This is a genomic window from Amycolatopsis nalaikhensis (assembly GCF_030264295.1).
GTDB lineage: Bacteria > Actinomycetota > Actinomycetes > Mycobacteriales > Pseudonocardiaceae > Amycolatopsis > Amycolatopsis nalaikhensis.
This window is the reverse complement of sequence record NZ_CP127173.1, coordinates 7501-64418: the sequence shown is the minus strand read 5'-3', so window position 1 is coordinate 64418 and position 56918 is coordinate 7501. Positions and strand designations below refer to the sequence as shown.

At 70.9% G+C, this 56918-nt stretch carries 52 protein-coding genes, 1 tRNA gene and 2 pseudogenes (2 of these 55 only partly in view); 25 read left to right on the top strand and 30 right to left on the bottom strand.

Annotated features, from left to right (window positions below; genetic code table 11):
• A protein-coding gene (locus QP939_RS00295; RefSeq protein ID WP_434219665.1) for a bifunctional lysylphosphatidylglycerol flippase/synthetase MprF crosses the window boundary here: on the bottom strand, positions 1 to 820 show its start. Its footprint begins 1250 nt before the window's first position; only the first 820 of its 2070 coding nucleotides appear in the window; it begins with the start codon at positions 818 to 820; the stop codon falls past the left edge of the window.
• A gap of 165 nt (positions 821 to 985) precedes the next feature.
• The gene (locus QP939_RS00290; protein WP_285454413.1) at positions 986 to 1681 is read right to left on the bottom strand and encodes an HAD family hydrolase; all 696 of its coding nucleotides are present in this window, start codon (positions 1679 to 1681) and stop codon (positions 986 to 988) included.
• 104 nt (positions 1682 to 1785) lie between these two features.
• On the opposite strand from QP939_RS00290, the gene QP939_RS00285 reads away from it, so the two are divergent.
• Positions 1786 to 2784 carry a YhgE/Pip domain-containing protein gene (locus tag QP939_RS00285; protein WP_285454412.1) on the top strand — a complete coding sequence of 333 codons (999 nt, stop codon included), beginning with the start codon at positions 1786 to 1788 and terminating at the stop codon, positions 2782 to 2784.
• Here QP939_RS00285 and QP939_RS00280 read toward each other — a convergent pair.
• Complete coding sequence (locus QP939_RS00280) at positions 2722 to 3132, bottom strand: secondary thiamine-phosphate synthase enzyme YjbQ (protein WP_285454411.1); 411 nt, start codon at positions 3130 to 3132, stop codon at positions 2722 to 2724. The two genes, QP939_RS00285 and QP939_RS00280, sit on opposite strands and share 63 nt — an antisense overlap.
• A gap of 10 nt (positions 3133 to 3142) precedes the next feature.
• A complete protein-coding gene (locus QP939_RS00275) occupies positions 3143 to 3559 on the bottom strand; it encodes a cupin domain-containing protein (protein ID WP_285454410.1) in 417 nt (138 codons plus the stop codon).
• Between the two features lie 53 nt (positions 3560 to 3612).
• Between QP939_RS00275 and QP939_RS00270 the strand changes: the two genes are divergently transcribed.
• Positions 3613 to 4272, top strand: coding sequence for a TetR family transcriptional regulator (locus tag QP939_RS00270; RefSeq protein WP_285454409.1), 660 nt, complete (start codon positions 3613 to 3615; stop codon positions 4270 to 4272).
• Here QP939_RS00270 and QP939_RS00265 read toward each other — a convergent pair.
• From QP939_RS00265 to QP939_RS00245, 5 genes are all read right to left on the bottom strand, one after another.
• Positions 4257 to 4901, bottom strand: coding sequence for a response regulator transcription factor (locus QP939_RS00265; protein ID WP_285454408.1), 645 nt, complete (start codon positions 4899 to 4901; stop codon positions 4257 to 4259). The genes QP939_RS00270 and QP939_RS00265 overlap by 16 nt on opposite strands.
• Before the next feature lie 9 nt (positions 4902 to 4910).
• On the bottom strand, positions 4911 to 6215 hold the full coding sequence (locus tag QP939_RS00260; protein ID WP_285454407.1) for a sensor histidine kinase: 1305 nt from the start codon (positions 6213 to 6215) through the stop codon (positions 4911 to 4913).
• Positions 6216 to 6419: 204 nt separating this feature from the next.
• Entirely contained in the window at positions 6420 to 6620 is a 201-nt protein-coding gene (locus tag QP939_RS00255; RefSeq protein WP_091307018.1) for a hypothetical protein, read from the bottom strand.
• 7 nt (positions 6621 to 6627) lie between these two features.
• Positions 6628 to 7734 (bottom strand): fatty acid desaturase family protein, encoded by a 1107-nt coding sequence (locus QP939_RS00250; RefSeq protein ID WP_285454405.1) that lies wholly within the window; start codon positions 7732 to 7734, stop codon positions 6628 to 6630.
• A gap of 11 nt (positions 7735 to 7745) precedes the next feature.
• Positions 7746 to 8813 carry a ferredoxin reductase gene (locus QP939_RS00245; RefSeq protein WP_285454404.1) on the bottom strand — a complete coding sequence of 356 codons (1068 nt, stop codon included), beginning with the start codon at positions 8811 to 8813 and terminating at the stop codon, positions 7746 to 7748.
• Positions 8814 to 8905: 92 nt separating this feature from the next.
• Between QP939_RS00245 and QP939_RS00240 the strand changes: the two genes are divergently transcribed.
• The 5 genes from QP939_RS00240 (at position 8906) to QP939_RS00220 (ending at position 13222) form a co-directional block, all read left to right on the top strand.
• Positions 8906 to 9565 carry a TetR family transcriptional regulator gene (locus QP939_RS00240; protein WP_285454403.1) on the top strand — a complete coding sequence of 220 codons (660 nt, stop codon included), beginning with the start codon at positions 8906 to 8908 and terminating at the stop codon, positions 9563 to 9565.
• Positions 9566 to 9688: 123 nt separating this feature from the next.
• Positions 9689 to 10801: a Re/Si-specific NAD(P)(+) transhydrogenase subunit alpha gene (locus QP939_RS00235; protein ID WP_285454402.1), complete on the top strand. Its 1113-nt coding sequence runs from the start codon at positions 9689 to 9691 to the stop codon at positions 10799 to 10801.
• Positions 10802 to 10806: 5 nt separating this feature from the next.
• Entirely contained in the window at positions 10807 to 11112 is a 306-nt protein-coding gene (locus tag QP939_RS00230) for an NAD(P) transhydrogenase subunit alpha part 2 (RefSeq protein ID WP_043776145.1), read from the top strand.
• Positions 11109 to 12494 (top strand): NAD(P)(+) transhydrogenase (Re/Si-specific) subunit beta, encoded by a 1386-nt coding sequence (locus QP939_RS00225; RefSeq protein WP_285454401.1) that lies wholly within the window; start codon positions 11109 to 11111, stop codon positions 12492 to 12494. The genes QP939_RS00230 and QP939_RS00225 overlap by 4 nt, the downstream gene beginning before the upstream one ends.
• Positions 12491 to 13222, top strand: a complete 732-nt coding sequence (locus QP939_RS00220; RefSeq protein ID WP_285454400.1) for a lipoate--protein ligase family protein — start codon at positions 12491 to 12493, stop codon at positions 13220 to 13222. Before QP939_RS00225 ends, QP939_RS00220 begins: the two co-directional genes overlap by 4 nt.
• Before the next feature lie 16 nt (positions 13223 to 13238).
• On the opposite strand, the gene QP939_RS00215 is transcribed toward QP939_RS00220, so the two are convergent.
• Positions 13239 to 13640 carry an Lsr2 dimerization domain-containing protein gene (locus QP939_RS00215; protein WP_285454399.1) on the bottom strand — a complete coding sequence of 134 codons (402 nt, stop codon included), beginning with the start codon at positions 13638 to 13640 and terminating at the stop codon, positions 13239 to 13241.
• Positions 13641 to 13722: 82 nt separating this feature from the next.
• On the opposite strand from QP939_RS00215, the gene QP939_RS00210 reads away from it, so the two are divergent.
• Entirely contained in the window at positions 13723 to 15117 is a 1395-nt protein-coding gene (locus tag QP939_RS00210) for a dihydrolipoyl dehydrogenase family protein (RefSeq protein ID WP_285454398.1), read from the top strand.
• Between the two features lies 1 nt (position 15118).
• Here QP939_RS00210 and QP939_RS00205 read toward each other — a convergent pair whose 3' ends face one another.
• Positions 15119 to 16924 (bottom strand): hypothetical protein, encoded by a 1806-nt coding sequence (locus QP939_RS00205; protein WP_285454397.1) that lies wholly within the window; start codon positions 16922 to 16924, stop codon positions 15119 to 15121.
• A gap of 269 nt (positions 16925 to 17193) precedes the next feature.
• Between QP939_RS00205 and QP939_RS00200 the strand changes: the two genes are divergently transcribed.
• Positions 17194 to 17697, top strand: a complete 504-nt coding sequence (locus tag QP939_RS00200) for a DUF3145 domain-containing protein (RefSeq protein ID WP_285454396.1) — start codon at positions 17194 to 17196, stop codon at positions 17695 to 17697.
• 486 nt (positions 17698 to 18183) lie between these two features.
• A complete protein-coding gene (locus QP939_RS00195) occupies positions 18184 to 18780 on the top strand; it encodes a hypothetical protein (RefSeq protein ID WP_285454395.1) in 597 nt (198 codons plus the stop codon).
• Positions 18781 to 18821: 41 nt separating this feature from the next.
• On the opposite strand, the gene QP939_RS00190 is transcribed toward QP939_RS00195, so the two are convergent.
• The 6 genes from QP939_RS00190 to QP939_RS00165 all read right to left on the bottom strand — a co-directional run bounded on the left by QP939_RS00190 (position 18822) and on the right by QP939_RS00165 (position 24264).
• Positions 18822 to 20072, bottom strand: a complete 1251-nt coding sequence (locus QP939_RS00190; protein ID WP_285454394.1) for a beta-ketoacyl-[acyl-carrier-protein] synthase family protein — start codon at positions 20070 to 20072, stop codon at positions 18822 to 18824.
• Positions 20073 to 20100: 28 nt separating this feature from the next.
• Positions 20101 to 20346: an acyl carrier protein gene (locus QP939_RS00185; protein WP_004559006.1), complete on the bottom strand. Its 246-nt coding sequence runs from the start codon at positions 20344 to 20346 to the stop codon at positions 20101 to 20103.
• A 74-nt stretch (positions 20347 to 20420) separates the two neighbouring features.
• Positions 20421 to 21404 (bottom strand): beta-ketoacyl-ACP synthase III, encoded by a 984-nt coding sequence (locus QP939_RS00180; RefSeq protein WP_285454392.1) that lies wholly within the window; start codon positions 21402 to 21404, stop codon positions 20421 to 20423.
• Positions 21401 to 22324 (bottom strand): ACP S-malonyltransferase, encoded by a 924-nt coding sequence (locus tag QP939_RS00175; protein ID WP_285454391.1) that lies wholly within the window; start codon positions 22322 to 22324, stop codon positions 21401 to 21403. Before QP939_RS00175 ends, QP939_RS00180 begins: the two co-directional genes overlap by 4 nt.
• Positions 22325 to 22480: 156 nt before the next feature.
• Positions 22481 to 22939 carry a nitroreductase family deazaflavin-dependent oxidoreductase gene (locus QP939_RS00170; RefSeq protein WP_285454390.1) on the bottom strand — a complete coding sequence of 153 codons (459 nt, stop codon included), beginning with the start codon at positions 22937 to 22939 and terminating at the stop codon, positions 22481 to 22483.
• 110 nt (positions 22940 to 23049) lie between these two features.
• Entirely contained in the window at positions 23050 to 24264 is a 1215-nt protein-coding gene (locus QP939_RS00165; protein ID WP_285454389.1) for a PucR family transcriptional regulator, read from the bottom strand.
• A gap of 127 nt (positions 24265 to 24391) precedes the next feature.
• Here QP939_RS00165 and QP939_RS00160 point away from each other — a divergent pair, with 127 nt between their 5' ends.
• The 5 genes from QP939_RS00160 (at position 24392) to QP939_RS00140 (ending at position 29568) form a co-directional block, all read left to right on the top strand.
• Positions 24392 to 25300, top strand: coding sequence for an ABC transporter ATP-binding protein (locus QP939_RS00160; RefSeq protein ID WP_285454388.1), 909 nt, complete (start codon positions 24392 to 24394; stop codon positions 25298 to 25300).
• Positions 25297 to 26517, top strand: a complete 1221-nt coding sequence (locus QP939_RS00155; RefSeq protein WP_285454387.1) for an ABC transporter permease — start codon at positions 25297 to 25299, stop codon at positions 26515 to 26517. Before QP939_RS00160 ends, QP939_RS00155 begins: the two co-directional genes overlap by 4 nt.
• Before the next feature lie 260 nt (positions 26518 to 26777).
• Complete coding sequence (locus tag QP939_RS00150; RefSeq protein WP_285454386.1) at positions 26778 to 27551, top strand: mechanosensitive ion channel family protein; 774 nt, start codon at positions 26778 to 26780, stop codon at positions 27549 to 27551.
• Positions 27552 to 27972: 421 nt separating this feature from the next.
• Positions 27973 to 28815: a transposase family protein gene (locus tag QP939_RS00145; RefSeq protein ID WP_285454385.1), complete on the top strand. Its 843-nt coding sequence runs from the start codon at positions 27973 to 27975 to the stop codon at positions 28813 to 28815.
• A gap of 117 nt (positions 28816 to 28932) precedes the next feature.
• Positions 28933 to 29568: a nicotinamide mononucleotide transporter family protein gene (locus QP939_RS00140; protein WP_285454384.1), complete on the top strand. Its 636-nt coding sequence runs from the start codon at positions 28933 to 28935 to the stop codon at positions 29566 to 29568.
• Here QP939_RS00140 and QP939_RS00135 read toward each other — a convergent pair.
• On the bottom strand, positions 29549 to 31159 hold the full coding sequence (locus tag QP939_RS00135) for an L-lactate permease (protein ID WP_285459592.1): 1611 nt from the start codon (positions 31157 to 31159) through the stop codon (positions 29549 to 29551). The genes QP939_RS00140 and QP939_RS00135 overlap by 20 nt on opposite strands.
• A gap of 380 nt (positions 31160 to 31539) precedes the next feature.
• Here QP939_RS00135 and QP939_RS00130 point away from each other — a divergent pair, with 380 nt between their 5' ends.
• Positions 31540 to 32031: an SDR family oxidoreductase gene (locus QP939_RS00130; RefSeq protein WP_285454383.1), complete on the top strand. Its 492-nt coding sequence runs from the start codon at positions 31540 to 31542 to the stop codon at positions 32029 to 32031.
• Here the strand turns inward: QP939_RS00130 and QP939_RS00125 are convergent.
• A complete protein-coding gene (locus QP939_RS00125; RefSeq protein ID WP_285459590.1) occupies positions 32028 to 33239 on the bottom strand; it encodes an alpha-hydroxy acid oxidase in 1212 nt (403 codons plus the stop codon). The two genes, QP939_RS00130 and QP939_RS00125, sit on opposite strands and share 4 nt — an antisense overlap.
• 71 nt (positions 33240 to 33310) lie before the next feature.
• Positions 33311 to 36107: pseudogene (gene aceE, locus QP939_RS00120) on the bottom strand (pyruvate dehydrogenase (acetyl-transferring), homodimeric type).
• 416 nt (positions 36108 to 36523) lie between these two features.
• On the opposite strand from aceE, the gene QP939_RS00115 reads away from it, so the two are divergent.
• The 3 genes and pseudogenes from QP939_RS00115 (at position 36524) to QP939_RS00105 (ending at position 37604) form a co-directional block, all read left to right on the top strand.
• Entirely contained in the window at positions 36524 to 36955 is a 432-nt protein-coding gene (locus tag QP939_RS00115) for a DUF3052 domain-containing protein (RefSeq protein WP_285454382.1), read from the top strand.
• Positions 36956 to 37027: 72 nt separating this feature from the next.
• Positions 37028 to 37493: pseudogene (locus tag QP939_RS00110) on the top strand (peroxiredoxin).
• A 39-nt stretch (positions 37494 to 37532) separates the two neighbouring features.
• Positions 37533 to 37604 (top strand) — tRNA-Val (locus QP939_RS00105).
• Positions 37605 to 37693: 89 nt separating this feature from the next.
• On the opposite strand, the gene QP939_RS00100 is transcribed toward QP939_RS00105, so the two are convergent.
• The gene (locus QP939_RS00100) at positions 37694 to 39142 is read right to left on the bottom strand and encodes an MFS transporter (RefSeq protein ID WP_285454381.1); all 1449 of its coding nucleotides are present in this window, start codon (positions 39140 to 39142) and stop codon (positions 37694 to 37696) included.
• Positions 39143 to 39210: 68 nt separating this feature from the next.
• Complete coding sequence (locus tag QP939_RS00095; RefSeq protein WP_285454380.1) at positions 39211 to 39765, bottom strand: carboxymuconolactone decarboxylase family protein; 555 nt, start codon at positions 39763 to 39765, stop codon at positions 39211 to 39213.
• Positions 39766 to 39839: 74 nt separating this feature from the next.
• Between QP939_RS00095 and QP939_RS00090 the strand changes: the two genes are divergently transcribed.
• Positions 39840 to 40304, top strand: a complete 465-nt coding sequence (locus QP939_RS00090; protein ID WP_285454379.1) for a MarR family winged helix-turn-helix transcriptional regulator — start codon at positions 39840 to 39842, stop codon at positions 40302 to 40304.
• Here the strand turns inward: QP939_RS00090 and QP939_RS00085 are convergent.
• Positions 40301 to 40717: a cupin domain-containing protein gene (locus QP939_RS00085; RefSeq protein ID WP_285454378.1), complete on the bottom strand. Its 417-nt coding sequence runs from the start codon at positions 40715 to 40717 to the stop codon at positions 40301 to 40303. The two genes, QP939_RS00090 and QP939_RS00085, sit on opposite strands and share 4 nt — an antisense overlap.
• Positions 40718 to 40791: 74 nt before the next feature.
• Between QP939_RS00085 and QP939_RS00080 the strand changes: the two genes are divergently transcribed.
• Positions 40792 to 41928: an acyl-CoA dehydrogenase family protein gene (locus QP939_RS00080; RefSeq protein ID WP_285454377.1), complete on the top strand. Its 1137-nt coding sequence runs from the start codon at positions 40792 to 40794 to the stop codon at positions 41926 to 41928.
• A 33-nt stretch (positions 41929 to 41961) separates the two neighbouring features.
• Here the strand turns inward: QP939_RS00080 and QP939_RS00075 are convergent, their stop codons facing one another.
• Positions 41962 to 43131 carry an aminotransferase class V-fold PLP-dependent enzyme gene (locus tag QP939_RS00075; protein WP_285454375.1) on the bottom strand — a complete coding sequence of 390 codons (1170 nt, stop codon included), beginning with the start codon at positions 43129 to 43131 and terminating at the stop codon, positions 41962 to 41964.
• A gap of 45 nt (positions 43132 to 43176) precedes the next feature.
• On the opposite strand from QP939_RS00075, the gene QP939_RS00070 reads away from it, so the two are divergent.
• Together QP939_RS00070 and QP939_RS00065 are read left to right on the top strand one after the other, a co-directional pair.
• Positions 43177 to 43809, top strand: a complete 633-nt coding sequence (locus QP939_RS00070; protein WP_285454374.1) for a GntR family transcriptional regulator — start codon at positions 43177 to 43179, stop codon at positions 43807 to 43809.
• Complete coding sequence (locus QP939_RS00065) at positions 43806 to 44564, top strand: metallophosphoesterase (RefSeq protein ID WP_285454373.1); 759 nt, start codon at positions 43806 to 43808, stop codon at positions 44562 to 44564. The genes QP939_RS00070 and QP939_RS00065 overlap by 4 nt, the downstream gene beginning before the upstream one ends.
• Positions 44565 to 44592: 28 nt before the next feature.
• Here the strand turns inward: QP939_RS00065 and QP939_RS00060 are convergent, their stop codons facing one another.
• From QP939_RS00060 to QP939_RS00035, 6 genes are all read right to left on the bottom strand, one after another.
• Positions 44593 to 45435, bottom strand: coding sequence for a transposase family protein (locus QP939_RS00060; RefSeq protein ID WP_285454372.1), 843 nt, complete (start codon positions 45433 to 45435; stop codon positions 44593 to 44595).
• Positions 45436 to 45617: 182 nt separating this feature from the next.
• On the bottom strand, positions 45618 to 47243 hold the full coding sequence (locus QP939_RS00055) for a CocE/NonD family hydrolase (protein WP_285454371.1): 1626 nt from the start codon (positions 47241 to 47243) through the stop codon (positions 45618 to 45620).
• Positions 47244 to 47292: 49 nt separating this feature from the next.
• The gene (gene aspA, locus QP939_RS00050) at positions 47293 to 48684 is read right to left on the bottom strand and encodes an aspartate ammonia-lyase (protein WP_285454370.1); all 1392 of its coding nucleotides are present in this window, start codon (positions 48682 to 48684) and stop codon (positions 47293 to 47295) included.
• On the bottom strand, positions 48681 to 49598 hold the full coding sequence (locus tag QP939_RS00045) for an asparaginase (RefSeq protein WP_285454369.1): 918 nt from the start codon (positions 49596 to 49598) through the stop codon (positions 48681 to 48683). The genes aspA and QP939_RS00045 overlap by 4 nt, the downstream gene beginning before the upstream one ends.
• Positions 49595 to 51016, bottom strand: a complete 1422-nt coding sequence (locus QP939_RS00040; protein ID WP_285454368.1) for an amino acid permease — start codon at positions 51014 to 51016, stop codon at positions 49595 to 49597. The genes QP939_RS00045 and QP939_RS00040 overlap by 4 nt, the downstream gene beginning before the upstream one ends.
• Positions 51013 to 51660, bottom strand: a complete 648-nt coding sequence (locus QP939_RS00035) for a FadR/GntR family transcriptional regulator (RefSeq protein ID WP_285459589.1) — start codon at positions 51658 to 51660, stop codon at positions 51013 to 51015. Before QP939_RS00035 ends, QP939_RS00040 begins: the two co-directional genes overlap by 4 nt.
• Before the next feature lie 514 nt (positions 51661 to 52174).
• On the opposite strand from QP939_RS00035, the gene dnaE reads away from it, so the two are divergent.
• Together dnaE and QP939_RS00025 are read left to right on the top strand one after the other, a co-directional pair.
• Positions 52175 to 55762 carry a DNA polymerase III subunit alpha gene (gene dnaE / locus QP939_RS00030; RefSeq protein ID WP_285454366.1) on the top strand — a complete coding sequence of 1196 codons (3588 nt, stop codon included), beginning with the start codon at positions 52175 to 52177 and terminating at the stop codon, positions 55760 to 55762.
• Between the two features lie 67 nt (positions 55763 to 55829).
• Positions 55830 to 56918: the 5' portion of an MFS transporter gene (locus QP939_RS00025; RefSeq protein WP_285459588.1), read on the top strand. Its footprint extends 393 nt past the window's final position; the window shows 1089 of its 1482 coding nt (coding positions 1-1089); it begins with the start codon at positions 55830 to 55832; its stop codon lies beyond the right edge, outside the window.

Below are 56918 nucleotides of genomic sequence, written 5' to 3'. Positions count from 1 at the left end.
AGCGCCAGGCGACGCGGCTGCCCTTGCGCAGCCCGTTGATCATCGGCACCACGACGATCGCCAGCACCGCCAGCTCGGGCGCCGACAGCGTCACGCCTTCGGTCGAGCCGAACGGGCCGTCGCCGGGCACCAGGACCATCACGAACTCGGCGATGGTGAGCAGCAGCAGGCCCGCGACGACCAGCAGCCGCCACTCACGCGGGTTCGGCCCGGCCGACGCCGCCCGCCGCGTGCCGACCAGCTTGTTCCCGAGCGGGATCGCCAGCAGCAGCGCGAAGAAGTGCACGAGGTCGGCCAGCGTGCCGACGTAGACGATCGCGACGCCGGCGTACACGCAGAGCCCGGCCCGCAGCCGCAGCTTCCACGGCGGCCGCAGCGTCGCGCTGGCGACGGCGACCGCGGCGAGCGCGCCGCCGGAGAACCCGACGTCGAGGCTGCCCGCGACGCGCTCGGCCCACAGCCAGCCGGAGTTGCGGCACAGTGCGAGGAACTGAGTCGAGACGAGCACCGCGGCGAACTGGCCGCCGATCGTCACGGCCATCGCGCGCCGCGTCCCCAGCTGCCACTCGGCGAAGCCCGCGAAGAGCGCGAAGCTGCCGACCATCGGCAAGTAGTACCAGGGGATGACGGCGAAGAACGGCCCGGTGAGCATCGTCCACCACCGGCCCTCCTCCAGCGAGGGCAGGCCGTAGGCGATGAACGGGTAGGCCGCGCGGTCTTCGGCGGCGTTCCACAACGCGCCGGTCGCGACGGCCAGCACCAGCATCGCGAGCGTGACACCGCTGGTGAACGGCAGTCTGCGCCTGAGCACCGCGATCATCCCGCGGATGCGTCCCCCTCCGGCGGGCAAGGCCGCCGCCCCTGCTTCGGTCATGCCTGGAAGTCTCGCGAGTCGCGGCCGCGCGGACATCGGGCGGCGGGACGAGATTTCCCTTAGGGGAGTCGTCCTTTCGGCTGAGGGGAAACCCCCACCGGAGGACCAGGCCTACCCGAGGATCGCGCTCCGGACGGCGTCGAAGTCGGCGAGATCGGGCAGGACCGTGTGCGCGCCCGCCGCCCGCAGCTCCTCGGCGGAGAAGCGGCCGGTGGCCACCGCGACGGAGACCGCGCCGTGGTGCAGGGCCGCCTGGACGTCGTTCGGGGTGTCGCCGATGACGACGACCGCGCCGGGGTCGAACTCCGTGCCGTGCTTGGCCGCGGCCAGCGCCACCGCGTGCGGCACCAGGTCCGGGCGGTGCACCGAAAGCGTGCCGTACCCGCCGATCTCCAGGTCGAGGTGGTCGAGCAGGTCGAACGCGGCGAGCTTGTGCCGCGAGATCTCCGGCAGGTTGCCGGTGACGAGCGACTGGACGACGCCGTCGTGCCCGGCGAACGCCGTCAACGCCTCGGCCGCGCCCGGCAGCACGCGCGCTTCGGCCGCGAAGCGGTGCGCCGCGCGTTCCGACTCCGCCACCAGGGCCGCGAAGAGCGCCTCGATCGTCTCCTGGGCAGCTTCGACGCCGTTCGCGGTGAGCAGCTCGGTCGTCGTCGCCAGCTCGGTGCGGCCGCCGAAGACCGGGTGGACGCGCAGGGTCGCGCCGGTCGCGGCGGTGAACGCGGCCGCGTACCAGGCCGAGCCCAGTTCGGCGAAGTCCACCAGCGTGTGGTCGATGTCCCAGAGCAGCAGCCGCGTCTTCGTCACGGGTCGAGGTTACCGACGCCACTATTCAACACGCGTTGACTTCTGGGCGGCGCGGTCGTACCTTGGGCATCAATTCAACAGGTGACGAATAAATGGAGGCTGTCATGACCAGTCCTGTCCGGCGCCCCGCCGGGGCGCTCGCCCTGGTCGCCGCCGTGGCCGGTGCGCTGGTGGCGGTGGTGCTCGGGTTCCTGACCTTCGGGGCGCAGGCGACCGTCGCGCCGGACCACGTCCCGGTCGCCGTCGCGGCCCCGGCCGAGGTCGCGCAGCGCATCGCAGGGCACGGCGGCGGCCAGCTCGAATGGACCGTCACCGACCCGGCCGGCGCGCGGCGGCTGCTGGAGGACAAGCAGGTCTACGGCGTATTGGAGCTCGGACCGGGGCCGTCCGCGACGGTCGTGACGTCCGGCGCAGTCAACCCCGCCGGGACGCAGGTCGCCCAGCAGGCGCTGACCGGCGCCGCGTCCGCGCTGGCCGGAGCGCCGAAGCAGGAGGTGCTGCACCCGGTGAGCCTGGCCGGGCGGACCGCGCCGCTGGCCGCGTCGGCGCTGGCCTGGATCGGCGCGCTGGTCGCGGGCTTGGCGTTGACGCAGCTGGCGGCGCGCACCGGCCGCACGGTCGGCGCGGGCGCGCGGTTCCTGCAGGTCGTCGGCGTCGGCGTGCTGGTGACGGCGGCCGTAGCCGGGTTCTTCGCGCTGTGGGACTCCGAGCTGCCGCTGGACGCCGACGTCCTCGGGTTCGTCTTCCTGGCCGCGACGGCGTTCGCGGCACTGCAAGCGGGGTTGCTGCGGCTGCTTGGCCTGCGCGCGATGGCCGTGCTCGGGCCCCTGTACCTGGTCGCGCCCGCGGTCGCCGGGCAGGTGCCGGAGCTGCTGAACCCGGCCTACCGCGCGCTGCTGTGGTCGTGGACGCCGTTCCGGTTCTCCACCGAAGGCCTGCGCAGTCTCCTGCAGGGCGTGCCCGGCGCCCCCGACGTCACGACCGGCGTCTGGGTGCTCGGGGCCCTGCTGGCGGCGGGCCTGGTGGTGACGCTGTGGCCGTCAGCCCGCCAGCAGGCTGAACCGCACCGTGCGGACTGGGTTGTCGAGGTTGGTGTCCACTAGGCAGATCGACTGCCAGGTGCCCAGCGCGAGCACGCCGCCGAGCACCGGGATGGTGGCGTAGGGCGGCACCAGCGCGGGGAGCACGTGGTCACGCCCGTGACCGGGGCTCCCGTGCCGGTGCCGCCAGCGGCCGTCGCGGGGGAGGAGCTCGTCGAGTGCGGTGAGCAGGTCTTCGTCACTGCCCGCGCCGGTCTCGAGGATCGCCAGCCCGGCGGTGGCGTGCGGGACCCAGACGTGCAGCAGGCCGTCGGCGGCGTCGGCGTCGCGCAGGAAGGCTTCGGCGTCGTGGGTGAGGTCGTGGACGACGGCCTCGGAGCCGGTGCGGACCTCGATCTCGGTGGAGTACATGAGCTCCAGCCTAGGGAGCGGCGGTTTCCTTCGCGGGCTCACGTGTCGCGGCGACGTCGGCTTTCTCGTGCTCGGTGCCCGCGCGGGGCGTGATCGACAGCAGGTCGCCGGGCTCCTCGACGGCCAGCCGGTGCCAGCGGCCGGGCGGGACGATGAACGACCGCCCGGCGGTCAGGGTGGCCACCAGGCCTTCGTCGCGCAGGTGGACGCGGAAGGTGCCGGACAGCGCGACGAGGACCTCGTGCCCGCGGGTGTGGCGTTCCCAGACGTCCGAGTGGACGGCCCGGTCGTCTTCGGCGTGGAACGCGCCCACGCTCCACAGGCTGCCGTCGGTGCCGCGCAGGGCCTCGCGGCGGTCGGCGGCTTCGGCCACGCCGTCGGGGCGCAGCTGGATCAGGGTGCTGAACAGGTCGTAGTTTTCGAACATGTTCCGAAAGTAGCATCGGCCGGGCCGCGCTGTCGACCGGGCATGATGGGGACGTGCCCCGCTCCTCCGGCCGCATCGGACGGCCCCCGACGACGTCCCGCGAGCAGATCCTCGAAGCCGCGCGGGCGATCCTCGACCGGGAGGGCTGGGAGAAGCTGACGGTCCGGCGGCTGGCCGCCGAACTGGGTGTCGGCGCGACGACGCTGTACCACCACGTGCGCGACAAGGACGACCTGCTGATCCAGCTGCTCGAGCACCACGCGGGCCGGTTGCCTCGGCCGGAGCTGCCCGCCGACCCGCGCGAGCGCGTCGTCGCCGCGGCCACGGTCATGCACGACTCGCTGGCCGAGTGGCCGCAGGTGGTCGAGGTCCTGACGGCCGACGACCTGCTCGGCGAGTCGGCGCTGTGGATGGTCGAGGCCATCGTCGGCGGCGCGCTCGACTGCGGGCTCTCGCCCGAGCACGCCGTCGACCTCTACCGCGGCATCTGGTACTACACCGCGGGCGAGGTCCTCATCCGCGCCCGCGCCGGGCGGCGCGCGGGCGAAAACCGGCCCCGCTACCGGGATTCCGTCTTCGCGGACCTCGACCCGGAGCGGTTCCCCAGCCTGGCCGTGCTCGGCGGCCGCTGGCCGGAGCTGACCGCGCGCGACACGTTCGCCCGCGGGCTGCGCGCGCTCGTCGACGGCTCGCTGGCTCAGGAATCCAAGTAGCGCAACACGGCCAGCACCCGGCGGTTGTCCCCTTCGGACGGTGGCAGGCCGAGCTTGCCGAAGATCGACGTCACGTACTTCTCGACCGAACCGGCGGAGAGGAACAGCTTCGCCGCGATCGCCGAGTTCGACCGGCCTTCCGCCATCAGGCCGAGGACCTCGCGCTCGCGCGGGGTGAGCCCGCCGAGCGCGTCGGTCTGGCGCGTCGCCGAAAACAGCTGGCTGACGACTTCGGGGTCGAGCACGGTCTCGCCGTCGGCGACCCGGCGCAACGCGTCGAGGAAGTCCGACACCTCGGCGACGCGGTCCTTCAGCAGGTAGCCGACGCCGCCGGCGCGGTCGGCCAGCAGCTGGGCCGCGTACTTCGTCTCGACGTACTGGGAGAACAGCAGGATCGCGCGGCCCGGGTGGTCCCGGCGCAGGGCGATCGCGGCGCGCAGGCCCTCGTCGGTGTGCGTCGGCGGCATCCGGATGTCCACAATGGACACGTCGGGGGTGTGCGCCTCGACTTCGGCCCGCAGCGCGTCGGCGTCCTTCACCGCGGCGACGACCTCGTGGCCGCGGAAGGTGAGCAGCTCGACGAGGCCCTGGCGGAGGATGGTCGAGTCCTCCGCGATGACGATCCGCATGCCGCGACCCTAGCGGGGCAGCGGCACCCGCGCGGTCACTTCGGTCGGACCGCCGGGCGGGCTGACGACGACCAGCTCGCCGTCGACCGTCCGCAGCCGCTCGGCCACCCCGGCCAGCCCGCCGCCCGGCACGATCCGGGCGCCGCCGCGGCCGCCGTCGCGCACCAGCAACCGCAGGACGTCGCGCTCCTCGGTGACCTCGACCAGCGCCGGACCACCGTGCTTGGCGGCGTTGGTGAGGAGTTCGGCGGCGCTGAAGTAGACGATCGTTTCGAGCGACGGCGGCGGGCGGCGCGGCAGGTCCACGGTGACCCCGGCGTCGATCCCGGAGGTGGCGACGAGGGTGGCGAGGGCGACGTCGAGACCGGCGTCGAGGGCGGCCGGGTGGATGCCGCGGGCGAGGTCGCGCAGTTCGGTCAGCGCTTGCTTCGCGTTGGCGTGGGCGTCGCCGACCAACTGTTTCACCTGGGGGAGGTCGAGGTGTTCGAGTTCGTCCTTGGCGAGGCCGAGCTTCATGGCGAGGGCGACGAGCTGGGCCTGCGCACCGTCGTGGAGGTCGCGTTCGATGCGGCGCAGCCGGAGAGCGGCGTCTTCGACGGCGGTGGCCCGGCTGGCTTCGAGATCGCGGACGCGTGCGGAGAGATCCCGTTCCCCGAGCAGGCCGACGACGAGCAGCCGGTCGAGCGCGGCGAAGGCGTGGGTCACCCACGGCAGTCCCACGAGCACCAGCAACCCCGACGCCGACCAGGCGACGGCGGCGGGCCAGTGGTCGGCCCGGATGTCGAAGACCGGCAAGGCCTTTTCGCCGAGGGGGAACCAGAAGAAGGCGAAGGGCGTCGCGGCCACGGCGTAGAGCGAGCCGGTGACGATCGCGAACAGCCCGGCGAGGGTGAGCGGGAGGCGTAGCAGCAGGTACCCGGCCGTCCGCCACCCGGCGGGATCCCCGACCCGGGCTTTGACCCAGCTCCAGAGGCCCGGCTTCAGCTCAGGCCGCCGCGGGACGGGCACGCTGACCCCGAGCAGGGCCCGGGCGAGCCGCCGGTGGACGGCACCGAGACCGCGGGCGTAGAGGAGCGCGCCCGCGAGCACGAGGAAGCCGAGGAGGACGGGCGTCAGCCAGAGGCCGAGGGCGAGAACGACGAGAAAGGTGACGAGCGCGAAGAGGGTGAGCGGGCCGGAGACGACCAGCCAGAGGTACTCGGCCCCGAAGTCCCGGGTGGCGAGCGGGCCGAAGACCCGCCGCAGCGGGTGGGGGCGAGGGACGTCGAGGCTGGTCACGGCTCCAGTCTCGCCGGGCCGTGGCTTCGTGCCCATCCGGTTTTCCCCCTACCGGGCCCCGGGAATGCCGGGCTGCCCGCGGGGGCGCCCCCCGTCTTCCACATTACCGGCAGGCACCGACAATTCCGGCGCCGTGCTGGCCCGAGGCGGGCTGAAGGGTCCTTTACTCGCATCACATGCGAGGAAAGGACCCTTCACCGCATCAGATGAGACGAACGTCCCCTTCAGCGCACGCGGGCGCTACGGGGTGTCCGGGTCGTCTTCCCGGGCCCGCTGCGCGGCTTCGCGCATCTCGATGACGTCCGTGAGCCAGTCGCCCGTCTCGCGGGCGATGTCGCGGATCGCGCCCGTGATGATCGACGCTATGTTGCCGACGTGCGTCGCGGCTGATTCGGTGATCACCTGCAGGGTGTCCTTCTCGCGTTCGAACTGGCCCACCATGTCACCCTCACGCTGCTCGGAGCTGCCGGTCGGGTTCCACGGTAACCGGTGTCGGCGACGAAGGGAGGGCGAGCTTCACGATCTTCTTCGCCACCGACCAGAGCTGCTTGCGCAACGGCCCCGTGTGGTACGGCAGCCCGTACTTCTCGCAGATCGCGCGCACCTCGCCCGCGATCTCGGGGTACCGGCGTGCCGGGATGTCCGGGAACAGGTGGTGCTCGATCTGGTGCGACAGGTTGCCGCTCATGATGTGGAACAGCGGGCTGCCGCTGATGTTCGCCGACCCCAGGATCTGGCGCAGGTACCACTGCCCCCGCGACTCTTCCGACGTCTCCTCCTCGGTGAAGCTCTCGACGTCCGCCGGGAAGTGGCCGCAGAAGATGATCGCGAACGCCCACAGGTTGCGGGTCAGGTTCGCCGTCGCGTTGCCGAGGAACGTCAGCGGTGCCAGCGGGCCCGTCAGCAGCGGGAACAGCACGTAGTCCTTGCCGATCTGCCGGGACGCCTTCCGCAGGATCCGCCGCCACACCGGCTTGTTGTCCTCGAACGTCCGCTCGCCCTTCACCACCTTCTCCACCTCGAGGTCGTGCAGCATCACGCCCCACTGGAAGAAGATCGCCAGCAGCGTCGCGTACACCGGGTTGCCGAGGTAGTACGGGTGCCACTTCTGGGCGTCGTCCATCCGCAGGATGCCGTAGCCGATGTCCCGGTCCTTGTCGAGGATGTTCGTGTACGTGTGGTGGATGTAGTTGTGCGAGTGCCGCCAGTTCTCCGCCGGCGCCACCGTGTCCCACTCGAACCGCTGCGAGCTCAGCGCCGGGTCACGCGTCCAGTCGTACTGGCCGTGCATGACGTTGTGGCCGATCTCCATGTTGTCCAGGATCTTCGCCACCGACAGCGCGCCGACGCCGGCGAGCCACGCGGGCGGGAAGAACCCGGCGAACAGCAGCGCCCGCCCGGCGACTTCCAGGCCACGCTGGGTTTTGATGATGGTGTGGATGTAGTCGACGTCGGCCTGGCCCAGGTCGTCGACGATCCGCTGCCGCAGCGCGTCGAGCTCGCGGCCGAACTCCTCGACCTGTTCCGGGGTCAGGCGGTCCTGCAGACCGGTCATGGCTTTCTCCTCTAAGCGTCGATCTCGACGTCCCCGACCGGGACGGAGATGCAGAGCTGGATTTCTTCGTCTTCGTCGCCGGAAATCTCGCCGGTGCGCGCGTTGCGGACGCGCCCGGCGGTCTTGAGCTGGGTGCAGGAGAAGCAGATGCCCATCCGGCAGCCGTGCTCCGGCGACAGCCCGGCCTCCTCGGCCTGCTCCAGCAACGGCTTCCCCGAGTTGGCGCACTCCCGCCCGCTGCGCTTGAAGCGCACCTGGCCTTCGGCGTTCGCCGTGTCGAAGGTCAACGCCGGCGGCGTGAACTCTTCGGTGTGCACGCGTTCACCCAATTCCTCGCGGACCGCGTCCATGAGCGGCTTCGGGCCGCAGACGAACGCCTCCGCGTCGCGGAACCAGGGCGCGACCCGCGCGAGGTGCTCCGGGGCGAAGAAGCCGTTCAGGTCGCCGCCCTTCGAGTGGGTGTAGGCGTGCACGACCCGCAGCCCGGGGTGCCGGGCGGCGAGCTCGGCCAGTTCGGTGCGGTAGAGCGCGTCGGCCGGCCCGTTCGAGTACTGCACGAACACGATCTCGCCGGTGTGCCCCTCGTCGACCAGCGTGCGGGCCATGGCGAGCACCGGCGTGATGCCGCTGCCACCCGCGATCAGCAGCACGCGGTCCGGCCGGGCGGCGGGCAGCGTGAACCCACCGTCCGGAGTGGACAGGTTGACCACCGAACCGACGCCGATCGCGCGGTTCAGGTGCCCGGAGACCAGGCCCTGCTCCTTGACCGTGAACTCCAGTTCGCCGTCGTACTGCGAACCGCACGGCGAATAACAGCGGGTGAGCCGGACGCCGTCGATCTCCACCTGCACGCGGACGTACTGCCCGGCGGTGAAGCCGGGCCACGCGCGGCTGGGCTTGACGGTGAGGGTGACGGTGTCCGGCGTCTGCTTCCGCACGGCCGTGACCAGCCCGCGGATCTCGCGGCGGACCAGCATCGGGTCGACGAGCTCCAGGTAGCGGTCCATCCCGTGCGGCGTCAGCAGCGCCTCGGCCAGCGAGGCGAGGCTGCGCACCCGCCGGGGGATGAGCGCCGTCATCGTGTCCTCCTCGATTACAGTGAACGACTGTGCACTGAATAGTGCACTGCAGAAGTGGACCGCCTGTCAACGCGAGACCCCGAGGATGTGACGTGAGCAACGCGGTGGACATCCGTACGCTGGACCCCGTGTCCGAACCACTGACGCCGGTGAGCCGCCAAGAGCGCAAACAGCGCACGCGTCAGGCGTTGCTGGACACCGCGCTGGACCTGCTGGCCGACCGCCCCTTCGCGACGCTGTCCCTGCGCGAGGTCGCGAAAGGAGCCGGGATCGTCCCGACGGCCTTCTACCGGCACTTCGCCTCGATGGAGGAACTCGGCGTCGCGCTCGTCGAAGAAGCGACGCGGACGCTGCGCGGCATGATGCGCTCGGCGCGCACCGACCCGGACACCTACCAGGGCATGATCAGCGCGTCGGTGGCCACGGTCCACCAATTCGTCCGGGCGAACGAGGACCATTTCCGGTTCCTCACCCGCGAGCGCTACGGCGGCGGCCCGCTCGCCCGCGCCATCGCCGTCGAGCTGCGGATGTTCTCCGGCGACCTGGCGATCGACCTCGCCCGGTTCGCGCCGCTGCGCGCGTGGAGCACCGAAGACCTGCACATGCTGGCCGACTTGATCGTTTCCGTGATGATCACGACCACGGTCGAGCTGCTGGAAGCCCGCCCAGGTGAAGACCCGAAAATCACCCGAACGGCGGAAAAGCGGCTGCGGCTGATCCTGCTCGGCATCCCGCACTGGAAAACCACCTGAACGTTTCCCGCCCGGCACTCGTATTTCCCGGCACACCCGTCAGACTTGCGACTCACGTCACTGGGGACTGTCGGTCCGGCGTGGTACAACCCTCGGATCGTGCCTCGCCGATGAGGAGGTCGTGTGACGGACAGCGAACAGAGTCAGCAGCTCACCGTGGGTGTGGTGGCCGAATCACGCCCCGGGGAGCGCCGGGTCGCCATGGTGCCCAAGCTGGTCGGGCGGCTCGCGCAGCGCGGGCTGCGCGTGCTGGTCGAGCCGGGCGCCGGCGCCGGGGCGTACCTGAGTGACGACGCGTACACCCAAGCGGGCGCCGAACTCGGCGACGCGTGGGGCGCGCAGGTCGTCGTGAAGGTCAACCCGCCTTCGCCGGAGGAAGTCGCGAAGCTGAGCCGGGGCGCCGTGCTCGTCGGCTTCCTCGACCCGCGCGGCAACCCGGAAGGACTCGCGAAGCTCGAAGAAGCGGGCCTGAAGGCGTTCGCGATGGAGGCCATCCCGCGGATCTCCCGCGCGCAGGCGATGGACGCGCTGTCGTCGCAGGCCAGCATCGGCGGCTACCGCGCCGTGCTGCTCGCGGCGCAGAAGCTCCCGCGCTTCTTCCCGATGCTCACCACCGCGGCCGGCACCGTGCCGCCCGCGAAGGTGCTGGTGCTCGGCGCCGGTGTCGCCGGGCTGCAGGCGCTGGCCACGGCGAAGCGGCTCGGCGCGCAGACCACCGGCTACGACGTCCGGCCGGAGGTAGCCGAGCAGGTCAAGTCGCTCGGCGCGCAGTTCCTCGACCTCGGCATCGAAGCGGTCGGTGAAGGCGGGTACGCCCGCGAGCTGACCCCGGAGGAGCGCGAGGAACAGCAGCGGCGGCTCACCGAGGCCATCACGAAGTTCGACGTCGTGATCACGACGGCGCTGGTGCCCGGCCGCAAGGCGCCGACCCTGGTCACCGCGGACGCCGTCAAGGGCATGCCCGCCGGCTCGGTCGTGGTCGACCTCGCGGGCGAGACCGGCGGCAACTGCGAGCTGACCAAGCCGGGCGAGGACGTCGTGGAGCACGACGTCACCATCTCCTCCCCGCTGAACCTGCCCGCCGAAATGCCTTCGCACGCCAGCGAGCTCTACGCCCGCAACGTCGTCGAGCTGCTGGAGCTGCTCGTGACCAAGGAAGGCGCGCTGGAGCTGAACTTCGAAGACGAGATCGTCGCCGGTGCCTGCGTGGCCGGGCGCGAAGGGAGCGCCTCGTGAGTCCTCTGGTGCAGAACCTGGCGGTGCTCGTGCTCGCCGGGTTCGTCGGCTTCGCCGTCATCTCCAAGGTGCCCAACACGCTGCACACCCCGCTGATGTCCGGCACCAACGCCATCCACGGCATCGTGCTGCTGGGCGGGCTGGTCGTGCTCGGCCTCGGCGTCGACGGCGTCTTCAACAAGATCCTGCTGGTGATCGCGATCGCCTTCGGCACGATCAACGTCGTCGGCGGGTTCCTGGTCACCGACCGGATGCTGTCGATGTTCAAGGGCAAGAAGCCCGCGCCGGCCGATGAGGAGGAGACGAAGTGACCGACTTCATCGCGATCCTCTACATCATCGCGTTCGCCCTCTTCATCTACGGCCTGATGGGCCTCACCGGCCCGCGCACCGCCGTCCGCGGCAACTGGATCGCCGCGGTCGGCATGGGCATCGCCGTCATCGCCACCCTGCTCACCCCGGGCATGGGCAACTGGCTGCTGATCATCCTCGGCGTCGCGATCGGCGTGCTCGTCGGCGTCCCGTCGGCGCGCCAGGTCAAGATGACCGCGATGCCGCAGATGGTGGCGCTGTTCAACGGCGTCGGCGGCGGCGCGGTCGCGCTCATCGCATGGGTCGAGTTCCGCTCCACCCACGGCTACGCGCACGAGCCGGTGTACATCGCGATCGCGTCGCTGTTCGCCGCGATCATCGGGTCGATCTCGTTCTGGGGCTCGAACGTCGCGTTCGGCAAGCTCCAGGAGCTGATCAGCGGCCGCCCGATCACGCTCGGGAAGCTGCAGCAGCCGGTCAACGCGCTGCTCCTGCTGATCGCGCTGGTCTGCGCCGTGCTCATCGTCACCGGCGGCGACAACGGCTGGCTGATGATCGGGCTGCTCGTCGCGGCGGGCATCCTCGGCCTCACCGTCGTGCTGCCGATCGGCGGCGCGGACATGCCGGTCGTCATCTCGCTGCTCAACGCGTTCACCGGCCTCTCGGCCGCGGCGATGGGCCTGGCGCTGGACAACACGGCGCTGATCGTCGCGGGCATGATCGTCGGCGCGTCCGGTTCGATCCTGACCAACCTGATGGCCAAGGCGATGAACCGGTCCATCCCGGCGATCGTCGCGGGCGGCTTCGGCGGCGGCCCGGCGGTCGCCTCCGGCGAGGCGAAGGAAGCGCGGCCGGTGCGCTCGACGAGCGCGGCCGACACGGCGATCCAGATGGCCTACGCCAGCAAGGTCGTCGTCGTGCCGGGCTACGGCATGGCCGTGGCGCAGGCCCAGCACACCGTCCGCGAGATGGCGAAGCTGCTGGAGAAGAAGGGAATCCAGGTCGCCTACGCCATCCACCCGGTGGCGGGCCGGATGCCCGGGCACATGAACGTGCTGCTCGCCGAGGCCGACGTGCCGTACGAGCAGCTCAAGGAGATGGACGAGATCAACTCCGAGTTCGCCCAGACCGACGTCGCGCTGGTGATCGGCGCGAACGACGTCACGAACCCGGCGGCGCAGACCGACCCGAGCTCGCCGATCTACGGGATGCCGATCCTCAAGGTCAACGAGAGCCGGTCCGTGATCGTCTTGAAACGCGGCATGAGCTCCGGCTTCGCCGGCATCGACAACGACCTGTTCTACGATCCGAAGACCAGCATGCTCTTCGGGGACGCCAAGTCGTCGGTGGGCGAGATCGTGGAGGAACTCAAGGCGCTATGACGACCGGGTCGGATGTGCGTGCCGCGTTCACCGACCCCGCCGAGAACCTCGCGTTCGACGAAGCGCTCCTCCGGGTTGCGCCCGAGTCACCCGTCCTGTGGCTCTGGCGCAACCCAGTTTGCGTCGTGGTCGGCCGAGGCCAGCGCATCGCCCGTGAAGTCCGCATCGAAGAGTGCGCCCGCGACGGCGTCCCGGTGCTGCGCCGGGCCAGCGGCGGCGGCACGGTGTTCCACGACCCCGGCAACCTGAACGTGACCCTGGTGCTGCCCGGGCCCACCGACCGGCCGCTGGAGACACTCGGCCAGGTCATGAGCGCGGCCGTCGACCAGCTCGGGCTGGTACCGCGGATCGGCGACCGCGGGCTGTTCGTCGGCGACGCGAAGTTGTGCGGGTTCGCCGTGTTCCGCACCAAGGGCGTGCTGCTGGCCCACTCGACGCTGCTGGTCGAGACGTCGGCGTCGCTGGTCGGCCGCTACCTGACGAGCGCACCGCCCGACCCGCGGCCGCTCGACTCGCACCGCAGCCCGGTGGCGTCCCTGGCCGAGCACGGCCTGCGGCCCGGCTTCCCGGCGGTGGAGGCGGCGGTGCGGGCGGCGGCGTCGCACCTGCTCGGCACGCTGGTGCCGCGCCCGCCTACCGCCGCCGAACTCGCCCGGCAGCGGTCGTTGCTGCACACGCGCTACCACTACCCGTCGTGGCACGCGGACGGCGCCCAGCGCGCGGCCTGAGCTGTCTACTGTGGACTCACTCCGCGGCCGAAAACGTGACCGACGGCACTTTCCGCGTCGACGCGCGCGTGGTCTTCTTCGGCTCCGCGGCCTTGCGGGCGCGCGTCGTCTTCGCGGGCTCGGCCTTCGCGCTCGTCGCCTTGGTCGTCTTGGCGGTCGCGGCGCGCGGCTTCGCCGTCTTCGCGGTGGCTTTCGCGCGGGGCTTCTTCGCGCCCGGCACCAACCGGGGGCGGCGCTTGCGGCCACCGGTGCGGCGCCCGGCGTCGGCGTACCGCCGCAGCAGCTCCCGCAGCGCGTCGGCGTTGGCGAAGGTGAGGTCGATGTCGTAGTCGATGCCGTCCAGCGCGAACGCGACGGTCTCCGCGGCGGGTTCGCCGGTCAGATCGTCCAGCAACCGCACAGCCGTGTTCCTGGCCACGACAGACCTCCCGAGCTCGGATCCCCGCGACGAGGATAGCCGCTGGCTTGCGCTATCCCGCGTGGTGGTGTGCGCTGAAGCCATGTCTGGACAGACTTTTGACGTAGTGGTGATCGGCGGCGGTCCGGTGGGGGAGGTGGCCGCCGAACGAGCGGCCCGCGGAGGCCTGAAGGTCGCCCTCGTCGAGCACGAACGCTTCGGCGGCGAGTGCTCCTACTGGGCCTGCGTGCCGAGCAAGGCGTTGCTGCGACCGGGAAATCTCCTCGCGGCGGCGAAGCGCGTGCCCGGCGTCCCGATCGGCGACCGGATCGACCCGGCCGCGGTGTTCGCCCGCCGTGACTGGTTCACCGGCAAGGGCGACGACACGGGACAGGTCGACTGGGCGCGCGGCGTCGGCATCGAGCCGGTCCGCGGGCACGGCGAGATCACCGGTGAGCGGGAGGTGACCGTCGACGGCGACCGCGTGCTGACCGCCCGCCACGCGGTGATCGTCTGCACCGGCAGCGTGCCGAGCAGGCCGTCGATCCCGGGACTGGACACGATCCGGACATGGGGCTCGCGCGAGGCGACGTCGGCGTCGTCGGTGCCGGCGCGGCTCGGCGTCCTGGGCGGCGGCGTGGTCGGCGTCGAGATGGCGCAGGCGTGGGCCCGGCTCGGTTCGGAGGTCCACCTGGTGATCACCGGCGAGCGCCCGCTGCCGCGCAACGCGGTGTTCGCCGGGGACCTGGTGCTGCACGGGCTGCGCGAAGAGGGCGTGTACGTGCACACGATGTCGGGCGTCACCGGGGTGTCCGACACCGGGAACGGGATCGAGCTGGTGCTCAAGGACGGCGAACGGCTGGTCGTCGACGAGTTCCTGGTGGCGACCGGGCGCCGTCCGGCGACGGCCGGGCTCGGCCTGGAGAACATCGGCCTGGAGGCAGGCCGGGCGCTGGAGGTCGAGGACACGGGTCGCGTGTCCGCAGTGGACGGTGGCTGGCTGTTCGCGGCGGGTGACGTCACGGGCCGCGCGCCGCTGACCCACCAGGGCAAGTACGCGGCCCGCGCGGCGGGCGACACGGTGGCGGCACTGGCGGCGGGCGAACAGGTGACGGCGACGCCGTGGAGCCGGTTCACCGCGACGGCCGACCACCACGCGATCCCGCAGGTGGTGTTCACCGACCCGGAGGTGGCGGCGGTCGGCCTGGCGGACGCCCGGCCGGGCTCGGCCGACCGGGTCGTCGACATCGACATCGCGGTGGCGGGCTCGTCGTTGCACGCCGACGGTTACACGGGCAAGGCCAGGATCGTGGTCGACACGGAGCGGAACGTGCTGCTCGGCGTGACGTTCGTCGGCCAGGACGTCTCGGAGCTGGTGCATTCCGCGACGGTGGCGATCGTCGGCGAGGTCCCGCTCGACCGGCTGTGGCACGCGGTGCCGTCGTTCCCGACGATCAGCGAGGTGTGGCTGCGGCTGCTCGAGGCCTACGGGCTGTGAGTCACTGAGCGGGCAGGTCGAGTGCGGCTTTCGCGGCCCTGGCGAGGCCGGGATCGTCCGGAGTGGACGGTCCCGGCGCCCAGACGGCCTGCACGAGCCGCACGGAGGTGCCGTCCAGTTTGGAGGCGTAGGCGGCGTTCTCGAACCGGGGCGGGGTAGTGGCGCCCCACTTGCCGGTCTCGGTGGCGAGATCGAGGATGCCGCCCCCACCGGGGGTATCGGCAACGGCTTTGAAGGCGGCGGCCTGAGCGGCATCGGGGAAGGCGACGATGCCGACGGTGACGGCCCCGGGGCGCCCATCGATGGTGGCGGCGTAGCTCGCCCGGCGGACCCCGGAGCAGCTGGTTTGCTGCAGGCTGGCTTGGGCGTCGCCGAAGGCGTGGGAAGCGCATCGTTGGTCGGCGTCGGCGGCGCGGAGGGCGAACTGGAGGCTCTGCGCCGGCGCGGCTGTTGTGGTCGTGGGCTGGGCTGTCGTCGGGGGTGGGGGCGTGGGGGTTGCTGCGGTGTCGTCGCTGCTGGTGGCCACGGCTACGGCCGCGACGGCCAGGGCGACCAGGAGGGCGATCGCTCCCAGGGGGAGCCAGCGGACGGTTCTCGATGCCCGGGGCTTCGCCGGTTCGCGGGGTGCTGGGGCGGGCTCGGGCTCGGGTTCGGCCGGGGGTGGCTGCGTGAGGGGTGGGGCGGTGGGGAGGCGGAGGTTTTCGGTCCGTTTGGTGTCCGCGGCTGCGGGCTCGGGGTCACTCGGCTGGGTGGACCTCGGGGGCTCGGTGCCGGGAAAGAGCGGCAACACGTTTCCGACGCGGACCGGCTCGGCCTCGAGCACCTCGGTGGGCTCGGATTCCTCGAGCGGACTCGGCGTCTCGTCGACGGGCTCGGGCTCGGTCTCCGCAGCGGTGGGCCCCGCGTGGGCTACCGCGGCGGCGGGCTCCGCGTCGGTTTCGGCCGCGGTGGAGAGGTCCGGCTCCACATCGGACTCGACAGGCCGCGCCTCGGCGGCCTGCTCGGCCGGGACCGGAGTCTCGGTCCGCCAGTCAGCCGCAGCCGTCGCAGGTGGACTCGCCGCCGCGGAACCGGTCTTTGGGCCCTCCGCCACCGGGGGCACCGCGGATGTCGCCGCCATCGGGGGTTCTGTCTTCGAAATCCTCACCTGGGCCGGGACCGGCGGCACCGCGTCCCAAAGGGACTCCGGTGGCGCGTCGTCCGTGAAGCGGCTGAAACCCTCGCCCAGCAACACCTCGTCCGACAGCTCCGGTGCCTCCGGTGCCAGCCCCCGGATCAACGCCCGGACCTGGTCCACCGACCGGGGGCGGTGGGCCGTCGCCAGGGAAACCGTCGCCGCCAGCATCGTTGTCGGTGTCGGGTGCAGCACCCGGACCGGGCCCGCCAAGTCTCCCGCCGGCTGGTCGACCGTCTCCACGTACGGGCCCACCGCGATGATCGTCCCCACCGGGGCCGTTCCCGGCACCAGCGACGCGATCCGCTGTTCGCACGCCTGGGAAATGTCCAGTGCCTCGGTGGCCGGGTTGATCGCGTCGTCGTCGGCGACCAGGGGCCAGCCGTCCGCCTTCCACTCCGCTCCGAGCGGGGCCTCCAGCCTCAGCGCCGGGTCCGGCAGGTCGACGCCGATCACGATGATCACCCCATGGGGGAGCAGGACCACCGCCTCGATCGGGCGCTCGGTCACCGATCCCACGCCGACCAGCGCGATCCCGCCGATGACGGTGCTGCCGCGGCCCAGGGACGCCAGTGCCGCCCGGACGTCGTCGGCCACCCGGGACTGCTGCCGCTCCAGCCGCACCAGTCGCACCGAAACCCCTCCCTGCTCGTCGTTCCGGGTCATCACGCTAGCGCGCCCGGCCCAAGGATCCGTGCGACACGGGGACGACGCGGCCGCGCGCCCTCCGAAAGTGTGCGGCGGGTGACTTGTGGTGTTCATGTGGCCAAACAGCACGGTTGGGGTGCAGAATGTGCTACAACGCATCGGAGGCGGCATTCGGGAGCCGCGCTGAGGCCCGCGCTGCAGCTCGGAGTAGGGCGTAGGGGAAGACGTCCCTCGTCGAGCAAGCGGAGGTAGCAGTGAGCACCCGTGGCAGCACCCGAGGTGTGGTGTACGTCCACTCGTCGCCGTCTGCGGTGTGTCCGCACGTCGAGTGGGCCATTTCGGGCACCCTGGGTGCCCGCGTTGACCTGAAGTGGACGGCGCAGCCGGCCAGCCCGGGTCAGCTTCGCGCCGAATGCGGCTGGCGCGCGCCCGCGGGCACCGGCGCCAAACTGGCGTCCGCGCTCAAGGCGTGGCCGATGATTCGGTTCGAGGTGACCGAAGAGCCCAGCGCGGGCGTCGACGGCGAGCGGTTCTGCTTCGCGCCCGGCCTCGGCCTGTGGCACGGACGGACCAGCGCCAACGGCGACATCGTGGTGGGCGAAGACCAGCTGCGCGCCCTCGTCGCCATGACCCGCGGGGGTGAGTCCCTCGCGCACAAGCTCGACGAACTCCTCGCCGCGAGCTGGGACGAAGCCCTCGAGCCCTACCGCCACGCCGGCGACGGCGCGCCGGTGACCTGGCTCCACCAGGTGGGCTGACCGACCGATCCGACGGCCCGTCCGCGCGAAGCGGGCGGGCCATCGGCCTGCGACCGGCGGGCAGCGCCTCACCAACGCGCGCCCGGCCCGCCGGGTGATCCGCTCTCGCCGGACGGGCATAGCCGCTCGGGCCGCGGTTTCCAGCCGCGCCGAGCGGGCGGCACCTCGCGGACCCCGCCCGCGCGCCGCTGCGGGGTGATCCGCTCTCGCTGGACGGGCATAGCCGCTCGGGCCGCGGTTTCCAGCCGCGCCGGGCGGGCGGCGGTGCCTCACCACCGCGCGCACCCGGTCGGCCCGGCAGCCGCTGCCGGGCGGCCGTGGGTTCCGGCCGCGCCGAGCCCGCCCGCGCCGATCGGCCGACCAGGCGCGGGCCACCGCCCCACACGGCCCGCCGCACCGCGTACGCCAAGTACTCCAGGGCACCCCGCCGACCCGTCCGCACCAGGTCGGGAACCCACCGCGAGCCGGGCCGGTACGCTCTGCGGCGTGACCACCTCCGCCCCCAGCTCCCGCCAGCGCTGGCTGGTGCCCGTCGTGGTCGTCGTGCTTTCCGTGACCGTGGGCGGCGGCCTGCTCGCGCGCGAGCTCTACCGGCGTCCCGACCAGCCCGCCGACGACACCTCCGTCTCGGTGCCCGCGACCTCCTCGGCCAGCAGCGGCGAGCCCGCCACCGGGGACAACGCCGTCGGGATGACGCCCGACGCGGCGAACCACCCGCAGCACGAGACCGTGCAGCAGGTCCTCGAGACCTACTTCCGGGCCATCAACACCCAGAACTACCAGCTGTGGACCACCGTCGTCAGCGCGGAACGCGTGTCGCAGCAGCCCCTCGCCGCCTGGAAGAGCGGGGTTCGCTCCACAAAAGACAGTGAAGCCCTCGTCTACCGCATCGAACGCGGCTCCGGCTCGTCGCTGCGAGTGCTCGTCGCCTTCAAGAGCGAGCAGAACCCCGAAGACGCCCCGGACTTCTTCCCCGAGCCCTGCATCAAGTGGCGGCTCGTGATGCCGATGATCGTCGAAAAATCGGCCTTGAAGATCGACGCCGTCGAGAGCGGCGTCACCCCCGAACACCAGAAGTGCTGAAAAAGGGGCCCGGCCGAAGCCGGGCCCCTCCTTCACGTACCTCAGGCCGCGTGCGTGAACAGCAGGGCCGTGTTGTGCCCGCCGAACCCGAACGAGTTGCTGATCGCCGCCGTCAGGTCGGTCTTGCGCGGCTCGCCCGACACCACGTCCAGCTGGACCCGCGGGTCCAGGTCGGTCAGGTTCCGGGTGGCCGGCACGATGCCGTGGTAGAGCGACAGGATCGTGATGATCCCCTCGACCGCGCCGGCGCCGCCGACGAGGTGGCCGAGCGAACCCTTCGGCGCCGTCACGACCGGGTGCTCGCCGATCGCGTTGCGGATCGCCGCCGCCTCGCCGATGTCACCGACCACAGTGGACGTCGCGTGCGCGTTCACGTGCCCGATGTCCGCCGCGGTCACGCCGGCCATCTTCATCGCCGCGCGCATCGCGGCGATCTGGCCGACGCCCTCCGGGTGGTTGCCCGTGATGTGGTAGGCGTCGGAGGTGATGCCGTGCCCGGCGAGCGTCGCGTAGACGCGCGCCCCGCGGGCCCGCGCCAGGTCCGCGCGCTCCAGGATGACCACGCCGGCGCCCTCGCCGAGGACGAAGCCGTCGCGGCTCGCGTCGAACGGCCGCGACGCGCTCGCCGGGTCGTCGTTGCGCGTGGACACCGTGCGGGCCTGGGCGAACCCGGCCAGCGTGATCGGGTGGATGCACGCCTCGGCGCCCCCCGCGATCACGACGTCCGCGCGCCCGGAGCGGATCATCTCCACCCCGCTCGCGATGCCCTCGGCACCCGAGGCGCAGGCCGAGGCCGGGGAGTGCACCCCGGCCCGCGCCTTCAGGTCGATGCCCACGTGCGCGGCCGGGCCGTTCGGCATCAGCATCGGCACGGTCAGCGGCGACACCTTGCGGAGACCCTGCTGGTGCAACAGGTCGTTCTGGGTGAGGAGGGTGACCGGGCCGCCGATGCCGGTGCCGATCGACACGCCGAGGCGGTCGGGGTCGACGTCGGTGTGCTCGTCGGTCGGCTCGCGGTAGCCGGCGTCGGCCCACGCCTGGCGGGCGGCGATCAGCGCGACCTGCTCGCAGCGGTCCATCCGGCGGGCCTGGACCCGCGGCAGGACCTCGGTCGGCTCGACGGCCAGCTGACCGCCGATCTTGACCGGCAGCTGCAGCTCCTCGACCCAGTCGGCCTCGATCGCGCGGACCCCGCTCGCCCCGGCCAGCAGACCGTCCCAGGTGGACTGCACGTCCCCGCCGAGCGGTGTGGTGGCGCCGAGACCGGTGATCACGACGTCGATGTTGCTCATGGGAGTCTCCTCAAGGAGGGAAGAGGACTTACTTCGAGTTGGCCGACACGTAGTTCACCGCGTCGCCCACGGTCTTCAGGTTGGCGAGCTCGTCGTCCGGGATCTTGACGCCGAACTTGTCCTCGGCCTGCACGGCGATCTCGACCATCGACAGCGAGTCGATGTCCAGGTCGTCCACGAACGACTTCTCGGCGGTGACGTCGTCCTGAGCCACACCGGCCACCTCTTCGACGATCTCGGCGAGGCCGGCGAGGATCTCAGCGTTGTCAGCCATGGGGGTGTTCCCTTCTCGGTTTTCTGGGGGTCTTGATGCCCGTGGGCGAATGCCCGCGGGGAGCGTAACGGTGGTCAGGGGGAGACGAACGCCTGCCCGGCGTAGGACAGGCCCGCGCCGAACCCGACCGCCAGCACCACGTCGCCGGAGCGGACCGTCCCGGCCTTGCGCATGTGGTCCAGCGCGAGCGGGATGGACGCCGACGAGGTGTTGCCGGAGTACTTGATGTCGTCGGCGACGACCATGTCGTCCCGGGCGCCGTTGGCCCGCAGCTTCTTCGCGATCGCCTCGACGATGCGCAGGTTGGCCTGGTGCGGGATCAGCACGTCCACATCGGACGGCTTCAGCCCGGCGGCCTCCAGCGCGCTCAGCGCGATCGGCGCGATCTGGGTCGTCGCCCACCGGAAGACCGACTGGCCCTCCTGGTAGATGAACTTCTCGTCGCGCATGTAGATCAGGTCGACCAGGTCGCCCGCGCTGCCCCACGACACCGGGCCGATCTCCGGCTCGTCGGACGCGCCGACCACCGCGGCGCCCGCGCCGTCGGCGAAGATGATCGCGTTGGCGCGGTCGGTCGGGTCGATCGAGTCGGTCAGCTTCTCCGCGCCGATCACCAGGACCTTCTTGGCCGAGCCCGCGCGGATCAGGTCGGAGGCGACGCCGAGGCCGTAGCAGAACCCGGCGCACGCGGCGTTGAGGTCGAACGCGCCGGGGTTCGGGATGCCGATCCGGGCCGCCACCTGCGCGGCGGCGTTCGGGATGAGCGTGCGCATCGTGCAGTTCGGCAGGATCACCGTGTCCACTTCGGACGGGTCGACCCCGGCGTCGGCCAGCGCGGCCTTGCCCGCGGCGACGGCGAAGTCGGTGAGCTCTTCGTCCTTCTCGGCGAACCGGCGCTCGATGATCCCGACGCGCGTCCGGATCCACTCGTCGTTGGTGTCCATGACCTTCGAGAGGTCGTCGTTGGTGACGACCTTCTCCGGCTGGAAGCTGCCGATGCCCAGCACGCGGCTGCCGCGGGAGCCGGTGTGCAGGCTCAGGGCGGGTCGGTCGGTCACGAGGCGTCCTCCTGGCGCAGCGCGGCCAGCTCGGCCGGCGTCTTCAGCGCGGTGGTAGTGGTGACGACGCCCTTGAGCTGCCGCTTGACCAGGCCGGTCAGGGTGCCCGCGGGCGCGAGTTCGACGGTGCGGGTGACGCCGAGGGAGACCAGGCCGTCCATCGTCAGGTCCCAGCGGACCGACCGGGTGACCTGCGAAACCAGCCGCCGCAGGTACTCGGCCCCGCTGGTGACGACGGCGCCGTCCGCGTTCGACAGCAGCGGGCGGGTCGGGTCGGCCGGGCTCAGCTCGGCGGCGTGGGCGCGCAACGCCTCTTCGGCGGGCGCCATGTACCGCGTGTGGAACGCGCCGGCGACCTTGAGGGCGCGGATCTTCGTGCCTTCGAGGGGTTCGGCGACGATCTTCTCGATGGCGTCGGCGGCGCCGGAGGCGACGATCTGCCCCGCTCCGTTGCGGTTCGCCGCGGTCAGGCCCTGGTCCTCGAGCCACGCGACGACCTGCTCGGGGTCACCGAGCATGACCGCGGCCATCGACGTCGGTTCCAGCGCGCACGCCTTCGCCATCTCGGCACCGCGGACGGCGGCGAGGGCGACGGCGTCTTCGGGCTTGAGCACCCCGGCGATCGCGGCGGCGGCGAGCTCGCCGACCGAGTGCCCGGCGACCGGCGCGTCGGCCGGGACCGGCGCGGTGGCCTGGAGGTGCTCGAAGGTGAGCAGCGACAGCGCGACGATCAGCGGCTGCGCGACCGCGGTGTCCTGGATCTCGTCGGCGTCCGCTTCGGTGCCGAGGCGGAGCAGGTCGAGCCCGGCGCGCTCGGACCACTGCGCGACGCGCTCGCGCGCGCCGTCGAGGTCGAGCCAGGGCGTGAACATACCGGGGGCCTGGGCCCCCTGACCGGGAGCGAGGACTGCTGCTGTCACCCTTCAAGACAACACGGGAAGAGGTGTTTCCCGGGATGCCGACGCTCACAGTGTCTGCGCGGCGTCTTTGTCGGAACCCTCCAAAGACGCGCCGGAGAAGGTCGCGCGTAACCCGGAAGCCTTGTCGGGTTCAATCACCTTTCGCTGTTAAGTCCATCACGTGACGGGGCTCTCGGCGGGGGTGAGCAGGACGATCGGGAGCACGCGGTCGGTCTTCGCCGCGTACTCCTCGTAGAGGGGGAAGAGGGCGGTCATCATCGGCCACAGGCGCTCGCGTTCGGCCGGGGAGGCGACGCGGGCGCGGGCGGTGAACCGGCGGGTGCCGTCCTGCACCCCGACGCCGGGGTCTGCCCGGAGGTTCTTGAACCAGTCCGGGTCCTCGTCGGCGCCGCCTTTGGACGCGACGACGACGTGGTCGTCGCCCGAGGTGCCGTAGATCAGGCAGGTGCGCCGCGGCACGCCGCTGCGGCGGCCGGTGGTGGCGAGGACGAGGGTGCGCAGGCCGGCCGAGTCGGGCCGGTCCGTGCCGCCCGAGGCCAGGTAGGTCCGGGTCTGCTCGGCGACCCAGTCCCACGAGGAGTCGGTGGCGCGGTCGAGGTCATCGGCGACGGCCATGGTGGCGATCCTTTCCGGTGCGGCGGGCGGCCTCCGCGGCCGCTGGTGCCACGGGGACGGAGCCGCCCCGCCGTTCTCGACACGATCTCCGGAAGTTTTTCGCGGAAGTGTCACCAGAGGCCGCGGGCCCTGGCCAGCCGGCCCACGGTCAGCGCGATCCGCAGCACCAGCGCGTCGCGCGGGTCGGTCGGCTGGCAGCCGGTCAGCTCCGCGGCCTTCCGCAGCCGGTAGCGGACGGTGTTCGGGTGCACGAACAGCGTCTTCGCGCACGTCTCGAGCACGCCGCCGCTCTCCAGGTACGCCTCCACCGTGCGCTGCAACGTCGGCCCGGCCTCCTCCAGCGGCCGCGCGATCGCGTCCACCAGCAGCCGCTCGGCCTCCGCGTCGCCCGACAGCGCGCGCTCGGGCAGCAGGTCCGCCGACCGGACCGGGCGGGGCGCGCCCGGCCAGCCGACCACCGCGCGCAGGCCCGAGAGCGCCTCCGTCGCGCTGTGGTGCGCCTCCGCCAGCGTCGGCACCGTCGGCCCGGCCACCACCGGGCCCTCGGCGAACGCCACCGACATCCGGCTGAGGATCTCCCGCTCCTTCACCCCGCCCTCGGTCGGCCCGCCCACCACGACCACCAGCCGGGAGCCCTGGACCGACAGCAGCACCGGGCGGCCGACGCGGGCGGCGCGGCTGCGGACCTCGAAGACCACCGCCGGCGGGTCGTCCGACGGCGGGTTGCCGACCAGCACGGTCGCCGCCGCCGACGGGTCCCAGCCCAGCGCCGTCGCCCGCGACAGCACCGACTCCTCGGCGTCGCCGCGGACGATGCCGTCGACGACCAGCGCTTCCAGCCGGGCGTCCCACGCGCCGCGCGCCTCCGCCGCCGCCGCGTAGGAGTTCGCCGCCGCGAACGCGATTTCCCGGCCGTAGCGCAGGATCCCTTCGATCAGCGCCGCCCGCTCGGCTTCGTTCGCGGCGAACGCCGGCAGCTGCTCCTCGAACACCTCGATGGCCAGCCGCACCATCCCGACGGCCTGGCGGAGGCTGACCCAGCGGGACAGCTCGGCCGGCGCGTCGCGGAACGCCTCGGTGGTGAGCTTCAGCGCTTCCTTGGAGTCCCGCAGCCAGCCGACGAAGCCCGCGGCCCCGGCCTGGGTGATCAGCAGCACGCTCGCGCGCTGGTCGGCGGGCAGCCGGGCGAACCACGGCAGCCGCCGCTCCATCACCGCGATGCTCGCGCTCGCCAGGTCGCCGGACGCGTGCTCCAGCCGCCGGAGTGTCTTCGCGGACAGTCCGTGGTGCTTGGGCACCCGGCGCGGGGCGGTCGTTCCATCCATGGCGCAGGCGATCCTACGTGCCCGCAACTTTCGTAGCCCCCGGCGGCAACGCGGGACGGTATGCCGCGCGTGTACCCACTGCCTAGGATCGCGGCAAGGGGGCACACGAAGAATGGGGGAAACCGGAATGACCGGTTTGGAGATCGACGCGATCTCGAAACGCTACGGCGACGTGGTCGCGCTGCGGGAAATGACGTTCGACGTCCGGCCGGGCGAATTGTTCGGGTTCGTCGGCAGCAACGGCGCCGGCAAGACCACCACCATGCGGATCGCGCTCGGCGTGCTTTCCGCCGACGCCGGCCAGGTGCGCTACGACGGCGAGCCGGTGACGCACGAAACGCGGCGCCACATCGGCTACATGCCCGAAGAACGCGGCCTCTACCCGAAGATGAAGGTGGCCGAGCAGCTGACCTACCTGGCCCGGCTGCACGGCATGTCCGCGGCCGACGCGCGGTCGTCGGCGGAAAAGTGGACCGAGCGGCTCGGCGTCGCCGCCCGGCGCGACGACGAGGTGCAGAAGCTGTCGCTGGGCAACCAGCAGCGCGTCCAGCTGGCCGCGGCGCTGGTGCACGAGCCGCGGATCCTGGTGCTCGACGAGCCGTTCTCCGGCCTCGACCCGGTCGCGGTCGACGTGATGAGCCAGGTGCTCGTGGAGAAGGCCGCCGAGGGCGTGCCGGTCGTGTTCTCCAGCCACCAGCTCGACCTGGTGGAGCGGCTCTGCGACCGCGTCGGGATCGTCCGGAGTGGACAGATGGTGGCCGTCGGCACGGTCGGCGAGCTGCGCGCGGGCGGCTCCGTGCGGCTGCGGGTCGACGCGCCCGAGGCCGACGGCGGCTGGGCCGACGGGCTGCCGGGGGTTAAGGTGCTCGGCCGCAGCGGCCCGGTCACCGAGCTGGAGCTGGGCGACGGCGCCGACGACCAGGCCGTGCTCAAAGCCGCGCTGGCGACCGGCCCGGTGCGCGAGTTCGCGCGCGAGCAGCCGTCACTGACCGAACTGTTCCGCACCGTCGTCACGACCGAGGAGGTCCCCGCATGAGCACCCCGGTCCCGGACGTCCGGATGAGCCCGCTTTCCGCGGTGGGGCTGGTCGCCTCCCGCGAGATCACCACTCGCGTGAAGTCGAAGGCGTTCCGCGTCGCCACGGTCGTCATGCTGCTGCTCATCGTGGTCGGCATCCTGCTGGTCAAGCTGATCGCCGGGGGCGGCGGCGCCGACGCGAAGGTCGGGTTCACCGCCGCGACCGCCGGGTTCTCGGCGCCGTTGCAGGCGGCCGGGAAGACCCTCGACGAGAACATCGAGACCACCCAGGTCGCCGACGAGACCGCCGGGCGCGCGAAGCTGGCCGACGGCTCGCTCGACGCCCTGCTCACCGGCGACGGCAAGAGTGTGCACGTCCAGGTGAAGAAGGACCTCGACGGCAAGCTCGCGAACGTCCTGCAGGTGCTGTCCCAGCAGGTGGCCGTCACCCAGCAGATCACCGCGCTGGGCGGCGACCCGGCCCGGTTCGAGGCCGCGGTCGCGGCGGCGAAGTTCGTCGAAGACCCGCCGCTGGAGCAGCCCTACGACTACAACGGCCAGCAGCTGGTGCTCGGCATCGTCGCGGGCATCCTGATCTACCTGTCGCTGATGATCAACGGCCAGACCGTCGCGCAGGGCGTCGTCGAGGAGAAGACGTCGCGGGTGGTCGAGCTGCTGCTGTCGACGATCAAGCCGTGGCAGCTGATGACCGGGAAGGTGCTCGGCATCGGCGTGGTCGGGCTGATCCAGATGCTGGTGATCGGCGTCGGCGGGGTCGCCGCCGGGCTGGCCACCGGCGTGCTCACCATTTCCGTTTCGGCGGCCGTGGGCACGGTCGTCTGGCTGGTCGTGTGGTACCTGCTGGGGTTCTTCATGTACTCGATCGTGTTCGCCGCGCTGGGGGCGCTGGTTTCGCGCCAGGAGGACGTCGGCGGCGCGACGATGCCCGCGTTGATGTTGGTGATCGCCGGGTACGTGATCGGCATTTCCGTGCTGCCGTCGGATCCGGGCAACACGTTCGTCGAAGTGCTTTCCGTGATCCCGGTGTTCTCGCCGACGCTGATGCCGATGCGGCTGGCGATGGGCGGTGTGCCCGTTTGGGAAGCCGTGGTGTCGGTGGGGCTGGTGGTGCTGATGATTCCGGGGTTGATCTGGCTGGCCGCGCGGATCTACCGGAATGCGGTGATGCGCACCGGCGCGAAGGTGAAACTCCGCGACGCCCTGCGCGCCGCCTGACGTTCGCGTTCCGTTCACCGGCCCCCGGGTGCACCGGGGGCCGGTGCTTTGCCCGTTCCGCCGGAAATGCTCGAGGCCGCCCGGCGCTCGCGGTTTTCGCTGCGCCGGACGGCCTCGTCTCCCCGGTCCCCACCGGTGAAACCAGTATGGCCGCGAGTGATCTTCGCGCGCCAGTCGTCTCACTCGATCGTGGGGCGCACGAGTTGCCGACGCTGGGTACTTGATCGACGATCCGGTGCAAATCCGTGGAGGGAGTCGGTATGGGCCAGCAACTGAAGGACGGGCTCGGGCAAGCGTGGAACATGGTGGCCACGTTCGTCCCGAAACTCGTCGCATTCTTGATCATCCTGCTGATCGGGTGGCTGATCGCGAAAGCGATCGCGAAAGGCTTGTCACTCGTGCTCGGGAAAGCCGGTTTCGGGAAACTCGTCGAGAAGACCGGGCTGAGCGGGAAGGTCGGCCAGCAGAACATCGACGCGACGGGCATTCTCGTCAAATTGGTCTACTACTTCGTGCTGCTGATCGCGCTGCAGCTGGCGTTCGGGGTGTTCGGGCCGACGAACCCGGTGAGCCAGCTGCTCAACGACATCATCGCGTTCCTGCCGCGGATCGTGGTGGCGCTGGTGCTGGTCGTGGTGGCGGCGGCGATCGCGAAGGTGGTGCGTGACATGGTGGCGTCGGCGTTGTCCGGCCGGGGCGCGGCTCGTCCGCTGTCGCTGGCGGCGTACTGGTTGATCATGGCGTTCGGCATCATCGCGGCGCTGGGTCAGGTGAACATCGCGACGGCGATCACGGGCCCGGTGCTGATCGCGGTGCTGGCGACGATCGGCGGCGTGATCGTGGTCGGCTTCGGCGGCGGCCTGATCAAGCCGGCGCAGGACCGCTGGCGCGGCTGGATGGCGAACATGGAGCACCAGCTGGAGACGCCGAAGCAGCGGACGGGCGAGATGGGCACGAGCGAGCGCCCGCGCACCCCGGTCGGCGCCGACAACACCCCGACCCCGCCGGCGGGCACCCCGCGCCCGCAGCTCTGAGGAAAGGCGAGCGGGGCGGGCCCGGCGGACGAGGAAGCCGCCGGACCCGCCCCGTTCGCATGTCGTGAATGAGTCATTCAGGACCTCCGAGGACTTGAATGACTCATTCAGGACGCGGGCGGCGGTGCGGGGGAGGGCGCCGGGCGTGCGGTCGGGGACAGGAGCCGCCGCGCTCAGGGCGCGGCCCCGGCCGGGCACGATCCGCGCGAAGCCGCCGGACCCGCCCCGGTCCCGTCCGAAGCGCCCCAAGGCGGCCTTGGTTGCGTCTCACGCACCGAAGGCCGCCTTGGGTGCGTCTGACGCACCGAAGGCCACATTGAGGTTTTCTCAGTAGTGGGTGCGCGTGCCTTGAGATGTGGGCGTGGGGCCCCTGGTAGGACTGGATTTGCGAAGATCAAGTCCGAGGTTCCAGAGGCCCCACGTGATCGATTATGGTGCCACGCTCGATGTGGCGCGCGAGCTGGTCTGGTTCGTCTCCGATGTGTTGCGCACCGAACGCCGGCGTCGTGGCACACGCCGGGGCCGGCGGGCCCTGACCCCGTACCGGCAGGCGGTGCTGGTGCTGCGCTGGTTCCGCGACGCCACCCCAATCCACCGCCTCGCCACCGACCACCGCATCAGCGTGGCTACCGCCTACCGCTACCTGCACGAAGCGATCACCGCCCTGGCCGCCCACGCCCCGGACCTGCACCAGGTCCTGCACGAACGCCGCGCCACCGGAGACACCCACGTCATCCTCGACGGCACCCTGATCCCCTGTGACCGGGTCGCGGCGACCACCATCAAAACCAAAGGCCGCAACCGCGGCGCCACCGTGCACCTGTGGTACTCCGGCAAGCACCGCGCCTTCGGCGGCAACATCCAGTTCCTGGCCACCCCCGACGGATTCCCGCTCTGGGTCTCGGCGGTGCTGCCCGGCTCCCGCAACGACCTCTCCGCCGCCCGCGACCTGGACATCGTCGGCGCCCTGACCGCCGCCGCGGCCCAGGGCCTGCCGACCCTGGCCGACAAGGCCTACCACTCAGCCGGTACCGGCATCCACACCCCGATCAAGAAAGCCGCAGGTCAACCACCTTTAGGCCCTCGTCAGCGGGTCTACAACCTGCTGCAATCACGAGCACGAGCCCTCGGCGAACGCGCCATCGCCATCCTCAAAACCCGCTGGCGGGCACTCCACCACATCAGCCTCTGCCCCCACCGCATCGGCCACATCGTCCAAGCAGCACTCGTCCTCACCCACCACGAACACCACGGACGCTACTGAGAAAACCTCATTGGGGCGCTCGGGCCCGTCGCCGCCGGTGTTCCGCCGCTCACAGTGCATGGGGAATTCGTGCCCTCCGGAGCATGTTGGGAGGGTCAGGACGAAAGGGGGCCTGCGGTGGAATTCCTGCTGCACCACGGCATCACGGTCTTCGGCCAGTGGATCTCGATCGCGGAGCTGGCCGGGCAGGTGTTCGCGCTCGCCGTCGTGTTCCTCGCGCAACGGCGCACCCTCTGGACCTGGCCCGTGCAAGTCGGGGCCACCGTCTTGCTCTTCGCCGTCTACGTCTCCGCGCACCTCGGCGGGCTCGCCGCCCGGCAGGTCGCCATCCTCGCCATCTCCGTCTACGGCTGGTGGGCCTGGACCCGCCGCCAGGACCCCGTCTTCGGTGTCGTCGTCCGGCAGGGACGCCTCGCCGAACGGCTCGCCATGCTCGGTGCCTTCCTCATCGGCACCACCGTGATGGCCCTGGTCCTCGACGCGCTCCACGCCTCGTGGGCGCCCTGGCCGGACGCCGCCATCTTCGTCGGCACCCTCGTCGCCTTCGGGGCGCAGGGCGCCGGGCTCGTCGAGTTCTGGCTCGTCTGGCTGGTCGTCGACGCGATCGGCGTGCCGCTGCAGATCTCCTCCGGGCTCTACTTCTCGGCCGCGATCTACCTCGTCTTCGCCGGGCTCGTCGTGCACGGCTGGTGGAGCTGGAACCGCTCCGCCCGCCGCGTCGCCGCCCGCGCGGTCACGGCAGCATCCAGCTGAGCACCGCCGTGCTCTGACCCCACACGATCAGGCACATCACCAGCAGCAGCCCGATGCTCCAGGGCAGCACCTTCCGCAGCAGCTTGCCCTCCTCGCCCGGCAGGTTCGCCGCGACGCAGGCGATCGTGAGGTTCTGCGGGGACACCATCTTGCCGAGGACGCCGCCCGAGCTGTTGGCCGCGGCCAGCAGGTCGGCGGGCAGCCCCGTCTTGGTCGCCGCCGTCACCTGCAGCGCGCCGAACAACGCGTTCGCCGACGTGTCCGACCCCGAGACCGCGACGCCGAACCAGCCCAGCACCGGGGACAGGAACGCCAGCCCCGCGCCCGCCGCGGCGATGAACGTGCCGATCGTGCTCGTCTGGCCGGACAGGTTCATCACGTAGGCCAGCGCGAGCACGCCGGTGACGGTGAGGATCGCGAACCGCAGCTCCTTCACCGTGGCCAGCCACTCCTGCACCGCGCCGCTCGCCGACACGGCCAGCACCGCCGCCGTGATGACGCCCGCCAGCAGCACGAGCGTGCCGCCGGTGTTGAGGAACGGCAGCGAGAACGTGTTGCCCGAGACCGGCTTCCCGTTCGGCCCGGCGACGTTCAGCCCCGGCCAGTGGAACTTCCAGGTCGCCTTGTCCAGCAGCTTCTTCACCGGCGGCAGCACCGCGATCGAGAAGATCACGATGATCAGCAGGTACGGCAGGTAGGCCTTGACGACGTCGGGGCGCGAGTCCTCCGGCGGCGCCTCCGCGGTCGCCGTCCCGCCGGTGCCGATCCGGACCGCCTCGGGCACCGGACGGCGCGTCTGCGGCAGGGCGACCAGCGCGGCCGCCCCGGCGAGCGCGGCGCCGATGTCGGCCAGCTGCGGCGCGACGAAGTTGGACGCGAGGAACTGCACGAGCCCGAACGCGACCCCGCAGACCAGCGCGGGCAGCCAGGTGTCCTTGAACCCGCGCTTGCCGTCGACGATGACGACCAGCAGCAGCGGCACGACCAGCGCCAGCAGCGGCGTCTGGCGGCCGACGATCGAGGAGACCTGCTCCAGCGGCAGCCCGGTCACCTGGGCCAGCGTGACGACCGGCGTGCCCATCGCGCCGAAGGCCACCGGCGCGGTGTTCGCGACCAGCGCGACGACGGCGGCCTTCACCGGGTGGAACCCGACGGCCACCAGCATCACGGCGCTGATCGCGACCGGCGCCCCGAACCCGGCAAGCGCTTCCATCAAGGCCCCGAAACAGAACGCGATGATCAGCGCCTGGATGCGCGGGTCGTCGGAGATCCGGCCGAACGAGCGGCGCAGGACGTCGAAGTGGCCGGTCCGCACGGTGAGCCGGTAGACCCACAGCGCGTTGACGACGATCCACATGATCGGCCACAGCCCGAACGCGGCGCCCGACAGCGCGCCGGAAACGGCCTGGATTACGGGCATCCCGAACGCGGCGATCCCGACGACGAGCGCGACCAGCAGCCCGAGCAGGGCGGCGTGGTGCGCCCGCATCCGGACGACGCCGAGGAGCACGAGGACGGTGGCCAGGGGCAGCACGGCGACCAGCGCCGACAGGCCCAGCGAACCGAGGGGAGTCACGTCTTGGACGAACACGGCCTGCACGAACACGGGCGACCTCCGTTTTCCACGATGCGAAAACGGCCTTTCGGCGGGTGCCCGAGATCTTCGTCACAAACCAGGCGGTCCGTCAAGAAGTTGAGTCCGGTTGGCCCAACGCGTCAGCGCTTCACGGCCTCGGCAGGACCGCCAGCGCGGTCGAGGCGATCGCCCGGATCTTCATCGGAGGCCAGGTCGCCCGCGCGCTGGGCGCCGTCGGCTGCGAGCTGCGACGGCTTCGTCGTGTGCCGCGCATTCGACGGTGCTCTTCGCGAGCAGGCAGCCCCGGCGGGCCCGGTCGGCGGCGACCGACTCCGCGATTCCGTGCACGTGGTCGTGAAGCCGCCGGTAGGCGGGTCGCGGAGATCGGCGGCGGCGTGACGGCCGTCCGGGCGGACTCGGCGAACCTGGCCGACCTGGACGCGCTCTACCGCGCGGTGGGGGAGCGGGGCCGCGGCCTGAACGTCGTGGTCGCCAACTCCGGCAGCGGCTCCTTCGCCTCGCTCGGCGAAATCACCGAGGAGCAGTTCGACACGACGTTCGGCACGAACGTGCTGCACGCGACGCGGGTCAGCCCGGCCTTCAGCGTCCACTCGGCGACGAAGGCGGCCGTGCGCAACTTCGCCCGCAGCTGGCCTTTCGACCTGAAGGGGACCGGGACGCGGGTCAACGTCCTGAGCCCGGGACCGACGCTCACCCCCGGCGAAGGGCAGGAGGCCCTGGTCGACGGCCTGGTGGCGGAGGTTCCGCTGGGCCGCATGGGCGACCCGGCCGAGATCGCGGCCGCCGCGCTGTTCCTGGCGTCGGCGGAGGCCAGCTTCGTCAACGGCGTCGAGTTCTTCGTCGACGGCGGCCAGGCGCAGATCTAACGCAGGGTGGCGTGGCTCGGCGTCAGGTCCTTCAGCGTCCGGACGCCGAGCAGCTGCATGGTGCGGACCATCTCCGTGCGGAGGATGTCGACGCAGCGCTGCACGCCGCGCTCGCCGCCGGCCATCAGGCCGTACAGGAACGCGCGGCCCACCAGCACCGCGTTCGCGCCGCGGGCGATCGCCGCCACGATGTCGCCGCCGGAGAGGATGCCCGTGTCGATCCAGACCTCCGCGCCGCCCTGGATCTCGTCCAGCACCGCCGGCAGCAGCTCCAGCGGGGTCGGCGCGCGGTCGAGCTGGCGGCCGCCGTGGTTGGACAGCAGCACCGCGTCCGCGCCGTGCTTCACGACGTCGCGCGCGTCCTCGACGTTCTGCACGCCCTTAACCACGAGCTTGCCCGGCCAGGTGCGGCGCACCCAGTCGAGGTCGTCGTAGTTCAGCGTCGGGTCGAACAGCTGGTTCAGCAGCTCGGCCACGGTGCCGTCGAAGTGGCTGAGCGAGGCGAAGTTCAGCGGCTCGGTGGTGAGCAGGTTGAACCACCACGCCGGGTGCAGCGCGCCGTCGAGGAACGTCTTGAGCGTCAACGCCGGCGGGATGGTCAGGCCGTTGCGGACGTCGCGCAGCCGCGCGCCGCCGACCGGCGTGTCCACGGTCAGCATGAGCGTGTCGTAGCCGTGCTCCCACGCCCGATTCATCAGATCTTCACCGGCGCCGTGGTCGCGCCAGACGTAGAGCTGGAACCACTTCCGGGCCGCCGGCGCCGCGGCGGCGAGGTCCTCGATCGACGTCGTCGCCATCGTGGACAGGCCCATCGGGATGCCGTTGCGCTGGGCCACCCGGCCGACGGCGGCCTCGCCCTCGTGGTTCATCATCCGCGTGAACCCGGTCGGCGCGAAGGCGAACGGCAGGGCCGAGGTCTTGCCGAGGATCTCCCGCGTCGTGTCCACATCGGACACCCCGCGCAGCACGTGCGGGTGGAACTCGATCCGCCGGTACGCCTGGCGGGCGCGGCGCAGGCTGTCCTCGAGCTCGGCCGCGCCGTCGGTGTAGTCGAAGGCCGCCCGCGGGGTGCGCTTGCGCGCGATCATCCGCAGGTCGGCGATGGTGTGCGCGTTCGCCAGCCGCCGCTCGGTGGGGTTGAGCACGATGGGCTTCGGCCGCAGGATCTGCTTCAGCTCCTCCGGCTTGGGCAACCGGCGCTTCGTCACCTTCATCAACTCCCTACGCGCAAGGGCCCGGCAGACATCGGATGTCTGCCGGGCCCGAACCTAGCACTCGATCACGCGTTCCCGGAATCCGACGTCTGCGGCCCGGCGGCCGTGATGTCGTCGAGCCGGTACTTCGTGGCCGCTTCGAGGACCTTCGCGTGGTCGACCTCGCCGCGCTTGGCCAGGATCGACAGCGCGCCGACGGTGATCGACTCGGCGTCGACGAGGAACTTCCGCCGCGCGGCCGGCCGGGTGTCGGAGAAGCCGAAGCCGTCCGTGCCCAGCGTCAGCATGTCGGTCGGGACGTACGGGCGGATCAGGTCCGGCACCGCGCGCATCCAGTCCGACACCGCGACGACCGGCCCGTTCGCGCCCTTGAGCTTCTCGGTCACGAACGGCACGCGCGGCTCGCTGCCCGGGTAGAGCAGGTTGTCGTGGTCGATCTCGACGGCCTCGCGCCGCAGCTCGGTCCACGACGTCGCCGACCACACCGCGGCCCGCACGCCCCACTCCTCGGCCAGCAGCTTCTGCGCCTTGAGCGCGTCCGGCATCGTGACGCCCGAGACCAGGATCTGCACCTCCGGACCGTCGCCCTCGGGCGCGTCCGCGTACTTGTACAGACCCTTCAGCAGGCCGTCGACGTCGAGGTTCTCCGGCTCGGCGGGCTGCTGGTACGGCTCGTTGTAGATCGTCATGTAGTAGAAGACGTTCTCGCCGTTGCCGTCCGGGCCCGTCTCGCCGTACATCCGGCGCAGGCCGTCCTTGACGATGTGCGCGATCTCGAACGACCACGCCGGGTCGTAGGCCACCGCGGCCGGGTTGGTCGCCGCCAGCAGCAGCGAGTGCCCGTCCGCGTGCTGCAGGCCCTCACCGGTCAGCGTGGTGCGCCCGGCGGTGGCGCCGAGGACGAACCCGCGGGCCATCTGGTCGGCGGCCGCGTACAGGCCGTCACCGGTCCGCTGGAACCCGAACATCGAGTAGAAGATGTAGATCGGGATCATCGGCTCGCCGTGCGTCGCGTACGACGTGCCGACGGCGGTGAACGACGCGGTCGAGCCCGCCTCGTTGATGCCCTCGTGCAGCAGCTGGCCCTTCTCGGACTCCTTGTAGGCCAGCATCAGGCTCGCGTCGACCGAGGTGTACGTCTGGCCGTGCGGGTTGTAGATCTTGGCCGTCGGGAACATCGAGTCGAGGCCGAAGGTGCGGGCCTCGTCCGGGATGATCGGGACGACGCGCTTGCCGATCTCGGAGTCCTTCGCCAGCTCGCGGACCAGCCGGACGAACGCCATCGTGGTGGCGACCTCCTGCTTGCCGGAGCCCTTCCGGATGCCCTCGTAGACCTTGTCGCCGGGCAGCACGAGCGCCTTGGCGGCCTTGGGCCGGCGTTCCGGCAGGAAGCCGCCGAGCGCCTTGCGGCGGCCGATCATGTACTCGATCTCGGGCGAGTTCGCGCCCGGGTGGTAGTACGGCGGCAGCTTCGGGTCGCGCTCGAGCTTCCTCGTCGCTGATCGGGATCCGCTGCGAGTCGCGGAACAGCTTCAGGTCGTCGAGGGTGAGCTTCTTCATCTGGTGCGTGGCGTTGCGGCCCTCGAACGCCGGGCCCAGGCCGTAGCCCTTGATGGTGTGGGCCAGGATCACCGTCGGCTGGCCGTGGTGCTCCAGCGCCGACTTGTACGCCGCGTACACCTTGCGGTAGTCGTGGCCGCCGCGCTTGAGGTTCCAGATGTCGGCGTCGGAAAGGTCCTTGACCAGGTCCTTCGTCCTCGGGTCGCGGCCGAAGAAGTGCTCGCGGACGAAGGCGCCGTCGTTGGCCTTGTACGTCTGGTAGTCACCGTCCGGGGTGACGTTCATCAGGTTGACCAGCGCGCCGTCGCGGTCGGCGTGCAGCAGCGAGTCCCACTCGCGGCCCCAGATCACCTTGATGACGTTCCAGCCGGCGCCGCGGAAGTACGACTCCAGCTCCTGGATGATCTTGCCGTTGCCGCGCACCGGGCCGTCGAGCCGCTGCAGGTTGCAGTTGATCACGAAGGTCAGGTTGTCGAGGCCTTCGCCCGCCGCGACGTGGATCAGGCCGCGGGACTCGGCCTCGTCCATCTCGCCGTCGCCGAGGAACGCCCAGACGTGCTGGTCGTCGGTGTCCTTGATGCCGCGGTCGCGCAGGTAGCGGTTGAACCGCGCCTGGTAGATCGCGTTCATCGGGCCGAGGCCCATCGACACCGTCGGGTTCTCCCAGAACTCCGGCATCAGCCGCGGGTGCGGGTACGACGGCAGGCCGCCGCCCTCGCCGGCGTGGCTGTACTCCTGGCGGAAGCCGTCGAGCTGCGACTCGGTGAGCCGGCCCTCGAGGAACGCGCGGGCGTAGATGCCGGGGGAGGCGTGGCCCTGGATGTAGATCTGGTCGCCGCCGCCGGAGTGGTCCTTGCCGCGGAAGAAGTGGTTGAAGCCCACCTCGTAGAGCGCGGCGGAGGAGGCGTAGGTCGAGATGTGCCCGCCGACGCCGACGCCCGGGCGCTGCGCCCGGTGCACCATGATCGCGGCGTTCCAGCGGATCCACGCGCGGTAGCGGCGCTCGATGTCCTCGTCACCGGGGAACCAGGGTTCGTTCTCGGTGGGGATGGTGTTGACGTAGTCCGTCGAGGTGAGGGCCGGGACGCCGACGTTCCGCTCCCGGGCGCGCTCGAGGATGCGCAGCATCAGGTACCTGGCTCGCTGCTGCCCGCCCCTCGCGAGGGCCTCGTCGAAGGAGTCCAGCCACTCGGCGGTCTCCTCCGGGTCGATGTCGGGCAGGTGCGCCGCCAATCCGTCACGGATGACGCGTACGCGTGCCGGGGTCTCCTTGCCGGAGGCGCCGTCGTTCTGCGGGGCCAAGGGGTCTCCTTGCGAAAAGTTGTAGCCGGTGGTGCTCGTACCTGGGGGTGTACGACTCTCCATCGTCGTCCTCCGTCCCGGCTTCCGCATCGCTACTTGGCGGTAACATCGGCCGACCCGGTCGAGCCACTCCCGGCGCGAGGTGTATCGCGCGCGCGTTTCTTCTCCCCCACCCTAAGGGACGGCCCCCGAAGGGGTGGCAGACCGGTCGCCCGAGGCACCCGAAACGCCGTCGCGGCGGGTCCCTCGCGGGCCGTATCCTGCGACACGAGTTGTCACAGATCCGGTGTGGACGGTTGCGCGCGGAGCCGCACCAGTGTTCGCTATCGGCAACCGGGTAGCCGAGTGTGGCGCGGCCGTACCCTCGCCGAGGGTGTCGCTCGCCACGCTCCGTCGTAGTTGGAGGAGTGAAAGCAGTGGTCGCCGCGGGAGACGCTGATCAGACCAGCGTCGCCGAGAGGCTCGGCATCAAGCCCGAGATGGTGGTCCAGGAGATCGGCTGGGACGAGGACGTCGACGACGACGTCCGCGCGGCGATCGAGGAGCAGATCGGCGGGGAGATCCTCGACGAGGACGCCGACGAGGTCATCGACGTGGTGCTGCTCTGGTGGCGCGAGGACGACGGCGACCTGGGCGACGCGCTCATCGACGCCCGGGGTCCCCTGGAGGAGACGGGCGTGATCTGGGTCCTGACCCCCAAGACGGGGCAGCCGGGGCACGTCGAGCCGAGTGAGATCGCCGAAGCGGTGCCCGCCGTCGGACTGGCCCAGACCGCCAACATGAGCGTCGGCGCGAACTGGATCGGCACCAGGCTGGTGTCCCCCAAGTCCAAGTCGAAGCAGCGCTGAACAGGTCCCGCCCGGCGGACACGATAGGGTTGTCGTCGCAGGCACGTGTCCGTTCGGGAGAGGAAACGCGGTATGGCCGTCGAGGTCGGTTCTGAGGCCCCTGACTTCACGCTCAACGACTACAACAAGCAGCCGGTGCAGCTGTCGTCCTTCCGGGGTGACAAGCCGGTCCTGCTGGTCTTCTACCCGTTCGCGTTCAGCGGCATCTGCACCGGCGAGCTTCTGCCAGCTCCGCGACGAGTTCGCGGACTACGACGGCAAGGGCGTCCAGGTCCTGGGCGTCTCGGTCGACACGCCGTTTTCGCTGAAGGCGTGGGCCGAGAAGGAGGGCTACCAGTTCCCGCTGCTGTCCGACTTCTGGCCGCACGGCGAGGTGGCGCGCGCGTACGGGGTCTTCAACGAGCAGGCGGGCCTGGCGGTTCGCGGGACGTTCCTGATCGACACCTCCGGTGTGGTCAGGTTCGCCGAGGTCAACGCGCCCGGTGAGGCGCGTGACCAGCAGGGCTGGAAGAAGGCCGTGGCCGAACTGGCCGCTTGATTTCCCCGGGCGGCGGTCCCTGGTGGGGCCGCCGCCCGCGGGCGCATAGCTCAGCGGAAGAGCACTCGGCTTACACCCGAGCGGTCGCAGGTTCGAACCCTGCTGCGCCCACCGTGCCGCCCTTCGCCGGACGACCCAGTGCCGCTGAGGTGCGAGGTCATCGTCCTGCGCGGCGCTGGCCCAGCTGGCCCAGGCCCGCGTCACTCAGCCAGAGCCGGTTCCGGCGCGGCGGCCGGGGCGGTCCGCCGCATCGTCGTCACCAGCATCGCCAGCCCGGCGAACAGCACCGCCGCGATCACACCAGTGACGTTCACCGCGGTCGTGAAGGCGTGCCGAGCCTGGTCGGCCACCTCCGGGCGTGTGACGTCCACCGCGAGCGTCGAACCGCCCGGGAACACGCCGTGGTACACCGCCGTCGCCGTCAGGCCGATCAGGGCCAGCCCCAGAGACCCGCCCAGGTAGTTGCCCGTGTCCGCCATCGACGCCGCCGAGCCCGCGCGCTCCGGCGGGACCGAACCGACCACCAGCCCGATGCCCAGCGCGAACAGCGGCCCCGTCCCCAGCGCCAGCACCGTGATGCCCGCCATCACCAGCGCCGGTCCGTCCGTGAACACCAGCAAGAGACTGCCCGCTGAAGAAACCACGAGCCCACCGGCGATCGCCGTCGCCGGGGTGGTTCGGCGGGTCAGGGCCGGGGCCGTCATCGTGCCCACCGCCACGCCGAGGCCCATCGGTGCGAACAGCACCGCCGATGCCAGCGGCGAGTACCCCAAAACGCTCTGCAGGTACTGCGTCACCAGCAAGCCCACCCCGGCCATCGCGACCCCGGCGAACACCAGCGCCACGAGCACCGCCGTGAACGGGCCGTTCCGGAACAGCCGCAGGTCCAGCAAAGGCGACGCCGTCGTCAGCTGACGGCGTACGAAAACCGCGCCCAGCAGGGTCCCGGCCACGATCGCCGCCAGCGGCACCGCCACTTCGCCGACGCTCAGCTGCTTCAGCCCGAACACGATCAGCAGCACGGCCGCCAGCGACAACGCGACACCCGGCAGGTCCAGCCGGCCCGACGCCGGTGCGCGGAACTCCGGCAGCAGGAACGGGCCCGCCGCCAGCAGCACCGCGACCGCCGGGACGGCGACCAGGAACACCGACCCCCACGCGAAGTGCTGCAGCAGGAACCCGGCGAACACCGGGCCCGCCGCGCCGCCCGCGAACTGGCACGTCGCCCAGATCGAGATCGCCTTCCCGCGCTGACGCCCGTCGCGGAACATGTTGGTGATCAACGCCAGCGTCGACGGCATCAGCGTCGCCCCCGCGACCCCCAGTGCCGCGCGGACCACGATGAGCATCTCCGGGCTCGTCGAGAACGCGGCGACGAGCGACAGCGCCCCGAAGGCGCCTCCGCCGGCCAGCAGCAGCCGCCGTCGGCCGATCCGGTCGCCGAGGGTGCCCATCGTGATCACGAACCCGGCGACGACGAAGCCGTAGCTGTCGGTGATCCACAGCTGCTCGGTGGCGCTCGCCCCGAGCTCGGCGCTCAGCTGCGGCAGCGCGAGGAACAGCGAGGTCATGTCCATCGCGACGAGCAGGGTGGGCAGCACGAGCACGGCCAGTCCCAGCCACTCGCGCCGCCCGGCGGGGTTCTCCATTGCGACTCCTTCTCCGTGGTGCGATCACCGGGGAGTCGGAGCCGCCGGGGAGGACCGGACACGCGCCCTTATGAGACCTGGGTCACATGCCAGGCGTGCTCGGCGAAGGCGTCGTCCAGCGGCGCCTCGATCAGGCGGTTCGCGTACGTCGACAGCGTGTACGTGCCGATGCCCAGCACGACTTCCAACGCGTTCCGCGCCGTGAACCCGGCCGCGGTGAACGCCGCCAGCGCCTCGGGCGGGACTTCGCCGGTCGTGTCCATGACCGTCAGCACGAACGTCCGCAACGCTTCGAGCCGCGGTGAAGGCAAAGCCGCCTGCGCCCGCAGCGCCGCGACCAGCTCGGGCGCCGCGGAAAGGCCGTGCAGGGAAGCCGTGTGCATCGCGACGCAGATGTGGCAGCCGTTGCGCGCGGCCACCGTCATGACCAGTGTCTCGCGCTCCAGGGCCGTCAGCGTCGTCGCCTCGAAGATCGAGTTGAGCTTCAGGAAGCCGTTCAGCAGCTCGGGTGACGTCGCCATGCGGGCGACCGCCGCCGGGACGTGGCCGAACTTCTTCGCGGTGGCCGCCATCGTCGGGCGGGCGGCCGGGGGTGCAGACTCCGGGGTGTGATCGGGGAACAAAGCGTCTCCAGACGTAGGATCGACAACGTGGTTGTCGAAACCGTAAACCTGGTTGTCGAAATGGTCAAGGGGTCATGACGGACACGCCCGGCTACGAGCTGCCCTTCCTGCTCTTCGGCGGCTTCCGCACGCTCATCGACCGCCTGCACGCCGAACTCGCGCGGCGCGGGCACCCCGACGTCCGCCCGTCCTACGGCTTCGCCATGCAGGCCATCGGTGTCCAGGGCGCGACGGCGTCGGAGATCGGGCGCCGCCTCGGCGTCTCCAAGCAGGCGGCGGGCAAGACCGTCGAACGGCTGGAGGCACTCGGGTACGCCGAACGCGCCGACGACCCGGACGACGCGCGCCGCAAGATCGTGCGGCTGACCGCGCACGGCGTCGACGCGCTCCGGAAGTCGGCGGAGATCTTCGACGACCTGCGCGCGGACTGGGCCCGCGCGGTCGGCGCCGAGCGGATCGGTGCCCTCGAAGCCGACCTGCGCAAGGTCGTCGGGCCCGCGGCCTACCGGCTGGACGCCGCGGGCTGGTTCTCGAGCTAGAAGCCGCAGCCGGGGTCCGGCGCGTCCTCCGAGAGCGGGCTGCCCGCCGGGAGCACGTAGAGCACCTCCAGCACCAGCGGCGTCGTGCCGAGGTTGCGGCCGATGTGCACCTGGTCGGGCTTCTCGGTGAACGCGCGCCCGGCGTGGAAGATGCCGTCGATGCTGCAGTCGGCCAGGTTGTGGGTCAGGGTCCCGGACTTCACGTACGCGTAGAGCGTGCCGTCGTGGAAGTGCCAGCCCGTGTAGCCGCCGGGCTGGACGGTGATCTCCCGCAGCGTGTAGTCGGTGCTGCCGATGGTCTTCTGGGCCAGGATCGTGCCCGTGACGCCGCTGCCCGGCGTGGCGGAAGCGGTCGACGGCACGAGGACCGCGGCGAGTGCGGCGGCGGCGAGGACGGTGAGCGGCTTGCGCATCGACCCAAGCTAGCGCTTCCGGGGGTGTCCGTGGGGGCAGCGTTCGGGGCGGCCCGCCGGGTAGCGTGCCCGGCATGGACGCGGACGTTTTCGGGCAGGTCCTCGGCGCGGTGCGGGAGTTCGTGCGCAAGGAGGTCGTGCCGCGCGAGGCGGAGATCGACGAGCGCGACGAGATCCCGGCCGAGATCCGGGAGAAAGCCGCCGAGCTGGGGCTGTTCGGCTGGGCGCTGCCGGAGGAGTACGGCGGGCTCGGCCTCGGCATGGCCGAAGACGTCCGGCTGGCGATCGAACTCGGCTGGACGACGCCCGCGTTCCGGTCGCTCTTCGGGACCAACAACGGCATCGCGGGCCAGGCCATCGTGCACTACGGGACGCCGGACCAGCGCACCCGCTGGCTGCCTCGGCTGGCGTCCGGCCAGGCTATCGCTTCGTTCGCCCTCACTGAGGCCGAAGCCGGCTCGGACCCTGGTGGTTTGACGAGTCGCGCCGTTCGCGACGGTGATCGCTACCGGCTCTCGGGCACCAAGCGGTTCATCACCAATGCGCCGCTCGCTGAAGTCTTCGTCGCCTTTGCGCGTACCGATCCGGAAAGCACCGGCAGTCGTGGTATTTCGGCTTTCCTCGTGCCTGCTGGGGCGCGCGGTGTCGCCGTTGGACCGCACGACGCCAAAATGGGCCAGGCCGGTGCTTGGACTTCCGAGGTCGTTTTCGACGACGTCGAGCTTTCTGCCGATGCGCTTGTCGGTGAGGAGGGCAAGGGATTCGGTATCGCGATGGCTTCGCTTGCTCGCGGGCGGCTGCACATTGCTGCGCTGTGCGTTGGTATGGCTGAGCGTGCGGTGGCCGAAGCTGTTGAGTACGCGCGGACCGCTCGTCAAGGTGGCCGGGTCATCGGTGAGTATCAGCTTGTTCAGGCCCTGCTCGCTGAGTCTCACGCCGAGCTTGCCGCTGGTCGTGCCATGGTTCACGAGGCCGCCTTGAAGTACGACTCGGGGGAGGATCGCAAGCTTGGGCCGTCTTCGGCGAAGTTGTTCTGCACCGAGATGCTTGGGCGGGTCGCCGATCGTGCCGTTCAGGTTCATGGCGGGATGGGTTATGTGCGGGGTGTCACCGTTGAGCGGATCTATCGCGATGCTCGGTTGTTTCGGATTTATGAGGGCACTTCTGAGATTCAGAAGCTCGTTATTGCTCGGCAGTTGCTTCGGGGATGACTTTTTTGGTGCCGCTCGACATCCCTCGCCCCTCTAGAGTTTCTCCACCTGCCTCACCAGCAGGTCGATCTCGTCCTCGGTGTTGTAGTAGTGCACCGATGCGCGGACCATGTCCGGCAAGTCGCGTGCCGTGAAGTCGAACTGGGCCGACGTCCGCGACGAGATCGAAGTGTTGATGTTCGCCTCCGCTAGCCGCGCTTTGATCGCCGCCGCCGGGGTGCCTTTGACGCTGAATGTGACGATGCCGCACTTCTTCGCTCCGACGTCGTGTACCTGCGCGCCGACGTCGGTCAGCCGGGCTCGCAGGGTTGCCGCCAGTGCTGCTACGCGCTCTTCGATGGCGGGCAACCCCCACTCAAGTGCGTAGTCGATCGCCGCTCCCAGGCCGAACACCGCCGCGAAGTCGCGCTCCCACACCTCGAACCTCTTCGCCGTCGGGTCGACCTCGTACTCCTCCGGGGCCGTCCAGCTCGCCGAATGCAAGTCGAGCATCGCCGGTTCCAGGCGCTCGCGCAGGCTCGGGCGCACGTACAGGAATCCCGTTCCGCGGGGGCCCCGCAGGTACTTGCGGCCCGTTGCCGACAGCGCGTCGCACTTCAAGCGCGTCACGTCCAGGTCCACCTGGCCCGCCGACTGGCACGCGTCCAGCAGGAACGGGATTCCCGCCGCCTCCGCGACCGCGCCGATCTCCTCCGCCGGGTTGACCAGACCACCCTGCGTCGGCACGTGGCTTACCGCGATCAGCTTGACGTCGCCGTCCACGCGCCGCTTCAGGTCTTCTACGTCCAGTTGGCCCGACTCGTCGTCGCCCACCACCTCGACCACCGCGCCCGTGCGCCGGGCCACCTGCAAGTACGCGATCGCGTTGCTCGCGTACTCCGCTCGTGAGGTCAGGATCCGGTCGCCGGATTTGAACGGCAGCGCGTAGAACACCGCCTGCCAGGACCTCGTCGCGTTGTCCGTCAGCGCGATGTCGTCGGGTTCCGCGCCGAGCAGCCGCGCCGCCGACGCGTACACCGCCGTCAGCCGGTCGTTCGCTTCCGCCGCCGCTTCGTACCCGCCGATCAGCGCCTCGTGGCGGAGGTAGTCGACGACCGTGTCGGTCACGATCGTCGGGGGCAGCGCGGAACCCGCGTTGTTGAAGTGGACCACTTCGGCGCAGCCGGGCGTTTCACGGCGGGCGCGCTCGACGTCGAAGGTCATGTGAACTGAATACAGTAGGTCTTTTCTGTATGCAATACTGCCGGCATGGCCCGGACCCCGCTGCGCAGCGACCTCATCGAGGAGATCACCACCCGCGTGCTCGACGGGCGGCTCGCCGCCGGCGCCCGCGTCAACGAGGTGCACCTGGCCCGTGAGCTGGGCGTCAGCCGGACGCCGTTGCGGGAAGCGCTGATCGGGCTCGCGGACCGCGGCCTGCTCGTCTCCGCGCCCGGCCGCGGGTTCCTCGTGCCGCCGTTCGACCCGGACGAGGCGCGCCGGCTCTACCCGCTCGTCGCCGAACTCGAAGCCCTCGCGCTGCGGTGGACGTCGCCATTGGAGCTGGCCGGGCTGCCGGACGCCCTCGACGCCGTCGCCGACGAGATGGCCGCGGCCCTGGACTCGGGCGATGAACTGTCCGAAGTGGACGAAAAGTGGCACGCGCTGCTGCTCTCGCGCTGCCCGAACCCGCACCTGCTGCGGCTGATCGCGCAGACCAAACCGCTGCTCAAGCGGTACGAATCGTGCTACTTCGGCGGGGCGGGGCGCGCCGGGGAGAGCATCGGCGAGCACCGCCGGATCGCCGCCGCCCTGCGCGCCGGCGACCTCGCGACCGCGTCCGCGGTGCTCGTCCGCAACTGGGTGAAAGCGCTGGCGTACCTGGGGAAGGACGAAAGATGATCATCGCGCACCTGAGCGACCTGCACCTCGACGAGGGGCGGCGCGCCGAAGACCGCGTCGCCGCCGTGATGGCCTGGCTCGGCGGGCTGGCGCGCCCGATCGACGCCGTCGTCGTCACCGGCGACATCGCCGACCACGGCGCGGCTTCGGAGTACGCGCGGGCCGCGGAGCTGCTGAAGCACCCGGCGCCGGTGCTGGTGTGCCCGGGCAACCACGACGTCCGTGCCGAGTTCCGGACTGGACTGCTGGGATTGCCCGCGTCCGACGATCCGATCGACCTCGCGCAGGAGGTCGGCGGTGTGCTGTTCGCGATGTGCGACTCGACGATCCCCGGCCGCGGCGCGGGATTCCTCGCCGACGAGACCCTGGACTGGCTCGACGGCGTCCTCTCCGGCGGCGAGGGCCCGGCCGTCGTCGCGTTCCACCACCCGCCGGTCGAGGTCGGCGTCCCGCTGGTCGACGGGATCCGCCAGTCCGGCGAAGAGCGGCTGGCAGCGGTGCTCGGCCGTCACCCCCGGGTGAAGGCGCTGCTGGCCGGGCACGTGCACACGGGCGCCTCGACGACGTTCGCCGGGATCCCGCTGCGCATCGCGCCCGGTGTGGTTTCCCAGTCCCTGCTGCCGGTCGAGCCGGGTTCCGAACGCGGCTGGGACGAGGGCGGACCGCTCGACTACGAAAGGCCGCCCGCGTTGCTGCTGCACGTGATCCACGACGACGGCCGGGTGACCAGCCACCACCGCACGGTCAGCTGCTGAGCGGCCCAAGCGCCCCAATGAGGTTTTCTCAGTAGCGTCCGTGGTGTTCGTGGTGGGTGAGGACGAGTGCTGCTTGGACGATGTGGCCGATGCGGTGGGGGCAGAGGCTGATGTGGTGGAGTGCGCGCCAGCGGGTTTTGAGCAGGGCGATGGCGCGTTCGCCGAGGGCTCGTGCTCGTGATTGCAGCAGGTTGTAGACCCGCTGACGAGGGCCTAAAGGTGGTTGACCTGCGGCTTTCTTGATCGGGGTGTGGATGCCGATACCGGCTGAGTGGTAGGCCTTGTCGGCCAGGGTCGGCAGGCCCTGCCCGGCGGCGGCGGTCAGGGCGCCGACGATGTCCAGGTCGCGGGCGGCGGAGAGGTCGTTGCGGGAGCCGGGCAGCACCGCCGAGACCCACAGCGGGAACCCGTCGGGGGTGGCCAGGAACTGGATGTTGCCGCCGAAGGCGCGGTGCTTGCCGGAGTACCACAGATGCACCGTGGCCCCCCGATTGCGGCCTTTGGTTTTGATCGTGGTCGCCGCGACCCGGTCACAGGGGATCAGCGTGCCGTCGAGGATGACGTGGGTGTCGCCGGCGGCGCGGCGTTCGCGCAGGACCTGGTGCAGGTCCGGGGCGTGGGCGGCCAGGGCGGTGATCGCTTCGTGCAGGTAGCGATAGGCGGTAGCCACGCTGATCCGGTGGTCGGTGGCCAGGCGGTGGATCGGGGTGGCGTCGCGGAACCACCGCAGCACCAGCACCGCCTGCCGGTACGGGGTCAGGGCCCGCCGGCCCCGGCGTGTGCCACGACGCCGGCGTTCGGTGCGCAACACATCGGAGACGAACCAGACCAGCTCGCGCGCCACATCGAGCGTGGCACCATAATCGATCACGTGGGGCCTCTGGAACCTCGGACTTGATCTTCGCAAATCCAGTCCTACCAGGGGCCCCACGCCCACATCTCAAGGCACGCGCACCCACTACTGAGAAAACCTCAATGTGGCCTTCGGTGCGTCAGACGCACCCAAGGCGGCCTTCGGTGCGTGAGACGCAACCAAGGCCGCCTTGGGGCGCTTCAGCTGCTGAACACCGGCAGCGTGATCCTCGACGGCCGGGTCGCGTCGTGGAACACCTCGAACCGGTTCGGCTTCCCGTGCACCGCCGACGTGATCGGCTCGTCCGTGCCGTGGTTGCGCGCGAACCTCGGGAACGCGCCGCCCGCCACCTGGACCCGCAGCCGGTGGCCGCGGCGGAAGCGGTAGGCCGTCGGGTCGAGCGTGACCTCCGCCGTCACCACGCCGTCCGCGTCCGCCGCCGGGAAACCCGGGCGCAGCCGGAGGATCCCGTCGGTGACGTTGCGGGACACGCCCGCGGAATCGACGTCGCAGAGCCGGACGTAGACGTCGGCGTGCCCCAGCTCGGTGCGCACGTGCACGGTCGCCGCCACCTCGCCGATGACGTCCAGATCCGACGGCAGCGGCTCGCCGGTGAACACCAGCACGTCCGGCCGGGCCTCGACCTCCTGGTTGTCCTTCTGCTTCCAGTCGCCGGTCAGCAGCGGGCCGCCGACGGCCGGGGTCGGGTCCGCCGGGTCGTAGGTGAACGGCGTCGGCCGCGCTTCGCCGTCGACGGCCTCGCCGAGCCCGCCGATCGGCCGCAGGTGCGCGGCGGTCGCCGTCGAGGGCGGCGGCCACGTCTCGAAGTCGAGCCAGGAGTTCGCGCCCTGCAGGAAGAGCCGGACCGGCGCGCGCTGCAGCTGGGTGCGGTCGCCGAGCAGCTGGGCGCGCAGGAACCCAAGCTGGTCGCGGATCATCGGGCCCATGCTCCCGGGCTCGCCGTGCGCCCACGGGCCGACGGTGAGCCGCGGCGCCTTGCCCGCCTCGGCGAGGATCCGGAAGTCGCGCAGCTGCGAGCCGATGAACAGGTCGTACCAGCCGGTGACCATCGACACCGGCACGTCGAGCTTCGCGACTTCGGCGCTGTGGTCGGTCATCGCCCAGTAGTCGTCGTCGGGCCGGAAGTGCTCCGTGATGTCCTGCAGGAACCGCACGGGCTTCCCGATCGCGGCGACGTCGGCGCCGCTGAGCGGCAGGAACGACATCGCCTTCCGCGTCTTGCGCTTCTGCAAGGGGTTCGGCAGCGCGGCGAAGCGTTCCTCCTGGCGGCCGATCATGGCCGACCACGAGACCATGTTGTCCGCCGCGAGCACGCCGCCCGGGTAGAACGTCGAGACGAACTCGGAAGCCGTCACGCCGAGGCACATCGCCTTGAGGGGCGGGTCGAGGTACGGCCCGACCGCCCACTGCGTGTGGCCGAGGTAGCTGGCGCCCGCCATGGCGAGGTCGCCGTCGCACCACGGCTGTTCGCGCAGCCATTCCGCGGTCGCGAGGCCGTCCTCGCGCTCGAGGTGGAAGGGCCGGAACTCGCCGCCGGAGCCGAACGAGCCGCGGGTGCTCTGGATGACCGTCTGGAGCCCGTGCCGGGCGAACGTGTCGCCGAAGAGCTTCGAGAGCAGGCCCTTGCGCCCGTACGGCGTGCGGATCAGCACGACCGGCGCCGACGTCGTCCCGGCCGGGGCGTACCGGTCGGCGAGCAGCGTGACGCCGTCGGGCATCGGCACGGCCAGGTCGCGGGTCACGACCGGTTTGGGGCCTTCGGCGCGGGGGAGCCCGAGCAGCTTGTCGACAAGTCGGTCCAGCACGGGCGCCGCCTTCCGAAGTGGAGTCGATCCTTCCGGATCCGACGGTACCTCAGTTCGCGCGCGCGAGGGTTTCCGGACGCAGCAGCTTCGCCAGCTCCTCGGCCGGGATCAGGCCCTTCTCGACGACGAGCTCGGCGACCCCGCGTCCGGTCGCGAGGGCCTCCTTCGCGATCTCCGTCGCGGCCGCGTAGCCGATGCTCGGGTTCAGCGCCGTCACCAGGCCGATCGAGTTCTCGACGTAGCCGCGCATGACGTCGACGTTCGCGGTGATCCCTTCGACACACTTCGAGGCCAGCGTCCGGCAGGCCGCGCCGAGGTGCGTGACGCTCTCCGACAGCGAGTGCAGGATGATCGGCTCGAAGGCGTTGAGCTGCAGCTGCCCGGCTTCGGCGGCCATCGTGACGGTGACGTCGTTGCCGATCACCTCGAACGCGACCTGGTTGACCACCTCCGGGATCACCGGGTTGATCTTGCCCGGCATGATCGACGACCCGGCCTGCACCGGCGGCAGGTTGATCTCGTTGAGCCCGGCGCGCGGGCCCGAGGACAGCAGCCGCAGGTCGTTGCAGCTCTTGGACAGCTTCACGGCGATCCGCTTGAGCACGCCCGAAAGGTGCACGAACGCGCCGCAGTCCTGCGTCGCCTCGACGAGGTCCGCGGCGGTCACGAGCGGCAGCCCGGTGATCTCGCGCAGGTGGCGGCACGCGGCTTCGGCGTAACCCGGCGCGGCGTTGAGCCCGGTGCCGATCGCGGTGGCGCCGAGGTTGATCTCGTGCAGCAGCGCGACGGCTTCGCCCAGCCGCTGCCGGTCCTCGCCGAGCATCACCGCGTAGGTGCCGAACTCCTGGCCGAGCGTCATCGGCACGGCGTCCTGCAGCTGCGTGCGGCCCATCTTCAGCACGTCGTGGAACTCGACGGCCTTGGCGGCGAACGCCTTCTCCACCACGACCATCGAATCGGCCAGTTCGCGCACGGCGAGGATCGTCGCGACGTTCACCGCGGTCGGGTAGGCGTCGTTCGTCGACTGCCCGAGGTTGACGTGCTCGTTGGGGTGCACGACGTGGTAGTCGCCTTTGGCGTGGCCGAGCAGCTCGAGCGCGCGGTTGGCGATGACCTCGTTGGCGTTCATGTTGGTCGACGTCCCGGCGCCGCCCTGGATGACGTCGACGACGAACTCGCCGTGCAGCGCGCCTTCGCGGATCTCCCGGCAGGCTTTCCCGATGGCGTCGGCGATCTCGGGGTCGAGGAGGCCCAGCTCGGCGTTGGCGCGGGCGGCGGCCTCCTTCACCGCGGCCAAGGCCTCGACCAGGTGCGGGTAGGCGGAGATCGTCGTGCCGGTGATCGGGAAGTTCTCGCGGGCGCGGGCGGTGTGCACGCCCCAGTACGCGTCGGCGGGCACGTCCTTGTCGCCCAGCAGGTCGTGTTCGCGGCGGGTGGTCATCGCTGGGTCTCCACGAGAAGTTTTCCGGTGACGGGCAGGGTGTCCGGGCCGGGCGGCACGTCCACGCCGCACAGCTTCAGGGCCGCGGCCAGCACGGGGTACCGCGCGCGGTCGCCGCCGTCGGCGATCTTGAAGGCGATCGCGGTGCCGTCCGGCAGGGCGGCGACCTGGACGGCCTCGAAGCCGTCCTTGGCGATCAGGCCGGGCACCGCGCGCATGACGGCGGTGACGTCGCGGCGGCTGCCGCCGACCAGCTCGGGGTGGGCTCGGATGCCGTCGGCGACCAGGCCTTCGGGTGTGCCGGGCGCGGCCGCGGCGATCTTCGAAACGGCGGTGGCGAGCCCGCGCAACGTCGTCGCGAAGAGCGGTGCGCCGCAGCCGTCGACGGCGGTCCGCGCGATCGGCCGTCCGGTCAGGTCTTCGACGGTGGTGGCGATCGCGCGTTGCAGCGGGTGGCCGGGGTCGAGGTAGCCCTCGGCCGGCCAGCCGTTGAGGTCGCAGGTCGCGAGCATGGCCGCGTGCTTGCCCGAGCAGTTGTGCGCGAGGCGGCTCGGCGCCCGGCCGGTGGCGATCCAGGCGTCGCGCTCGACCGGGTCGTACGGGAAGTCCGCGGGGTTGCCGAGCGCGTCGGGGGAGCGCCCGTCGAGCACCGCCGTCGCCGCGTCGAGGTGCATCGGCTCGCCGGAGTGACTGGCGGCCGCGATGGCGAACCCGGCGGGGGACAGCCGCAGGCCGAGCCGCGCCATCGCCGTGGCCTGCAGGGGTTTCGCCGTCGACCGCGGGTACATCGGGGCGTCCGGGTCCCCGGCGGCGAAGAGCGTGGTGCCGTCCGGGTCGAGCACGACGAGCGAGCCGTGGTGGACGCCTTCCACCATGCCGTCGCGGACCAGGTCGATCAGGGGTTCGTGGGTCACAGGCCCTCCTCGTCGAACGCGCGCATGTCGATCCGCTTGCGCACCGCGAACCACCCCGCGACCAGCGCGGCGAAGATCGCGGGCAGGGCCGTGAGCGTGATCCGGCCGGTCTCGTCGAAGCCCATGAGCACCACGACGGCGGCGAGGAACACCAGCGTCGCGATCTCGGTGTACGGCGAGAACGGCAGCCGGAAGGCGGGCCGCTCGAGGCCGTCGCGCTGGGCCTTGCGGACGAACAGCAGGTGGCAGAGCACGATGATCGCCCAGGTGGCCAGGATGCCGATCGCGGCGAAGTTGAGGACGATGTCGAAGGCCTCCTTCGGCACCAGGTAGTTGAGCCCGACGCCGAGCACGCAGACGGCCGCGGTGAGCAGGATCCCGCCGTAGGGCACGCGGTTGCGGTTCATCACGCCGGTGAACTTCGGTGCCGAGCCGGCCATCGCCATCGAGCGCAGGATGCGGCCGGTGGAGTAGAGGCCGGAGTTCAGGCTGGAGAGGGCGGCGGTGAGCACGACGAGGTTCATCACGCTGTCCGCGGCGGGCACGCCCAGGTGCGAGAGCACGGTGACGAACGGGCTCTGGTCCTTGGTGTAGGAGCTCCACGGCAGCAGCATCGCCAGCAGCACGACCGAGCCGACGTAGAAGACGAGGATGCGCCACATGATGGAGTTGATCGCCTTCGGCATGATCTTCTCCGGGTTCGGCGTCTCGCCGGCGGCGACGCCGACGAGCTCGACCGAGGCGTAGGCGAACACGACGCCCTGCACGATCAGCACCATCGGCAGCAGCCCGGCCGGGAAGATCCCGCCGTGGTCGGCGATGAGCTGCGGCCCGCCCGTGACGCCGTCGACCGGCGTCTGCGTCACGAGCAGCACGATCCCGATGACCATGAACGCCACGAGCGCGGCGACCTTGACGATGGCGAACCAGAACTCCATCTCGCCGAACAGCTTCACCGAGACGAGGTTGAGCGTCAGCACGACGGCGAGCGCGACGAGCGCGAGCACCCACTGCGGGACGGGCGTGAAGAAGGACCAGAAGTGCGCGTAGAGCGCGATGGCCGTGATGTCGGCGATGCCGGTGGTCGACCAGTTGAGGAAGTGCATCCAGCCGGCGACGTACGCGCCCTTCTCGCCCATGAACTCGCGGGCGTAGGAGACGAAGGCGCCACTCGAGGGCCGGTACAGGATGAGCTCGCCGAGCGCGCGGACGACGAAGAAGGCGAAGAGGCCGCAGACGCCGTAGACGATGGCCAGCGCGGGCCCGGCCTGCGCGAGCCGCCCGCCGGCACCGAGGAAGAGCCCGGTTCCGATGGCGCCGCCGATGGCGATCATGGTGACGTGCCTGGGCTTCAGGGCCTTGTGGTAACCGGCGTCGCCCGCGTCGGCGGTCGTGGCCGTGAGGGTCTGTTCGGTCACTGGTCCCCGTTCACGATGCTGGTCAGCGTGGCTTCGACGTGCGTGAGGTGCGCGGTCATGGCGTCGACGGCTGCGCTTTCTTCACTGCTGGCGATGGCGGTGACGATCGCGCGGTGTTCGACGTTCGACTGGCGGCGCCGGTCGCCGAGCTGGTTGAGGAAGGCGGACTGCCGGGCGAGCGCGTCCCGGATCTCCTCGATCACCTTCCCGAAGACGGGGTTGCCGGAGGCTTGGGCGATGGTGATGTGGAAGAGCGAGTCGAGGGCGACCCAGGCGGTGTTGTCGGTCTCGGCGTCCATCCGTTCGACGAGGTGGCCGAGGAGGTCGAGATCGTCCTGACTGCGGCGCAGGGCGGCGTACCCGGCGACGGGGATCTCGACGTGCCGCCGGACTTCGATGAGGTCCCGGGCGGAGTAGGGACCGAAGGTCGGGTTATCGGCGGGGCCGGTGGCGGTGACGAAGGTGCCCTTGCCGGTCTTGGACTCGGTCATGCCGAGGGCCTGCAGACCGCGGAGGGCTTCGCGCACGACGGAGCGGCTGACCTCGAACTCCCTGCTCAGAGAGGCTTCGGAGGGCAGCTTGCCGCCGAGGGGGTAGACACCGCGTTCGATCTGCGAGCGAAGGTGGGCCAGCACGGCTTCCATGGCACTCACCCGGCGAGGACCACCTTGTCCGGCTGTCTGGCTGTCAGACAGGTTCATGGTGAGGATGCTCGGTGCCGGGGACGCGGCTGTCAACGCGGTCCGCGACGTCTGTGGCTCACCTCACCGAGCCGCCCTCCGGGTCTTGAATGAGTCATTCAGGACCTCCGAGGACTTGAATGAGTCATTCAAGACGCTCGGGACCCGCGCGCTGCTGCTCGCCCCCGCCTGCTCGGGCTCGGCCGGGATGCCGCGAATGACTCATTCGCGACCTCTGGCGTCCCGAATGAGTCATTCGCGACCCGCCGCCCGCCTCCGCGCCCCGCCCGACCGCCCCGGCAGCCGCCGGCCGTGACGGTCCGGCCCCCCCGTGTCCGTGATCAGCACCGCCCGAAGTGGGGGCGCGTCGCGCCGCCCGTCGCGGGCTCCGGAGGCGCACAATCAAGCCCGGCGAGTGCGGGATAGGGTGGGAGACCCGGGCGCGCCGGTCCGATCGACCAAGGGGAGGTTTTCGCTGGTGTCGAACGATTCCTTCGTCCACCTGCACGTCCACACCGAGTACTCGATGCTCGACGGTGCGGCGAAGATCGCTCCTCTCTTCGCGGAGGCGGCGCGCCTCGGCATGCCCGCGGTCGGCATGACCGACCACGGCAACATGTACGGCGGCGACGAGTTCTACCAGCAGTCCAAGAAGGCCGGCATCAAGCCGATCATCGGCATCGAGGCCTACATCGCGCCGGAGAGCCGGTTCCACAAGAAGCCCGTCTTCTGGGGCCAGGCCAACCAGCGCGGCTCGGACGAGTTCGGTGAGGGCGGCGACGTCTCCGGTGGCGGTGCGTACACGCACATGACCATGCTCGCGTCGAACGCCACCGGCCTGCGGAACCTCTTCAAGCTGTCCTCGCTGGCCAGCATGCAGGGTTACTACCGCAAGCCGCGCATGGACCGCGAGCTGATCTCGGAGAACCACGAAGGCATCATCGCCACCACCGGCTGCCCGTCGGGCGAGGTGCAGACCCGGCTGCGGCTGGGCCAGCGCGAGGAGGCCATCCAGGCCGCGTCCGACTACAAGGACATCTTCGGCGCCGACAACTTCTTCCTCGAGCTGATGGACCACGGCCTGCCGATCGAGCGGTCGGTCCGCGAGGGCCTGCTCGAGATCGGCCGGCTGCTCGACCTCAAGCCGCTGGCGACGAACGACTCGCACTACGTCACCAAGGACCAGGCGGACACGCACTCGGCGCTGCTGTGCGTCCAGGCCGGCAAGACCCTCAACGACCCGACGCGGTTCAAGTTCGACGGCGACGGCTACTACCTCAAGTCGGCGCAGGAGATGCGCGAGTACTGGGACAAGGAGGTCCCGGGCGCGGCGGACACGACGCTGATGATCGCCGAGCGCGTCGAGTCCTACGAAGAGGTCTACACGCACAAGGACCGGCTGCCGTTCTTCGAGGTGCCGGAGGGCTACGACCAGGGCGGCTGGCTGCGCGAAGAGGTCAAGCGCGGCCTCAAGTGGCGCTTCCCGGACGGCGTGCCGGACCCGTACTACAACGAGCGCATCGAGATCGAGCTCGACGTCATCATCGGCAAGGGCTTCCCGGCCTACTTCCTGATCGTCGCCGACCTCATCAGCTACGCCCGGCGCGTCGGCATCCGGGTCGGCCCGGGCCGTGGTTCGGCCGCCGGTTCGCTGGTCGCGTACGTCCTCGGTATCACGAACCTGGACCCGATCCCGCAGAAGCTGCTGTTCGAGCGGTTCCTCAACCCCGAGCGCGTGTCGATGCCCGACATCGACATCGACTTCGACGACCGCCGCCGCGGCGAGATGATCCGGTACGCCACCGAGAAGTACGGCGCCGACAAGGTCGCCCAGGTCATCACCTTCGGCACGATCAAGACCAAGGCCGCGATCAAGGACTCCGCGCGCGTTCACTTCGGCCAGCCGGGGTACGCGATCGCGGACAAGATCTCCAAGGCGCTGCCGCCGCCGATCATGGCGAAGGACATCCCGCTCTCGGGCATCGTCGACTCCAAGCACGAGCGCTACGGCGAGGCAGCCGAGGTCCGCGCGCTCGTCGAGACCGACGAAGAGTGCAAGACGATCTTCGAGACCGCCCGCGGTCTCGAGGGCCTGATCCGCAACGCCGGCGTGCACGCCTGCGCGGTCATCATGTCGAGCGAGCCGCTGACCAACGCCATCCCGCTCTGGCAGCGCGACGACGGCTCGATCATCACCGGCTGGGACTACCCGTCGTGCGAGGCCATCGGCCTGCTGAAGATGGACTTCCTGGGCCTGCGGAACCTCACCGTCATCGGTGACGCGATCGACAACATCAAGGCCAACCGCGGGATCGACGTCGACCTCGACACCCTGGGCGTCGACGACCCGGAGACGTACAAGCTGCTGGCCCGCGGTGACACGCTCGGCGTGTTCCAGCTGGACGGCGGCCCCATGCGCGACCTGCTCCGGCGCATGGAGCCCACGGTGTTCGACGACATCGTCGCGGTCGGCGCGCTGTACCGCCCCGGCCCGATGGGCATGAACGCGCACAACGACTACGCCGACCGCAAGAACGGGCGGCAGAAGGTCAAGCCGATCCACCCGGAGCTGGACGAGCCACTGCGGGAGATCCTGGCCGACACCTACGGCCTGATCGTGTACCAAGAGCAGATCATGCACATCGGCCAGAAGGTGGCCGGGTACACGATGGGGCGCGCGGACGTGCTCCGCCGCGCGATGGGCAAGAAGAAGAAGGAAGTCCTCGACAAGGAGTTCGAGGGCTTCGAAGCGGGCATGCGCAACAGCGACCTGGTGCCCGGCGGGTTCTCCAAGGAAGCGATCAAGGCGCTCTGGGACACGATCCTCCCGTTCGCCGGCTACGCGTTCAACAAGAGCCACGCGGCCGCGTACGGCCTGGTCTCCTACTGGACCGCCTACCTCAAGGCCAACTTCACCGCCGAGTACATGGCGGCCCTGCTCACCTCGGTGGGTGACAACAAGGACAAGTCGGCGGTCTACCTGTCCGAGTGCCGCCGCCTCGGCATCAAGGTGCTGCCGCCGGACGTCAACGAGTCGGCCATGCGGTTCGCGGCCGTCGGGGACGACATCCGCTTCGGCCTGGGTGCCGTCCGCAACGTCGGCGCGAACGTCGTCGAGTCGATCATCAAGACCCGCGAGGAGAAGGGGAAGTACGCCTCCTTCACCGACTTCCTCGACAAGTCCGAGCTGGTGGCCTGCAACAAGCGGGTCATCGAGTCGCTGATCAAGGCGGGCGGGTTCGACTCGCTCGGCCACACGCGGCTGTCGATGATCCAGGTCCACGAGGACGCGGTCGAGGCCGTCGTCCCGCTCAAGCGCCAGGAGGCGATGGGCCAGTTCGACCTGTTCGGCTTCGGCGGGGACGAGGGCGAGGCGGCTCCGTCGTCGTCGCCGCTCGCGCACCTCAAGTTCGGCGAGGAGGAGTACCCGCGCAAGCAGCTGCTCGCCTACGAGCGCGAAATGCTGGGCCTGTACGTCTCCGCGCACCCGCTCGACGGCGCCGAGCGCATCCTGCGCAAGCACGCCCCGAAGCCGATCGCCGGCATCCTCGCCGACCCGCCCAAGGAGGGCGAGATCGTCGTGTCCGGGCTGATCACGTCGCTGGAGCGGCGGGTCAACAAGAAGGGCGAGCCCTGGGCGATCTGCACGGTCGAGGACATGGACGCCTCGCTCGAGGTGCTCTTCTTCCCGAAGGCGTACGCGCTGTTCGCGGGTGAGCTGATCGAGGACAACGCCGTGCTGGTCAAGGGCCGGGTCAACTGGCGCGAGGACAAGATGTCGGTCTTCGGCGGCGGCTTGGCGACGCTCGACCTGTCCGAGGTGGGTACCGGCAACGGCGACGACGAGCCGCCGCTGGTGCTGCTGGCCGCGGCGGAGAAGATCGACCAGTCGGTGGTCAGCGAGCTGCGGTCGACGCTGCTCGCCCACAAGGGGGAGACCCCGGTGCACCTCAAGCTGGTGGGCAAGAACCAGACGGTCTTCGCGCTCTACGACTACCCGGTGAAGGTCAGCTCCATGCTGATCGGCGAGCTGAAGGGCATCCGCGGGATCACCGCTTCCACGTGATCCCGCCTTTCGTGTTCGCCCGGCTGGGTATCCCCGGCCTGTGAAACCGCTCGAGGACCGCACGTCGATGTCGTACGAACCCGACCCGCGCCGGTGGAAAGCGCTGGCCGTCTCGCTGACGGCCGGGTTCATGGGCCTGCTCGACGTCAGCATCGTCAACGTCGCCCTCCCGTCGATGCAGTCGGGGCTGCACGCGAGCAGTGGCGGCATCCGGTGGGTGGTCTCGGGGTATGCGCTGGCGTTCGGCCTGGTCCTGGTCACCGGTGGCCGGCTCGGCGACGCGTTCGGCCGCCGGAACATGTTCCTCGGCGCGCTCGCCGGGTTCGTCATCACGAGCGCGCTGGCCGGCGCGGCGCCGAACGAGACGACGCTGGTGCTCGCGCGGCTCGCCCAGGGCCTGGCGGCGGGCATGCTGACCCCGCAGAACACCGGCCTCATCCAGGACCTCTTCCGCGGTGCCGAGCGCGGCCGCGCGTTCGGGGTGTTCGGCGCCGTCGTCGGCATCTCCACCGCGGTCGGGCCGATCCTCGGCGGCGTCATCCTCGCGGTTTTCGGTGCTCAGGACGGCTGGCGCTGGGTCTTCTACGTCAACGTCCCGATCGGGGTCCTCGCGTTCGCGCTCGCCCTGCGCCTCCTGCCGCGCAGCGAGAAGAAGCAGCTGAGGATCGCGTCGGAGATCGACTTCGTCGGCATCGGGCTGCTCGCGGTCGCGGTCCTCGGCGTGCTGCTCCCGGTCGTCGAATCGGACAACGACGGCCCGGCGCGGCTGTGGTGGATGTTCCTGGTGGCGCTCGGGTTCGGGGTCGCGTTCGTGCGGTGGGAGCGCTCGGTGGTCCGGCGCGGCCGGTCGCCCTTGCTGGACACGCGGTTGTTCACCGGTACCCCCGGTTACGCCGCCGGTGCCGCGGTCGGCGCGCTCTACTTCTGCGGGTTCGCCGGGATCTGGCTGGTCTTCGCGATGTTCTTCCAGCAGGGCCTCGGTTACACACCGTTGCAGTCCGGGTTGTCGGTGACGCCGTTCGCGCTCGGCTCGGCGGTGGCCGCGGCCGTCGCCGGACGGCTGGTGCCCCGCTTCGGCCGGTTGCTCACCGTCACCGGGTTGGCCCTGGTCGCCGTGGGCCTGTTGGTCGTCGCGCTGCTGGCGGAGTTCGTCCCG

Coding starts and splice junctions, on each gene's coding strand:
- QP939_RS00285 (WP_285454412.1), top strand. CDS start 1,786: ATGACCAGTCCTGTCCGGCGCCCCGCCGGGGCGCTCGCCCTGGTCGCC.
- QP939_RS00280 (WP_285454411.1), bottom strand. CDS start 3,132: ATGTACTCCACCGAGATCGAGGTCCGCACCGGCTCCGAGGCCGTCGTC.
- QP939_RS00275 (WP_285454410.1), bottom strand. CDS start 3,559: ATGTTCGAAAACTACGACCTGTTCAGCACCCTGATCCAGCTGCGCCCC.
- QP939_RS00265 (WP_285454408.1), bottom strand. CDS start 4,901: ATGCGGATCGTCATCGCGGAGGACTCGACCATCCTCCGCCAGGGCCTC.
- QP939_RS00260 (WP_285454407.1), bottom strand. CDS start 6,215: ATGGGCACGAAGCCACGGCCCGGCGAGACTGGAGCCGTGACCAGCCTC.
- QP939_RS00255 (WP_091307018.1), bottom strand. CDS start 6,620: ATGGTGGGCCAGTTCGAACGCGAGAAGGACACCCTGCAGGTGATCACC.
- QP939_RS00250 (WP_285454405.1), bottom strand. CDS start 7,734: ATGACCGGTCTGCAGGACCGCCTGACCCCGGAACAGGTCGAGGAGTTC.
- QP939_RS00245 (WP_285454404.1), bottom strand. CDS start 8,813: ATGACGGCGCTCATCCCCCGGCGGGTGCGCAGCCTCGCCTCGCTGGCC.
- QP939_RS00220 (WP_285454400.1), top strand. CDS start 12,491: ATGACGACCGGGTCGGATGTGCGTGCCGCGTTCACCGACCCCGCCGAG.
- QP939_RS00210 (WP_285454398.1), top strand. CDS start 13,723: ATGTCTGGACAGACTTTTGACGTAGTGGTGATCGGCGGCGGTCCGGTG.
- QP939_RS00190 (WP_285454394.1), bottom strand. CDS start 20,072: ATGAGCAACATCGACGTCGTGATCACCGGTCTCGGCGCCACCACACCG.
- QP939_RS00185 (WP_004559006.1), bottom strand. CDS start 20,346: ATGGCTGACAACGCTGAGATCCTCGCCGGCCTCGCCGAGATCGTCGAA.
- QP939_RS00170 (WP_285454390.1), bottom strand. CDS start 22,939: ATGGCCGTCGCCGATGACCTCGACCGCGCCACCGACTCCTCGTGGGAC.
- QP939_RS00165 (WP_285454389.1), bottom strand. CDS start 24,264: ATGGATGGAACGACCGCCCCGCGCCGGGTGCCCAAGCACCACGGACTG.
- QP939_RS00160 (WP_285454388.1), top strand. CDS start 24,392: ATGACCGGTTTGGAGATCGACGCGATCTCGAAACGCTACGGCGACGTG.
- QP939_RS00155 (WP_285454387.1), top strand. CDS start 25,297: ATGAGCACCCCGGTCCCGGACGTCCGGATGAGCCCGCTTTCCGCGGTG.
- QP939_RS00150 (WP_285454386.1), top strand. CDS start 26,778: ATGGGCCAGCAACTGAAGGACGGGCTCGGGCAAGCGTGGAACATGGTG.
- QP939_RS00100 (WP_285454381.1), bottom strand. CDS start 39,142: ATGGAGAACCCCGCCGGGCGGCGCGAGTGGCTGGGACTGGCCGTGCTC.
- QP939_RS00090 (WP_285454379.1), top strand. CDS start 39,840: ATGACGGACACGCCCGGCTACGAGCTGCCCTTCCTGCTCTTCGGCGGC.
- QP939_RS00085 (WP_285454378.1), bottom strand. CDS start 40,717: ATGCGCAAGCCGCTCACCGTCCTCGCCGCCGCCGCACTCGCCGCGGTC.
- QP939_RS00080 (WP_285454377.1), top strand. CDS start 40,792: ATGGACGCGGACGTTTTCGGGCAGGTCCTCGGCGCGGTGCGGGAGTTC.
- QP939_RS00075 (WP_285454375.1), bottom strand. CDS start 43,131: ATGACCTTCGACGTCGAGCGCGCCCGCCGTGAAACGCCCGGCTGCGCC.
- QP939_RS00070 (WP_285454374.1), top strand. CDS start 43,177: ATGGCCCGGACCCCGCTGCGCAGCGACCTCATCGAGGAGATCACCACC.
- QP939_RS00065 (WP_285454373.1), top strand. CDS start 43,806: ATGATCATCGCGCACCTGAGCGACCTGCACCTCGACGAGGGGCGGCGC.
- aspA (WP_285454370.1), bottom strand. CDS start 48,684: ATGACCACCCGCCGCGAACACGACCTGCTGGGCGACAAGGACGTGCCC.
- QP939_RS00035 (WP_285459589.1), bottom strand. CDS start 51,660: ATGGAAGCCGTGCTGGCCCACCTTCGCTCGCAGATCGAACGCGGTGTC.